General features: G+C 72.8%; 52 protein-coding genes, 1 other RNA gene and 2 pseudogenes (1 of these 55 cut by a window edge). 29 read left to right on the top strand and 26 right to left on the bottom strand.

The window, feature by feature from the left end; genetic code table 11:
* The 3 genes from npdG to KBY19_RS12705 all read right to left on the bottom strand — a co-directional run.
* Window positions 1–278: the start of an NADPH-dependent F420 reductase gene (gene npdG, locus KBY19_RS12715; RefSeq protein WP_099880241.1), read on the bottom strand. The gene continues 436 nt to the left of window position 1, outside the view; only the first 278 of its 714 coding nucleotides appear in the window; it begins with the start codon at window positions 276–278; the stop codon falls past the left edge of the window.
* A 198-nt stretch (window positions 279–476) separates the two neighbouring features.
* Window positions 477–1,280: a TrmH family RNA methyltransferase gene (locus KBY19_RS12710; RefSeq protein WP_099880243.1), complete on the bottom strand. Its 804-nt coding sequence runs from the start codon at window positions 1,278–1,280 to the stop codon at window positions 477–479.
* Between the two features lie 30 nt (window positions 1,281–1,310).
* On the bottom strand, window positions 1,311–2,414 hold the full coding sequence (locus KBY19_RS12705) for an exo-alpha-sialidase (protein ID WP_210965781.1): 1,104 nt from the start codon (window positions 2,412–2,414) through the stop codon (window positions 1,311–1,313).
* Window positions 2,415–2,794: 380 nt separating this feature from the next.
* On the opposite strand from KBY19_RS12705, the gene KBY19_RS12700 reads away from it, so the two are divergent.
* From KBY19_RS12700 to KBY19_RS12650, 11 genes are all read left to right on the top strand, one after another.
* A complete protein-coding gene (locus KBY19_RS12700; protein ID WP_099880246.1) occupies window positions 2,795–3,001 on the top strand; it encodes a hypothetical protein in 207 nt (68 codons plus the stop codon).
* A 212-nt stretch (window positions 3,002–3,213) separates the two neighbouring features.
* Window positions 3,214–4,020 carry an HlyD family efflux transporter periplasmic adaptor subunit gene (locus KBY19_RS12695; RefSeq protein WP_185016722.1) on the top strand — a complete coding sequence of 269 codons (807 nt, stop codon included), beginning with the start codon at window positions 3,214–3,216 and terminating at the stop codon, window positions 4,018–4,020.
* A gap of 146 nt (window positions 4,021–4,166) precedes the next feature.
* Window positions 4,167–6,308, top strand: a complete 2,142-nt coding sequence (locus KBY19_RS12690; protein WP_307842328.1) for an NHLP family bacteriocin export ABC transporter peptidase/permease/ATPase subunit — start codon at window positions 4,167–4,169, stop codon at window positions 6,306–6,308.
* Window positions 6,309–6,466: 158 nt separating this feature from the next.
* Entirely contained in the window at window positions 6,467–9,277 is a 2,811-nt protein-coding gene (locus tag KBY19_RS12685; protein WP_247690917.1) for an NHLP bacteriocin export ABC transporter permease/ATPase subunit, read from the top strand.
* 118 nt (window positions 9,278–9,395) lie between these two features.
* Window positions 9,396–10,517 carry a substrate-binding domain-containing protein gene (locus KBY19_RS12680; protein WP_210965779.1) on the top strand — a complete coding sequence of 374 codons (1,122 nt, stop codon included), beginning with the start codon at window positions 9,396–9,398 and terminating at the stop codon, window positions 10,515–10,517.
* Between the two features lie 172 nt (window positions 10,518–10,689).
* On the top strand, window positions 10,690–12,027 hold the full coding sequence (locus KBY19_RS12675; protein WP_307842317.1) for an extracellular solute-binding protein: 1,338 nt from the start codon (window positions 10,690–10,692) through the stop codon (window positions 12,025–12,027).
* A complete protein-coding gene (locus KBY19_RS12670; RefSeq protein WP_099880253.1) occupies window positions 12,024–13,043 on the top strand; it encodes a carbohydrate ABC transporter permease in 1,020 nt (339 codons plus the stop codon). Before KBY19_RS12675 ends, KBY19_RS12670 begins: the two co-directional genes overlap by 4 nt.
* Window positions 13,040–13,906 (top strand): carbohydrate ABC transporter permease, encoded by an 867-nt coding sequence (locus KBY19_RS12665; protein WP_099880255.1) that lies wholly within the window; start codon window positions 13,040–13,042, stop codon window positions 13,904–13,906. The genes KBY19_RS12670 and KBY19_RS12665 overlap by 4 nt, the downstream gene beginning before the upstream one ends.
* A gap of 51 nt (window positions 13,907–13,957) precedes the next feature.
* A complete protein-coding gene (locus tag KBY19_RS12660; protein ID WP_210965778.1) occupies window positions 13,958–14,968 on the top strand; it encodes a hydroxyacid dehydrogenase in 1,011 nt (336 codons plus the stop codon).
* Window positions 14,965–16,893 (top strand): DUF2264 domain-containing protein, encoded by a 1,929-nt coding sequence (locus KBY19_RS12655; protein ID WP_210965777.1) that lies wholly within the window; start codon window positions 14,965–14,967, stop codon window positions 16,891–16,893. Before KBY19_RS12660 ends, KBY19_RS12655 begins: the two co-directional genes overlap by 4 nt.
* Before the next feature lie 69 nt (window positions 16,894–16,962).
* Complete coding sequence (locus KBY19_RS12650; RefSeq protein WP_307842315.1) at window positions 16,963–18,234, top strand: MFS transporter; 1,272 nt, start codon at window positions 16,963–16,965, stop codon at window positions 18,232–18,234.
* A 13-nt stretch (window positions 18,235–18,247) separates the two neighbouring features.
* Here the strand turns inward: KBY19_RS12650 and KBY19_RS12645 are convergent, their stop codons facing one another.
* Entirely contained in the window at window positions 18,248–18,475 is a 228-nt protein-coding gene (locus KBY19_RS12645) for a hypothetical protein (RefSeq protein ID WP_099886456.1), read from the bottom strand.
* Between the two features lie 110 nt (window positions 18,476–18,585).
* On the opposite strand from KBY19_RS12645, the gene map reads away from it, so the two are divergent.
* From map to KBY19_RS12630, 3 genes are all read left to right on the top strand, one after another.
* Window positions 18,586–19,443: a type I methionyl aminopeptidase gene (gene map / locus KBY19_RS12640; RefSeq protein ID WP_099880265.1), complete on the top strand. Its 858-nt coding sequence runs from the start codon at window positions 18,586–18,588 to the stop codon at window positions 19,441–19,443.
* Between the two features lie 152 nt (window positions 19,444–19,595).
* Window positions 19,596–20,291 (top strand): heme oxygenase (biliverdin-producing), encoded by a 696-nt coding sequence (locus tag KBY19_RS12635; RefSeq protein WP_099880267.1) that lies wholly within the window; start codon window positions 19,596–19,598, stop codon window positions 20,289–20,291.
* Window positions 20,292–20,520: 229 nt separating this feature from the next.
* Window positions 20,521–21,714 carry an RtcB family protein gene (locus tag KBY19_RS12630; protein ID WP_099880269.1) on the top strand — a complete coding sequence of 398 codons (1,194 nt, stop codon included), beginning with the start codon at window positions 20,521–20,523 and terminating at the stop codon, window positions 21,712–21,714.
* A 45-nt stretch (window positions 21,715–21,759) separates the two neighbouring features.
* Here KBY19_RS12630 and KBY19_RS12625 read toward each other — a convergent pair whose 3' ends face one another.
* The 3 genes from KBY19_RS12625 to KBY19_RS12615 are packed head-to-tail and all read right to left on the bottom strand — an operon-like array spanning window position 21,760 to window position 24,016.
* Window positions 21,760–22,314 (bottom strand): TetR/AcrR family transcriptional regulator, encoded by a 555-nt coding sequence (locus tag KBY19_RS12625; protein WP_099886457.1) that lies wholly within the window; start codon window positions 22,312–22,314, stop codon window positions 21,760–21,762.
* A gap of 21 nt (window positions 22,315–22,335) precedes the next feature.
* Window positions 22,336–23,793 (bottom strand): amidase, encoded by a 1,458-nt coding sequence (locus tag KBY19_RS12620; protein ID WP_210965776.1) that lies wholly within the window; start codon window positions 23,791–23,793, stop codon window positions 22,336–22,338.
* The gene (locus KBY19_RS12615) at window positions 23,780–24,016 is read right to left on the bottom strand and encodes a hypothetical protein (protein WP_099880274.1); all 237 of its coding nucleotides are present in this window, start codon (window positions 24,014–24,016) and stop codon (window positions 23,780–23,782) included. The genes KBY19_RS12620 and KBY19_RS12615 overlap by 14 nt, the downstream gene beginning before the upstream one ends.
* Before the next feature lie 104 nt (window positions 24,017–24,120).
* Between KBY19_RS12615 and KBY19_RS12610 the strand changes: the two genes are divergently transcribed.
* Complete coding sequence (locus KBY19_RS12610; RefSeq protein ID WP_185016731.1) at window positions 24,121–25,029, top strand: MBL fold metallo-hydrolase; 909 nt, start codon at window positions 24,121–24,123, stop codon at window positions 25,027–25,029.
* Window positions 25,030–25,036: 7 nt separating this feature from the next.
* Here the strand turns inward: KBY19_RS12610 and KBY19_RS12605 are convergent, their stop codons facing one another.
* Entirely contained in the window at window positions 25,037–25,399 is a 363-nt protein-coding gene (locus tag KBY19_RS12605; protein ID WP_185016732.1) for a MerR family transcriptional regulator, read from the bottom strand.
* 86 nt (window positions 25,400–25,485) lie between these two features.
* Window positions 25,486–26,322, bottom strand: coding sequence for an SDR family NAD(P)-dependent oxidoreductase (locus tag KBY19_RS12600; RefSeq protein WP_210965775.1), 837 nt, complete (start codon window positions 26,320–26,322; stop codon window positions 25,486–25,488).
* Window positions 26,323–26,593: 271 nt separating this feature from the next.
* Between KBY19_RS12600 and KBY19_RS12595 the strand changes: the two genes are divergently transcribed.
* Window positions 26,594–28,108 carry a sugar transferase gene (locus tag KBY19_RS12595; protein ID WP_210955418.1) on the top strand — a complete coding sequence of 505 codons (1,515 nt, stop codon included), beginning with the start codon at window positions 26,594–26,596 and terminating at the stop codon, window positions 28,106–28,108.
* Window positions 28,109–28,209: 101 nt separating this feature from the next.
* Here the strand turns inward: KBY19_RS12595 and KBY19_RS12590 are convergent, their stop codons facing one another.
* Entirely contained in the window at window positions 28,210–29,220 is a 1,011-nt protein-coding gene (locus tag KBY19_RS12590; RefSeq protein ID WP_185016735.1) for a GDP-L-fucose synthase, read from the bottom strand.
* 128 nt (window positions 29,221–29,348) lie between these two features.
* Between KBY19_RS12590 and gmd the strand changes: the two genes are divergently transcribed.
* The 4 genes from gmd (at window position 29,349) to KBY19_RS12570 (ending at window position 34,021) form a co-directional block, all read left to right on the top strand.
* Complete coding sequence (gmd, locus tag KBY19_RS12585; RefSeq protein WP_099880288.1) at window positions 29,349–30,365, top strand: GDP-mannose 4,6-dehydratase; 1,017 nt, start codon at window positions 29,349–29,351, stop codon at window positions 30,363–30,365.
* A gap of 150 nt (window positions 30,366–30,515) precedes the next feature.
* Window positions 30,516–32,600 (top strand): DNRLRE domain-containing protein, encoded by a 2,085-nt coding sequence (locus KBY19_RS12580; protein WP_210965774.1) that lies wholly within the window; start codon window positions 30,516–30,518, stop codon window positions 32,598–32,600.
* Complete coding sequence (locus tag KBY19_RS12575; RefSeq protein ID WP_099880291.1) at window positions 32,597–33,088, top strand: hypothetical protein; 492 nt, start codon at window positions 32,597–32,599, stop codon at window positions 33,086–33,088. The genes KBY19_RS12580 and KBY19_RS12575 overlap by 4 nt, the downstream gene beginning before the upstream one ends.
* 84 nt (window positions 33,089–33,172) lie before the next feature.
* Window positions 33,173–34,021: a glycosyltransferase family 2 protein gene (locus KBY19_RS12570; protein ID WP_099880293.1), complete on the top strand. Its 849-nt coding sequence runs from the start codon at window positions 33,173–33,175 to the stop codon at window positions 34,019–34,021.
* Here the strand turns inward: KBY19_RS12570 and KBY19_RS12565 are convergent.
* Window positions 33,978–35,174, bottom strand: a complete 1,197-nt coding sequence (locus tag KBY19_RS12565) for a glycosyltransferase (protein WP_210955473.1) — start codon at window positions 35,172–35,174, stop codon at window positions 33,978–33,980. The two genes, KBY19_RS12570 and KBY19_RS12565, sit on opposite strands and share 44 nt — an antisense overlap.
* A gap of 87 nt (window positions 35,175–35,261) precedes the next feature.
* Here KBY19_RS12565 and KBY19_RS12560 point away from each other — a divergent pair, with 87 nt between their 5' ends.
* Window positions 35,262–36,785: an O-antigen polymerase gene (locus KBY19_RS12560; RefSeq protein WP_210955416.1), complete on the top strand. Its 1,524-nt coding sequence runs from the start codon at window positions 35,262–35,264 to the stop codon at window positions 36,783–36,785.
* A gap of 43 nt (window positions 36,786–36,828) precedes the next feature.
* Here the strand turns inward: KBY19_RS12560 and KBY19_RS12555 are convergent, their stop codons facing one another.
* The 3 genes from KBY19_RS12555 to KBY19_RS12545 are packed head-to-tail and all read right to left on the bottom strand — an operon-like array spanning window position 36,829 to window position 41,295.
* Window positions 36,829–38,130: a hypothetical protein gene (locus KBY19_RS12555; protein WP_247690912.1), complete on the bottom strand. Its 1,302-nt coding sequence runs from the start codon at window positions 38,128–38,130 to the stop codon at window positions 36,829–36,831.
* A gap of 13 nt (window positions 38,131–38,143) precedes the next feature.
* Window positions 38,144–39,892: a lipopolysaccharide biosynthesis protein gene (locus KBY19_RS37210; RefSeq protein ID WP_210965773.1), complete on the bottom strand. Its 1,749-nt coding sequence runs from the start codon at window positions 39,890–39,892 to the stop codon at window positions 38,144–38,146.
* On the bottom strand, window positions 39,889–41,295 hold the full coding sequence (locus KBY19_RS12545) for a glycosyltransferase family 4 protein (RefSeq protein ID WP_210955415.1): 1,407 nt from the start codon (window positions 41,293–41,295) through the stop codon (window positions 39,889–39,891). The genes KBY19_RS37210 and KBY19_RS12545 overlap by 4 nt, the downstream gene beginning before the upstream one ends.
* Before the next feature lie 160 nt (window positions 41,296–41,455).
* Here KBY19_RS12545 and KBY19_RS12540 point away from each other — a divergent pair, with 160 nt between their 5' ends.
* Entirely contained in the window at window positions 41,456–41,932 is a 477-nt protein-coding gene (locus KBY19_RS12540) for an adenylyltransferase/cytidyltransferase family protein (protein WP_209210645.1), read from the top strand.
* Here the strand turns inward: KBY19_RS12540 and KBY19_RS12535 are convergent.
* Window positions 41,892–42,641 (bottom strand): CDP-alcohol phosphatidyltransferase family protein, encoded by a 750-nt coding sequence (locus KBY19_RS12535; RefSeq protein ID WP_210965772.1) that lies wholly within the window; start codon window positions 42,639–42,641, stop codon window positions 41,892–41,894. The genes KBY19_RS12540 and KBY19_RS12535 overlap by 41 nt on opposite strands.
* A 121-nt stretch (window positions 42,642–42,762) precedes the next feature.
* Between KBY19_RS12535 and KBY19_RS12530 the strand changes: the two genes are divergently transcribed.
* On the top strand, window positions 42,763–43,767 hold the full coding sequence (locus tag KBY19_RS12530; protein ID WP_307842313.1) for a hypothetical protein: 1,005 nt from the start codon (window positions 42,763–42,765) through the stop codon (window positions 43,765–43,767).
* Between the two features lie 95 nt (window positions 43,768–43,862).
* On the opposite strand, the gene KBY19_RS12525 is transcribed toward KBY19_RS12530, so the two are convergent.
* Window positions 43,863–44,705, bottom strand: coding sequence for a bifunctional DNA primase/polymerase (locus KBY19_RS12525; protein ID WP_185016740.1), 843 nt, complete (start codon window positions 44,703–44,705; stop codon window positions 43,863–43,865).
* A gap of 215 nt (window positions 44,706–44,920) precedes the next feature.
* Here KBY19_RS12525 and KBY19_RS12520 point away from each other — a divergent pair, with 215 nt between their 5' ends.
* The gene (locus KBY19_RS12520) at window positions 44,921–45,820 is read left to right on the top strand and encodes a glycerophosphodiester phosphodiesterase family protein (protein ID WP_099880305.1); all 900 of its coding nucleotides are present in this window, start codon (window positions 44,921–44,923) and stop codon (window positions 45,818–45,820) included.
* Window positions 45,821–45,870: 50 nt separating this feature from the next.
* Here KBY19_RS12520 and KBY19_RS12515 read toward each other — a convergent pair whose 3' ends face one another.
* The gene (locus KBY19_RS12515) at window positions 45,871–46,488 is read right to left on the bottom strand and encodes a TetR/AcrR family transcriptional regulator (protein ID WP_099880308.1); all 618 of its coding nucleotides are present in this window, start codon (window positions 46,486–46,488) and stop codon (window positions 45,871–45,873) included.
* 141 nt (window positions 46,489–46,629) lie between these two features.
* Here KBY19_RS12515 and KBY19_RS12510 point away from each other — a divergent pair, with 141 nt between their 5' ends.
* A complete protein-coding gene (locus KBY19_RS12510; protein WP_180289623.1) occupies window positions 46,630–46,800 on the top strand; it encodes a DUF6243 family protein in 171 nt (56 codons plus the stop codon).
* A gap of 112 nt (window positions 46,801–46,912) precedes the next feature.
* Window positions 46,913–47,719 carry a dimethylargininase gene (ddaH, locus tag KBY19_RS12505; protein ID WP_099880311.1) on the top strand — a complete coding sequence of 269 codons (807 nt, stop codon included), beginning with the start codon at window positions 46,913–46,915 and terminating at the stop codon, window positions 47,717–47,719.
* 30 nt (window positions 47,720–47,749) lie between these two features.
* On the opposite strand, the gene KBY19_RS12500 is transcribed toward ddaH, so the two are convergent.
* From KBY19_RS12500 to KBY19_RS12490, 3 genes are all read right to left on the bottom strand, one after another.
* Entirely contained in the window at window positions 47,750–48,775 is a 1,026-nt protein-coding gene (locus tag KBY19_RS12500) for a small ribosomal subunit Rsm22 family protein (protein WP_307842312.1), read from the bottom strand.
* Window positions 48,776–48,869: 94 nt separating this feature from the next.
* Window positions 48,870–50,042, bottom strand: coding sequence for a serine hydrolase (locus KBY19_RS12495; protein ID WP_210955410.1), 1,173 nt, complete (start codon window positions 50,040–50,042; stop codon window positions 48,870–48,872).
* Window positions 50,024–51,442 (bottom strand): multidrug effflux MFS transporter, encoded by a 1,419-nt coding sequence (locus KBY19_RS12490; RefSeq protein ID WP_180289624.1) that lies wholly within the window; start codon window positions 51,440–51,442, stop codon window positions 50,024–50,026. Before KBY19_RS12490 ends, KBY19_RS12495 begins: the two co-directional genes overlap by 19 nt.
* Before the next feature lie 156 nt (window positions 51,443–51,598).
* On the opposite strand from KBY19_RS12490, the gene KBY19_RS12485 reads away from it, so the two are divergent.
* The 3 genes and pseudogenes from KBY19_RS12485 to KBY19_RS36435 form a co-directional block, all read left to right on the top strand.
* Entirely contained in the window at window positions 51,599–52,435 is an 837-nt protein-coding gene (locus KBY19_RS12485; RefSeq protein WP_099880316.1) for an SDR family oxidoreductase, read from the top strand.
* 72 nt (window positions 52,436–52,507) lie between these two features.
* An RNA gene (gene rnpB, locus KBY19_RS12480) (RNase P RNA component class A) lies at window positions 52,508–52,919 on the top strand.
* A 68-nt stretch (window positions 52,920–52,987) separates the two neighbouring features.
* Window positions 52,988–53,173 (top strand): annotated as a pseudogene (locus KBY19_RS36435) (hypothetical protein); the annotation flags it as partial.
* A 321-nt stretch (window positions 53,174–53,494) separates the two neighbouring features.
* Here KBY19_RS36435 and KBY19_RS12470 read toward each other — a convergent pair.
* The 6 genes and pseudogenes from KBY19_RS12470 to KBY19_RS12445 form a co-directional block, all read right to left on the bottom strand.
* Window positions 53,495–54,052, bottom strand: coding sequence for a hypothetical protein (locus tag KBY19_RS12470; RefSeq protein WP_210965771.1), 558 nt, complete (start codon window positions 54,050–54,052; stop codon window positions 53,495–53,497).
* A complete protein-coding gene (locus KBY19_RS12465) occupies window positions 54,049–54,444 on the bottom strand; it encodes a hypothetical protein (protein WP_185016743.1) in 396 nt (131 codons plus the stop codon). The genes KBY19_RS12470 and KBY19_RS12465 overlap by 4 nt, the downstream gene beginning before the upstream one ends.
* Window positions 54,437–54,664 (bottom strand): hypothetical protein, encoded by a 228-nt coding sequence (locus KBY19_RS12460; protein WP_185019673.1) that lies wholly within the window; start codon window positions 54,662–54,664, stop codon window positions 54,437–54,439. Before KBY19_RS12460 ends, KBY19_RS12465 begins: the two co-directional genes overlap by 8 nt.
* The gene (locus tag KBY19_RS12455) at window positions 54,661–54,930 is read right to left on the bottom strand and encodes a hypothetical protein (RefSeq protein WP_210965770.1); all 270 of its coding nucleotides are present in this window, start codon (window positions 54,928–54,930) and stop codon (window positions 54,661–54,663) included. Before KBY19_RS12455 ends, KBY19_RS12460 begins: the two co-directional genes overlap by 4 nt.
* Before the next feature lie 40 nt (window positions 54,931–54,970).
* Window positions 54,971–55,219 carry a hypothetical protein gene (locus KBY19_RS12450; protein WP_210955398.1) on the bottom strand — a complete coding sequence of 83 codons (249 nt, stop codon included), beginning with the start codon at window positions 55,217–55,219 and terminating at the stop codon, window positions 54,971–54,973.
* Window positions 55,220–55,526: 307 nt separating this feature from the next.
* Window positions 55,527–55,720: pseudogene (locus KBY19_RS12445) on the bottom strand (IS5/IS1182 family transposase); the annotation flags it as partial.

Raw genomic sequence — 55,720 nt, 5'->3', positions numbered from 1 at the left:
ACGGCGACGATCACGATGTCGGACTCGCGGGCGCACTCGGCGTTGTCCGCGCCCCGCACCCCGTGCCCGATCTCCTCGGCCGCCTGCTGCGCCCGTTCGGCGGCACGCGACCCGATCGTGACGGACATCCCGCCCCGCGCGAGCCGATAGGCCAGCCCGCGTCCCTGGTCCCCGGTCCCCCCGAGCACCCCCACCCGCATCCCGGACACATCGGGCAGCTCCCAGGGGTCCTTCTTGGGCGCACTGGCATTGGCGGCGGAAGAGGCAGCAGAAGTCATACGCCGCATCCTGCCATCCGGCAGCCCCCGTCGCCGCTGCGTACGGCCGTGAAGGTGATCACTGTCTCCCGACCGGCCACCGGACGGCGGCGGGTCGGTCCTGGCCCTCCCCGCCCATTTCCCCGGATGCGTGCGGTGTCCGGTCGCGTTGCACAGGTGGGGATGGACCCGCGCTGCTCCCTGTCCGCGGGCGGGCTCTCAGTGTCGTTGGCGGGACGCCTCGTAGAGGGTGGCTGTGGCGGCGTTGGCGGCGTTGAGGGAGGAGGCGGCGCCGTGCATGGGGATGTGGACGGTGCGGTCGCAGCGTGCGCGCCAGGTGTTGCTCAGGCCGGTGGTCTCGTTGCCGACCAGCAGGAGGACGGGGCCGGTCAGGTCGGTGTCCCAGAGGGCGGAGTCGCCGTGTTCGTCGGTGCCGATGACGGTGATGTCGCGGCCGGCCAGCCAGTCGTCCACCTCCTGGGGTGAGGGGACGCGGACGGTGGGGAGGGAGAAGAGGGAACCGGTGGAGGCGCGGACGGACTTGGGGTCGTAGACGTCGGCGGCGTGGCCGGTGACGACCAGCCCGTCGGCGCCGAAGGCGTCGGCGGAGCGGATCAGGGTGCCGAGGTTGCCGGGGCTGGTGGGACGGTCGAAGAGGACGCCGAGGAAGGAGGGGCCGACTCGGATGCGGGCGAGGTCGTCGTCCGGCATCCGTACGACGGCGACCAGTTCGGCGTCGCCCTCCGCGCGCTCGCTCAGTTCGGCGAGGAGTTCGGGTGCCATGGCGATCCGCTCACCGGGCGCGGGCGAGTCGAGGAGTTCGCGGGCCCAGTTCGACAGCCGGCGGCCCTCGGCGTACAGCAGTGCGCTGGTCGGCCAGCCGTGCTCGACCGCGAGGGTGATCGGGCGTACTCCCTGGACCAGGAACTCCCCGGCACGCAGGCGTTTGGTGCGGTTGGTCAAAAGGGCGTGCCACTGCTGGAAGCGGGCGTTGCGCGTGGTGATCCGTGGGGCTCGCGGCATTCGGCCGAGAGTAGTCGAGGCCGGCGGTCCTCAGCCGAGTTCGGTCACGGGGATGCGGCGGAAGGTGATCGTCTCGTAGGCGCCGGCGTCGCCCGTCTCGTAGAGCAGTCCCACGGTCTCCTCGTCCACCCGCACGAGGTCGGAGTAGGCGGCCCGCCGCTCGTCCACGGTGTGCGCCTCGCGCCAGGTGGCGCCGCCGTCCGTGCTGGCCCGTACGGACATCCGGTGCCGGGTGGCGGGGTCGGAGGGGGCGGAGAAGAGGAGGACGTCGGGGTCGCGAAGGTGGAGGACGGAGCCCTGGACGACGGGGGTGGTGAGCTCGGGTCGGGGGCTGAAGGGGGCGGTGAGGGTTTCGCCGCCGTCGGTGGAGCGGGCATCGGCGCGGTGCGCCGGGGCGTCCGAGTCGTTGCGGGTGTTGAAGTAGACGGTTCCGTCGGGCAGTTCGGTGGCGGTGGTCTCGTTGACGTTGACCCAGCCGTCGGGGTTGTCGTCGACGTAACCGATCCGCCAGGTCGCGCCATCGTCGTCGCTGAGCAGGTCGTGGCCGCCGTTGTAGCGGCCCTCGGTGCCGTCGTCGCCGGGGGCGGTGGGCGGGGTGGAGTGGTTGGCGGGCACCAGGACGCGGCCGGAGCCGAGCTGGAGGGCGTGGCCGGGTGTGGTGGCGTACCAGCGCCAGTCCGTCTGCTTGGTGGTGGCGGTGATCTCGCGGGGCGCGCTCCAGGTCAGGCCCGCGTCCTCGCTGTGCTGGACCCACACACGGCGGCCTTCGGCGGCGCCGACCTCGCCGCGCCGGATGCGCTCCTCGGTGGCGTCGGCCGCGCTGCGGACGAAGACGAGGAGGACCCGTCCGTCGGCGAGGGTGACGGGGGCGGGGTTGCCCGCCGTGCCCTTGACGGGGTCGGTGTCGTCCTCGTCGCTGTAGCGGGCGACGACGGACAGCGGGCCCCAGTGACGGCCGCCGTCGGTGGAGCGCTTGAGGACGATGTCGATGGCTCCGCTGTCCTGGGCGGAGTCGACCCGCCCTTCGGCGAAGGCGAGGAGGGCGCCGTCGGGCGCGCGGACGACGGCGGGGATCCGGAAGCTGGCGTAGCCCTCGCTCCCGGCGCGGAACGGTACGGAACTCTCGTACGGCATCGAGCGATTCCCAACTGCCGGAGGTAGAACGTCCCTTGTCCTGGGGGGAACGGTAGGCAGCCCGCAGAGAGCCGTCAAGAACGAGCGGCGCGAATGGGCGGCCCGAGCGGGCGGCACAAAGGAGACGGGGGTGTGCTGACTCTTCACCAGGCGGTGCACCATGTGGAGATCTTGAGACGAGTGGGCCCTCAAGTGGCGGACGGCTGCACCGGCGTGTTTCGCTCTTCGGGCAGTCGGGCGGAACGACCGCTACCGGTTCCGAATTCGTCCGGTTTTCCGGGTGTGCCTGTGCCCGACTGATGAGCGTCCCGATCGGCAATTTGCGTCGTCCGGGGCGAGTCCCCCTCATAAACCCGAAAGCAATGAAGGGAAGCGCATTCATGCGTCACCACATCGAGACCGCTGAGCTGGCCGACACCGAGCTGGACGCCGTTTCCGGCGGCCTGCTCCAGGAGACCGTCAGCGAGGCCGGCGCCACCGTCGGCGGCGTCGAGGGCCTGGTCGGCAACACCGTGAACGGTGTCAGCGCCAACGGTCTCCCGAGCGTCGGCGTCTCCCTCGGCGCCGGTGCCGACGCCCAGGCCTGAGCATTCGACAGGCCTTCAGGTGTCATTGACTGACACCTTTCCCGTGCCACAGCGGAACCGCCTGCTTTTCTTCTGAGCGATTCCGCGGCCCGGGTAGGATCCATAAGCCCCGGAACATTGTTCCGGGGCTTATGTGTTACGGTCATGCGCCGCTGTCGGCACAACGGTGACCGACTGCGGAAAAGCGTGAAGGAAAGGTAAGGAAAGGTGACGTGGAGTTCCGCCAAAAGGCGCTTGCCAAGCTGCAATCGCCCGAAGAACTCGACGTTCCGGTACGTTTCGCACGGCCGCAGGGCCTTCTCGTACTCGTCGTCACTCTTGTGGTGATGGCGGCGGGTTGCGCCTGGGCCGTCACCGGCACGGTGTCCTCCAAGCTCAACGCCGCCGGTGTCCTCACCCACACCGAGGGCAGCTATCTGCTGCAGAGCCCCGTCGCGGGCCAGGTGACCGCCGTGCACGCCGAGGCGGGGCAGCGGGTCGAGAAGGACGCGCCCGTGGTGAGCGTGCGCACGGAACGGGGCGTACGGGCAGTGCGCGCGGTGGCGCGCGGCCGGGTCACCTCCCTGGCGGCCGAGGTCGGCGCGGTGGTGACCACCGGGGCCGACGTGGCGACCGTCGAGCGCGTCAAGAGCGCCGACGACCCGCTGGTGGCGATGCTCTACATCCCCGCGGACAAGGGCGCGACGGTGCCGGTGGGCGCGGAGGTGGACCTGACCGTCGGCTCCGTGTCCTCGGACCGGTACGGGCTGCTGCGCGGCACGGTGCAGGCCGTCGGACAGACGCCGCAGACCCGGCAGCAGATCAGCGGCTTCCTGGGAGACGAGGACTTGGCACAGCAGTTCACCCGCCAGGGCCGGCCCTTGGCCGTCGTCGTGCGGCTGAAGCGCTCGTCGGCCACCAAGTCCGGGTACGTGTGGTCCCGCGCCGGCGGCCCCCCGACCGCACCCGACTCCGCGACGCCGGTGAGCGGCGCCGTCCACCTCGCCGCGCAACGGCCCGTCGAGTGGCTGCTGCCGTGACCGCACCACAGCAGCAGCGCCAGCAGGAGCAGCAGGAGCAGCGGCAACAGCGGCAATCCCGGCGACGGCACCGCGGCCGCCCCTCCCCCGCGCCCAAGCCCACCGCACGCAGGGCGCAAGCAGCGCCCAGGGGCGGGCACAAGAGCGTGCGCACCCCGACCGTCCTGCAGATGGAGGCCGTCGAGTGCGGTGCCGCCGCGCTCGCCATGGTGCTGGGCCACTACGGGCGGCATGTGCCGCTGGAGGAGCTGCGGATCGCCTGCGGCGTCTCCCGGGACGGCTCCCGGGCGAGCAGCCTGCTGAAGGCCGCACGCGGCTACGGGCTGACGGCCAAGGGCATGCAGATGGAGCCCGCGGCGCTGGCCGAGGTACGCGCGCCGGCCATCCTGTTCTGGGAGTTCAACCACTACGTCGTCTTCGACGGGCTGGGCCGTCGCTTCGGCCGCCGCGGGGTGCACATCAACGACCCGGCGCGCGGGCGCCGGTTCGTGCCCATGGAGGAGTTCGACACCTCGTTCACCGGTGTGGTGCTGACCTTCTCGCCGTCCGACAGCTTCCGGCGGGGCGGTCGCAAACCGAGCGTCGCCGGCGCCCTCCCGGCACGGCTGCGCGGCACCTCGGGCGCGATGCTGGCGGCGCTGGTGGCCAGCTTCCTGCTGGTCGTGGTCGGGGCCTCGGTGCCCGCGCTGAGCCGCACCTACATCGACACCTTCGTCTTCGGCGGACAGGACTCGCTGCTGGACGTGCTGTTCGCCGCCATGGGCGCCACTGTCGTGCTCACCGGCGTACTGACCGCGCTCCAGCAGGGCAATCTGCTGCGCGCCCGGCTCATCTCCTCCACCCTCAGCAGCGCCCGGTTCCTGCGCCATCTGCTGCGGCTGCCCGTCACCTTCTTCGCGCAGCGCAACCCGGCCGATCTCGTACAGCGCCTGCAGTCCAACGACACGGTGGCCGAGACGCTGGCCCGGGACCTGGCGGCGGCCGGTGTGGACGCGGTGGTCGTCGTCGGCTACGCGGTGCTGCTGTGGACGTACGACCCGCAGCTCACCCTCGTGGGTGTGGGGATCGCACTGCTGAACGTGGTGGCGATGCGGGTGGTGATCCGGCTGCGGGCCACCGGGACGCAGAAGCTGCGCGCCGACCGGGCCAAGCTCACCAACACCTCCTACAGCGGCCTCCAGCTCATCGAGACGATGAAGGCCACCGGGGGCGAGAACGGGTACTTCCGCCGCTGGGCGGGCCAGCACGCCACCACCCTCGACGTACAGCAGCGGCTGGGGGTGCCCAGCGCCGCGCTGGCCGTGGTCGCCCCGACGCTGGCCACCCTCAACAGCGCCCTCATCCTGCTGATCGGCGGTACTCGGGCGGTGGACGGCGCCATCACGGCGGGGCTGCTCGTCGCCTTCCAGGCGCTGGTCACCAGCTTCACCGCGCCGCTGACCCGGCTGAACTCGGTGGCGGGCCGCATCCAGGACTTCGCCGCGGACGTCGCCCGGCTCAAGGACGTGGAGGCCTTCCCCGCCGACCCGCTCTACACCCGGCCCGAGCCGCCGGCCAGCACCCGGCGGCTGGCCGGACACATCACGCTGGAGAACGTCACCTTCGGCTACAACCCGCTGGACAAGCCGCTGCTGACCGGCCTGTCGCTGGCCGTGGGCCCGGGTCGGCAGATCGCGCTGGTCGGTGGCTCCGGCAGCGGCAAGTCCACGGTCTCCCGGCTGCTGGCGGGCCTGTACACGCCGTGGGAGGGCGCCATCCACATCGACGGGCAGCGGCTGGAGGACCTGCCGCGCGGCGCGCTGGCCGCCTCGGTCTCCTTCGTCGACCAGGACGTGTTCCTCTTCGAGGGCACCGTGCGGGACAACGTGGCGCTGTGGGACCCGTCCATCCCCGACGACGCGGTCGAGGAGGCCCTGCGGGACGCGGAGTTGTACGAGGACGTCGCTCGGCGTCCCGGCGGCCTCCACAGCCGCGTCGAGCAGGACGGCCGCAACTTCTCCGGCGGTCAGCGGCAGCGGCTGGAGATCGCCCGCGCCCTGGTACGGCGGCCCAGCATCCTCGTACTGGACGAGGTGACCAGCGCCCTGGACGCGGAGACCGAGGCGGTGATCATCGACAACATGCGGCGGCGCGGCTGCGCCTGCGTGGTGATCGCGCACCGGCTGAGCACCGTGCGGGACAGCGACGAGATCGTGGTGCTGGATCGCGGCACCGTCGTGGAGCGGGGACGGCACGAGCAACTGCTCGCCGCGCAGGGCCCGTACGCCCGCCTCGTCAAGGAGCACTGAGGTACTTGTATCCGACCGCAGACCCGCAGCACCACTTCGCGGCGAGCGACGTGGTGGTCGCGCACTTCGGGCAGCTGGGCGAGGCGGTGCCCCACGCGTCCGGCAGCGGCCTGGCGCTGGAGGGGCCGCATGTGCTGTGGCTGGTGGCCGAGGGCGCCATGGACGTGTTCGCGGTGGACGCCGCAGGGCAGGGCCACTGGCACTTCTTGGGCCGGCTGGAGGCGGGCACACTGCTGCTCGGCCCTGTCCAGGGCCCGCGGCACACCCTGGTCGGACGGCCGGTGCGGGGCGGAGTGCTGCGCCGCATACCGCTGATGGAGCTGTTCCCGCAGCACGCGCCGGCCGGGTACGGCGGGTACGGCGACCCGGGGGCGTACGACACGGGGAGCCATCCCGTGTACGACACCGGCTCGTTTCCCGCGTACGACACCGGCGGGTACCCGGTGTACGACACGGGGAGTCACCCCGCCCACGGCGGCCGGGCCGATCCCTGGGGGCAGGGGGCGGGGCTCGGGCCGCTGGAGGACGCCTTCGCGCGGGGCGTCGGGCGCGGGCTGCGGGTGCTGTTCGAGGCGCCGCTGGACGGCCAGCCCGGGTACGAGGGCCACGGCGGCCACCAGGCACCGGCCACCGACGACGACATCCTGTGGATGCCCGTGGCGCCCGGCAGCGTACGGTACGGCGGCTCCGTCGAGCTGCTGATCGACGGTACGACCTGGCAGCTGATGGTCGACCAGCTCTCCCGGCTGCTGCTGACCCTGGACCGCTGGATCGACCGGCTGGAGCGGGCCCACGAGGACCGTACGGCCGCCGGTCTGGAAGCGGGCGAGACCGTCCGCGCGGAGGCCGACGAGGCGCTGCTCGCGGCCATCGACAAGTCCGCGCGCGGCGGAGCCGGGAGCCAGGGCTCGGACGACAGCACGGTCGCCGTGTGCCGGGCGGTCGCCCAGGCGGCCGGAGTGACCCTGCGGCTGCCGCCCGACGGGCTCTCCTTGGACGACCGGATGGACCCGGTCGAACGGCTCGCCCTCACCTCCGGACTGCGCACCCGCCCGGTGAAGCTGTCGGGCCGGTGGTGGAAGGAGAACACCGGGCCGCTGGTCGGCTACCGGGCCGCGAGCGGCGCGCCCGTGGCGCTGCTGTGGCGGCGCGGCCGGTACGAGGCCGTACAGCCGGGCAGCGGCAGCCGCTGGCGGCTCGGCGAGGCGAACGCCGGCACGCTCGCCCCCCGCGCCGTGATGTTCTACCGGCCGCTGCCCGAACGCCCGCTGCCCGCGCGGCGGCTGCTGCGCTTCGCGCTGCACGGTGCCCGCGGCGATCTGCTCACCCTCGTACTGAGCGGACTCGTCGCGGTCGGTCTCGGCGCGCTGGTGCCGGTGGCCACCGGCCAGGTGCTCGGCGAGTACGTACCCAACGCCGAGAAGGGCCTCATCGCGCAGGCCGCCGCGGCGATCGTGGGCGCCGCCGTGGTGGCGGCGGCCTTCATGCTGCTGCAGAACACCTCGCTGCTGCGGCTGGAGGGGCGGATTGAGGCCGCCTTGCAGCCGGCGGTGTGGGACAGGCTGCTGCGGCTGCCGACCCGGTTCTTCGCCGAGCGCTCCACCGGGGAGCTGGCCAGCGCCGCCATGGGGGTCAGCGCCATCCGGCGGGTGCTGTCGGGTATCAGCTCCATCGTCGTGCAGTCCGGCACGGTTGCCGGGGTCAACCTCGTGCTGCTGCTGGCCTACAGCGTGCCGCTCGCCCTCGCGGCGCTCGGCGTGCTGGCGGTGGTCGCTGCGGTCTTCGCCGCCACCGGGCTGTGGCAACTGCGCTGGCAGCGGCAGCTGGTGAAGCTCAACAACAAGCTGAACAACCAGGCCTTCCAGACCCTGCGCGGGCTGCCGAAGCTGCGCGTCGCGGCGGCCGAGTCCTTCGCCTACGCGGCATGGGCCAAGGAGTTCGCCCGCAGCCGGGAGCTGCAGCGCCGGGCCGGGCGGATCCGCAATCTGAGCGCTGTCGTCAACGCGGTCTACCTGCCGCTGGCGACGCTGCTGCTGTTCGTGCTGCTGGCCGGCCCGGCGCGCGGCGCGCTGTCCCCCAGCGGGTTCCTCACCTTCACCACGGCCATGACGATGCTGCTGACGTCCGTCACCCAGCTGACCAACTCGCTCATCTCGTGCGCCGCCGTGCTGCCGATGTACGAGCAGATCAAGCCGGTGCTGCAGGAACTGCCCGAGGTACGCGGCGGCAGTGTGCAGCCCGGCACCCTGTCGGGCGCGATCGAGGCACGGGAGCTGAGCTTCCGCTACTCCGAGGACGGACCGCTCGTCCTGGACGGCGTCTCCTTCCGTATCGAGCCCGGGCAGTTCGTGGCGGTCGTCGGCGCGAGCGGCTGCGGCAAGTCGACGCTGCTGCGGCTGCTGATCGGCTTCGACCGGCCGACCTCGGGCGAGGTCCGCTACGACGGGCAGGACCTGGCAGCCCTCGACCAGGCGGCGGTGCGCCGCCAGTGCGGGGTCGTCCTGCAGAACGCCCAGCCGCACGCCGGCTCCATCCTGGAGTGCATCTGCGGCGCGGAGAGCTTCCCGCTGGAGCAGGTGTGGGAAGCGGCGCGGATGGCGGGGGTGGCCGACGACATCAAGGCCATGCCGATGGGTATGCACACCATGCTCTCGGACGGCGGCGGCACCGTCTCCGGCGGCCAGCGGCAGCGTCTGATGATCGCCCAGGCGCTGGTGCGCCGGCCGCGTCTGCTCTTCTTCGACGAGGCCACCAGCGCGCTGGACAACGAGACCCAGCGGGTGGTCACCGAGGCCACCCGCGCGTTGCGGGCCACCCGCGTCGTGATCGCCCACCGGCTGTCCACCGTGCTGGACGCCGACCGTGTCATCGTCATGTCCGAGGGCCGCATCGTGCAGGAGGGCGCCCCGGCGACGCTGCTGGCCGACACGGGAGGGCTCTTCCACGAACTGGTGCGCCGCCAGCGGTAGGGGTTGCGGCGCGCGGTGCGGGGCTCCCGTCACCGGCCCCGTTCACCTGTCCGCCGCGAGCGGCCCGCAGGGGTTTCCGTATCGTAGGGAGAAACGGTCAAACGAAAGGGCTACCGCCGTGCGCGAGGGGGCCGCCGTCAGGCGGGAGAGGGTGCTGGAGGCGGTCCGCACGCGGGGGGAGGTGCGGGTGACCCAACTCGCCGCCGAACTGGACGTCTCCGTCGTCACCCTGCGGCGGGACGTGGAGGAGCTGGCGCGGCGCGGCCAGTTGCGGAGGGGCCACGGGGTGGCGCGCTCCCTGTCGCCGACTCCGGCGCAGCACGACGCCTCGGCACCGGCCGTGGGGCTGATCGTGCCGGAGAACCACTCGTATCTGTTCGAGGCGGTGCGCGGCGCCCGTACCACGCTGGAGGCGGCCGGCGTCCGGATGGCCCTGCACATCGCCCCGCACCAGCCGGGGTCCGAGCAGGCGATGGCCCGCCAGGCGGTGCAGCAGGGGGTGCGCGGCCTGCTGGTCTCACCGCGCTGGCGCACCGCCGCCTGCGCGGTGCGGGACGAGGAGTGGCTGGCCGAACTGCCAATACCAGCCGTGTTGATGGAGCGCCGCCCTCCGCCCGGTTCACCGCTGCACGCCCACGACTCGGTGCGCAGCGACCACTGGTACGGCGCCCATCTGGCGCTGGACCACCTGGTGTCGCTGGGGCACCGCCGTATCGTGCTGGCGGCGCGCGACGACAGCCCCACGGCGCGCACGCTGCGCGCCGCGTTCGCGCAGATCGCCGGCGAGCGCGAGGAAGTGGCCGAGTGGGCCGTCGTGCTGAGCGCGGGCCCGGCCGACCACACCGCATCCGGCCCGGGGCGCACCCAGGAGGCGCAGGAGGGTGCGGCTTCGCCGCTCGATCTGCCCGCGGTGCTGCGCGAGCACCGGGCGACGGCCGCTGTGCTGCACGCGGACGTGGACGCGCTGATGCTGGTGCAGCAGTTGCGCGAGCAGGGCATACAGGTGCCGCAGGACTGTTCGGTGGTGGCGTACGACGATGTGGTGGCGGCGCTGGGGAGTCCGCCGCTGACGGCCGTCGCGCCGCCGAAGGAGGAGATCGGCCGGGCGGCTGCCGAACTGCTGCTGCGCCGGCTGCGCCATCCGCGGGGCACGGCGCCGGAGGCGGTACGCCGCATCGAGTTGCTGCCGGAACTGAAGGTGCGCGGCTCCACGGCACAGGTCGCACAGGCTGACGGGTGACGGGTCACGGGGGACTTTCTGAAGCTCCGTCACTCCCCCTCGTGGTGTGGGCCGACTCCGGAGCTCGCACGATCGTTTGACCGTTTTATTTTCTCCTGAGCGATCCATTGACCCTCTTCGTTCGGGCGATCAGGATGCGGATGTCCCCTCCTCCCACGAAGGAGGCATCCGAGTGCCCGGCCACCGCATCCGACGGTTCACCCGCACCGCACTGACCGCGCTCGCCGCTCTTCCGCTCCTGCTGACCGCCGCCTGCACCGGCGGCGGTGCCACGGCGGCGGGAACGGCGGACGGCCCCGTCCACATCACGTTCTGGTCCGCACTGCGCGGCAGTCAGGAGGTGGTGGACGCCTACAACAGGAGCCAGCGCCGCATCCACGTCGACTTCCAGCAGATCCCGGCCGGCAACCAGGGCGGGTACGCCAAGCTGAGCAACGCGGCCCGCGCCGGCAACGCGCCCGACGTGGCCACCCTCGAATACCCGCAGGTCCCCGGCTTCGCCATCGACGGGGTGGCCCGCGACATCACACCCCTGGTCGGCGAACGGCTGCGAAAGAAGCTGCTGCCGCAGGCGCTGGCGCTGACCACCTTCGAGGGCCGGACCTTCAGCGTGCCGCTGGACGTGGAACCGATGGTCTTCCTCTACCGCCACGACCTGTTCAGCAAACACGACATCGCCGTGCCGCGCACCTGGGCCCAGTTCGAGGCCGCGGCGCGGAAGATCAAGCGCGCGGCGCCCGGTTCCCGTATCGCCACCTTCCCCACCGACGGCGGCACCCAGCTGTCCGCCTGGGCCTGGCAGGCGGGCGCGCGCTGGTTCGACACCAGCGACGGGACCTGGACCGTCTCGATGACCGACGAACCCACCCGGAAGGTGGCCGCCTACTGGCAGCGGCTGATCGACCGGAAACTGGTCTTCCTCAACTCGGTGGACACCCAGGAGGGTTCGGCGCAGGTCGGCAGGGGCGAGGTGTTCGGCAAGCTGGCCGGCGCCTGGGACGCGGGCGGGACGATGTCCTCCCAGCCGGGACAGAAGGGCAAGTGGAGGGTGGCGCCGATGCCCCGGTGGGACCTGGAACACCCGCGCGTCGGCACCCACGGCGGTTCCACGTTCGCCGTCACCAAGGACAGCCGGCACCCGAAGGAGGCCATGGACTTCATCGAGTGGCAGGTCTCCAGCCCCGAGGCGCTCAAGGCCCGGCTCGCCAGCGGCATCAGCAGCCAGTACCCGGCCGCCACCGGACTGGTCCCCGTCGCGCGGAAGGCGATGGACACCAGCTACTTCGCCGGCCAGGACATCTACTCCCTCTTCCGGCGCGAGGCCGGCCACATCTCCGGCCAGTGGAAGTGGGGCCCGCGGATGACGGCCACCCTCAGAATCGTCCAGGACCGGCTGGCCCGGGTCGGAGAGGGACAGGGCACCGTGCTGGACGCACTGCGCGCGGGCCAGCGGGCGACGATGCCGGACCTGGAATCCCTCGGGCTGAATGTGCGGGAGGGCTCCCGATGAGCGCGACCACCGTTCCCGGGGCCGGACCGGACGCGGGCACCGGGCACGGGACCGGCGCCGGCACCCGCCCCGCCACCGTCCCGCGCGACCGGGCCCGGCACACGGCGCGGCGGCGGCAACTGGGCGCGTGCGCCGCGCTGATGACGCCGTTCTTCGTCCTGCTGGTCGTCGTCTTCCTGGTGCCCGTGGGCGGCGCGGTGTGGCTGAGCTTCTTCAGCGACGACCAGCCCGGCCTCGGCTTCGGTCCCGAACGCACCGTCTTCGCCGGGCTGCGCAGCTACCGGGCCGTGCTGTCGGACCCCACCTTCCTGGCCGGCCTGGGGACGACCGCGCTGTACTGCCTGCTCTACCTTCCGCTGATGGTGCTGCTGGCGCTCGTCCTGGCGCTGCTGCTGGACTCGGGCGCGGTGCGGCTGCGGCGTACGGCGCAGCTGGCGCTGTTCCTGCCGCACGCGGTGCCGGGCCTGATCGCCGCCGTGATCTGGCTGTATCTGTACACGCCCGGCCTCAGCCCGGTCGTGGAGCTGCTGGCCGAGGCCGACATCAGCATCGACTTCCTCGGTGTGCACACCGTGCTGCCGTCGATCGTGAACATCGCGATGTGGAGCAACCTCGGCTACAACACCGTCATCTTCTACGCCGCGCTCCAGGCCGTGCCGCGCGAGCTGACGGAGGCGGCGCTGGTGGACGGCGCCGGGCCGGTCCGAACGGCGCTGCGGATCAAGGTGCCGCTGGTGCGCGCGTCCGCGGTGATGGTCGCGATGTTCACCCTGATCTGGTCGCTCCAGCTGTTCACCGAACCGATGCTGCTGAGCCAGGCCACACCGATCGTCGGCAGCCGCTACACGCCGAACATGTACATCTACGACGCCGCCTTCACCCGGAACAACTACGGCCTGGCAGCCGCCGCCTCGGTGGTGCTGCTCGCCGTCACCGTCGCGCTCTCCTACGGGCTGAGCCGGTGGAGCAACCGTACGGGCGGCGCGGCACACGCCGACGAGGAGGGGACCCGATGAGTGCTGCCGCTCCACCCCGCGCGGCGCGGCCCCGGCTGCTGGGCCGGACCGCCGTCAACGCCGTCGTGGGCCTGTCCGTCCTCTACACCCTGCTGCCGGTGGTGTGGCTGGTGCTGGCCGCCGCCAAGAACCGGGACGCCCTCTTCCGCAGCGACCTGCTCTCCCTCGGCGACTTCTCCCTCGCCGACAACCTCTCGGCGCTGTTCGCCATGGAGGAGGGCATCTACGGGCGCTGGTACGTCAACAGCCTGCTGTACGCCGTGGTGGGCGCCGCGCTGGGCTCCATGGTGAGCGTCGCGTGTGGATACGCCTTCGACAAGTACCGCTTCCGCGGCAAGGAGAAGCTGTTCGGGCTGGTACTGGCGGGCGTCATGGTGCCGCCCACCGTGCTGGCGCTCCCGCTGTATCTGATGGCGTCCAAGGTGGGGGTGGTCAACACCTTCTGGTCGGTGTTCATCCCCGTGCTGTTCAACCCGTTCGGGGTGTATCTGGGGCGGGTCTTCAGCCAGGGGTACGTCCCCGACGAGGTGTTGGAAGCCGCCCGGGTGGACGGCGCCGGCGAGCTGACGTCCTACTTCCGGGTGGCGCTGCGGATGCTGGGCCCCGGGGTGGTGACGGTGTTCCTCTTCCAGCTCACCGCGATCTGGAACAACTTCTTCCTGCCGATGGTGATGCTGTCCGACCACTCGCTCTTCCCGGTGAGCCTCGGCCTCTACGTCTGGAACAGCGCCGCCGTGGTCACCCCGGACTACTACCCCGTCGTCGTCACCGGCTCGCTGCTGGCCGTCCTCCCCCTGATCGCCGCCTTCGTGCTGCTCCAGCGCTACTGGAAGTCCGGCCTGACAGCGGGCAGTGTCAAGTGAGGCTTCACAGGCCCCCCGCCGCACCCGCACCACGACCACCACAGGAGCCACATGCCCGGCACCAAACCCCGCGCGGCCCTCGCCATGGACCCCAAGGCGGCGGACGCCGTCCTGAAACCCGCCGTCCGCCGCCGGCTCGGCGAGGTGGTGGAGCTCGCCGAGCCGGTGCTGAGCGACTTCACCACCGCTGCGGCCCGCAGGGTCCTGCCCGGGGTGGAGCTCCTCATCACCGGCTGGGGCTGCCCACCGCTGGACGCCGCCGTGCTCGCGCAGGCTCCCCGGCTGCGTGCCGTCGCACACACGGCGGGCAGCGTGCGCGGGCACCTCACCGAGGAGTGCTGGGCCCGCAGCATCGAGGTCTCCACGGCGGCGGCTGCCAACGCCGCGCCCGTGGCCGAGTACACCCTCGCCATGATCCTGCTGGCGAACAAGCGGGTGCTGCCCGCGGCCCGTGCCTACCGGCAGCAGCGCTCCCGCGACGACTGGCTCCTCCCCGATCCGCAGCTGGGCAACTACCGCCGCACGGTGGGCGTTCTCAGCGCCTCACTCGTCGGCCGCCGCGTCATCGAGCTGCTGCGCGCCCACGAGTTGCGCATCCTGCTCTACGACCCGTACGTGGGCGAGGCCGAGGCGGCGGCGCTGGGCGTGGCGAAGGCCGGGCTCGCCGAGCTGTTCGCGGCGTCGGACGTGGTCAGCGTGCACACCCCGCTCCTGGCGGCGACCCGCCACCTGGTGAGCGGTGAGATGCTCGCCCTGCTGCGGGACGGCGCGACGCTGATCAACACGGCGCGGGGCGCGGTCGTCGACCAGGACGCGCTCACCGAAGAGCTGCGCGGCGGCCGGATCCGCGCCGTACTGGATGTCACCGACCCCGAGGTGCCGCCGGTGGACGACCCGCTGTGGGAGTGCGAGAACGCGCTGCTCACCCCGCATCTGGCCGGCTCGCAGGGCAACGAGCTTGACCGGCTGGCGGAGTCGGCCCTTCAGGAGGTGCGCCGCTGGGCGGCGGGCGAGGGCTTCGCCCACGCCGTGCGCCCCGAACGGAAGGAGCTGCTGGCATGACCGCGCACTCCGAAGAGCACGGCGCCGGGCCCGGCGTCCTCGGCATACCCCCGCTCGACCACCACCGCAGCCCCCGCACCGGCTGGACCCGCGCCCACTGGGAGGCCGCGGCGGACGGGCTGGTGCGCGCCGCGTGGCGGTGGGCCACCCCGCGCGGGGCGCTGCTGGACCTGCCGGGCCGGCCCTCCCGCTCCGGCACCCGCTCCGACGGGCTCGAAGGGTACGCGCGCACGTTCCTGGCGGCGGCCTTCCGTGCGGCGGGCGGCGACGGCGCGGATCCGGCCGGGCTGCTGGAGCGCTACGCGGAGGGCCTGGCCGCGGGCACCCGTACCCCGGGCCGGGAGGACACCGAGTCGTGGCCGCTGATCCTCGACCACACCACCGCGGGCCAGCCGATGGTGGAGGCGGCCTCGGTGGCGCTGGGGCTGCGGCTGACCCGGCCGTGGCTGTGGGACCGGCTGGAGGACGGCACCCGGGACCGGGCCGAGTCCTGGCTGCGCGGGGCGCTGCGGCACACCCCGGCGCCGAACAACTGGTACCTGTTCCCGCTCAGCGTCGCGGGCTTCCTGGAGTCGGTGGGGCGCGGTGACGCGGAGACCGGGGCCGCGATCGAGCGGGGGCTGGGGCTGCTGGAGGAGTGGTGGCGCGGCGAGGGGTGGTACGCGGACGGCGACGGCCGGGCCTTCGACCACTACAACGGCTGGGCGCTGCACCTGTATCCGCTGCTGCACGCCCACCTCGCGGGGGACGAGGCGCTGACGGCCCGCTACGGTCCCCGGCTGCGCGACCATCTGGCGGGCTTCGCGCTGATGTTCGGTGGCGACGGCGCCCCGGTCCACTTCGGCCGCTCCCTCACCTACCGGTTCGCCGCGGGCGCCGCCGTCGGGCTCGGCGCGCTGACCGGGCACACGCCGCTGTCCCCCGGCGTCTCCCGGCGGCTGCTGAGCGGGACGCTGCGCTACTTCCTCGACAGGGGCGCGGTCGATGCCGACGGGCTGCTGACGCTGGGCTGGCACGGCCCGCACGACGCGACGCTGCAGACCTACTCGGGACCCTCCTCCCCCTACTGGGCGTCGAAGGGGTTCGTGGCGCTGCTCGTACCGCCGGACGATCCGCTGTGGACGGCGACCGAGGAAGCCGCACCGAGCGAGGGGCCCGACCGGGCGCTGGCACTGCCCGCACCGGGACTGCTGCTGCAGTCGACCGGCTCCGACGGGCTGGTCCGGCTGCACAACCACGGCAGCCACACCCTGCGGCCGTGGCAGGGCGAGGAGTTCACGGAGGAGGACCCGCTGTACGCGCGCTTCGCGTACTCCACCGGCACGGGGCCGACGGCGCGCGGCAACCCGCCCGACAATCACCTGGCGCTCCGGCTCCCCGGGCGGCCCGGGATGCCGGGGGTGTGGAGCGTACGGCGGCGGGTGGAGCCGCTGGGTGCCGCCTCGGCCCCGGACGGGTCCTGGGGCTGGGCCGCCTCCCGGCACCGGCCGGTCCTCCCCGCCGACGTACCGGCGCCGCCGTCGCTGCGGGTGGAGAGCGTGACGGTGGTGCGCGGCCGCTGGGAGGTGCGGGCGCACCGGGTGGTGGGCGCACCCGCCGGAACCCGTGTCCGGCTGACCGGCTGGGCGGCCGACGCCTCGCTGCCCAGCGACCTGGTACCGCTGCACGGTCTGACGCCGGTCGATCCGCTGCGTGCCCCGCAGGGCACGGCGTACGCACGGTGGGTACGAGTGCCGGCGGCGGAGGGTGAGCTGAGCGGTACGGGGGTGTGTGTGGCGGCGGCGGTGCTGGGCGGCGCCGGTGCTCCGCCTCGGGTCACGGTGGCCGGAGGGGCGACGGAGGTGGACGTCGACTGGGGCGAAGGCGGCGGGCGGGTGCGCATCTCCTTCGATCCGCCGACGGTCGAGGAGGCCGAGGCCGGCTGACGCCCTCCCCGCCCCGAGGGGCGAAATCCGGTTGCCCGGCGTCACATGGGAGCGCGAGGATGCCTCCTCGTGCTTCCGGACCTCTCCCCCTGGCGGGATTCACGCGACTTCCGCACCCTGTGGACCGCGGGCCTGATCACCACCTTCGGCAGCTTCCTCACGTTCGTCGCACTGCCCCTCCAGGTCAAGGAGCTGACGGGCTCGGCGGCCGCGGTCGGCGCGCTGGGGGCCGTGGAGCTGGTGCCGCTGATCGTGTTCGGGCTGTACGGCGGGGCGCTCGCCGACGCCTTCGACCGGCGCAGGCTGATCCTGGGCAGCGAGGCCGCGCTGGGTGCCGTGGCGCTGGTGCTGCTGCTCAACACGCTGCTGCCGCAGCCGATGGTGTGGCCGCTGTACGCGGCGGCGGCGCTCAGCAGCGCGCTGGTCGGTGTGCAGCGGCCCGCACTGGACGCGATCCTGCCGCGGATCGTCGCGCACGCGCAGCTCAGCGCGGCGGCGGCGCTCAACTCGCTGCGCTGGCAGGTGGGCGGTGTCGCCGGGCCCGCGCTCGCGGGCATTCTGATCGCCTACGCGGGGCTGGAGACGGCCTACGCCATCGACCTGGCGACCTTCGTGCTGTCCCTGCTGATGACGCTGCGGCTCGCCCCTTCGCCACCCGCGCACGACGCGGCCAAGCCGTCGCTGCGCGGCATCTGGGAGGGCGCACGGTACGCGTGGCATCGCAAGGATCTGCTGGGCACGTACGCCGTGGACGTCGTGGCGATGCTGTTCGCGTTCCCGATCGCGCTCTTCCCGTTCCTGGCCGACGAGTTGGACGCACCGTGGTCGCTGGGCCTGATGTACGCGGCGCTGCCCTTCGGCTCGATGCTGGTGAGCGCGACGAGCGGCTGGTCGTCGCGGGTGCACCGGCACGGTCTTGCCGTGCTGCTGGCCGCCGCGGGCTGGGGTGCGGCGATGACCGTGGCGGGGGTGGTGCGGAACGTGTGGCTGGTGCTGCTCTTCCTCGTCGTGTCCGGCGCCTGCGACATGGTCAGCGGACTCTTCCGCTCGACGATGTGGAACCAGACCGTCCCCGACGAGCTGCGCGGCAGGCTGGCCGGTATCGAGCTGCTGTCGTTCTCGGCCGGGCCCCAGTTGGGGCAGGTGCGTTCGGGCTCGGTGGCCTCGCTCACCTCCGTCCGTACATCGGTGTGGTCGGGCGGGCTGGTGTGCGTGGCGGGCGTGGCGCTGCTGGCGGCGGCGCTGCCCAAGCTGCTGGCGTACGACGCGCGCACCAGTGAGCACGCACGGGCGGTACGGGAGGCCCGTCAGGGCGCGGCTCCGGCCGAGGAGCAGACCTGAGCCCGCGCCCGGGTCAGCCGCGGCCCGTCTCGCCTCCCTTCTCGTGCCAGCGGGGGTCGTTCTCCCACTCCGAGGTGCGCTCCCGCGCGGTCTCCAGGGCGCGGGCCGCCTCCTCGCGGCTGGCGTAGGGGCCCATCCGGTTCTTGCCCGCCGACTGCGGTCCCTCCTCGACGGTTCCGGTCTCGACGTTGAAGAACCACTCTCCGGGCTTGCCGACCGTCTTGCGCTTGAACAGAGCCATACCGGCATGGTCGCGCACCGGCGCAGCTCACGCAGCCCCGCCGGGGCGGGTTCCGAGCGCCCCCGGAGCAGGCCGGAGCGCGGCGGCGGGCCCGGATTAGACTCGCAGACATGTCTGGCCAGTCACTCCTCGTCCCCGGCACGGTCTCACCGCCCCGCGCCGTGCCCGCCTCGATCCCGCGCCCCGAGTACGTCGGCAAGCCCGCACCCACCCCCTACGACGGGCCCGAGGTGCAGGACTCCGAGACGGTCGAGAAGATGCGCGTCGCCGGGCGGATCGCCGCCCGCGCCATGGAAGAGGCCGCCAAGCACATCGCCCCCGGCGTCACCACGGACAAACTGGACGAGGTGGCGCACCAGTACATGATCGATCACGGCGCCTACCCCTCCACCCTGGGCTACCGGCAGTTCCCCAAGTCGCTGTGCACCTCGGTGAACGAGGTGATCTGCCACGGCATCCCCGACTCCACGGTGCTGCGCGACGGCGACATCGTGAATCTCGACGTGACGGCGTACATCGACGGCGTGCACGGCGACAACAACGCCACCTACCTGTGCGGGGACGTGGACGAGGAGTCGCGGCTGCTGGTGGAGCGGACCCGCGAGGCGCTGAACCGGGCGATCAAGGCCGTCAAGCCGGGCCGCCAGCTCAACATCGTCGGCCGGGTGATCGAGTCGTACGCGAAGCGCTTCGGTTACGGCGTGGTCCGCGACTTCACCGGCCACGGCATCAACACCTCCTTCCACTCCGGGCTGATCGTCCCGCACTACGACGACCCGCGCGCCACCACCGTCATCCGACCCGGGATGACCTTCACCATCGAGCCGATGCTGACGCTGGGCACCTACGAGTGGGACATGTGGGAGGACGGCTGGACGGTCGTCACAAAGGACCGCAAGCGCACCGCGCAGTTCGAGCACACCCTGGTGGTGACCGAGACGGGCACGGAGATCCTGACGCTTCCGTAGGGCGTCCGAGGGGTAAGGGTTTTCCGACAGGGTGTCGGCAACTGCTTGACTTAGGTAAGCCTAAGTAGCAGGATCGCACCGTGTCGGAGCCCGCACGCACGCCCCCGGCCTCCCGCCGGGCCGTACCCCCTCCTCCACCCTGGGAGCCAGCCTTGCCGTCTGCCGCATCCCCCTCGCAGGACACCTCGACGGACCATTCCCCGGCCTTCTCCACCCTGATCCGCACCGCGTCCCAGGAACAGCACACCGAGGCCGAGAACTCCTCCTTCATGAGCGAGATGCTCGGCGGCCGGCTCGGGCTGGAGGCCTACACCCGCTACACCGAGCAGCTCTGGTTCGTCTACGGCGCGCTGGAGGGCGCCGCCGGCGACCTGGCACCCGACCCGGTCGCCGGCCCCTTCGTCCGCGGTGAGCTGTTCCGGCTGCCCGCGCTGGAGAAGGACCTGACCCATCTGCACGGCTCGGCCGACTGGCGCGAGCACGTCGCCCCGCTGCCCGCCACCGCCGCCTACGCGGCCCGCGTCGCCGAGGTCGCCCGCAGCTGGCCGGGCGGCTATGTCGCCCACCACTACACCCGCTACCTCGGAGACCTCTCCGGCGGCCAGATCATCCGGGGCACCGCCGAGAAGACCTGGGGCTTCGCCCGCAAGGGCGACGGCGTGCGGTTCTACGTCTTCGACGCCATCGGCAACCCCGCCGCCTTCAAGCGCGAGTACCGCGCCCTGCTGGACGCGCTGCCCTGCGACGACCTGGAGAAGCGGCGCATCGTGGAGGAGTGCAAGCACGCTTTCGCCCTGAACACGGCCGTCTTCCGCGAGCTGGGCGCCCATTTCCGGCTCACCGCGTAAGGCGGCTCCGCACGGTGAGCTGGCGCCCTACGAGGGTTGTTCCGGGAAGAGGGCGGGAAGTTCGGCTTGGCCGCTTCCCGCTCCGGGCGGAAAATCCTTTGCCGTGGCGGGTGCGCAGCAGCGCACAATGAGGCGCAGGGAAGCCCGTCACGGGGGCGGGCTTCCACAGCGACGACGGCTGTGTTCGGCCGTGTGCTGCGCCTATTCGTCATGGGGGAGTTGGACTGTCATGTCGCACGTGGAGATGCCCGGTGCGCGGGTGCCGATCCGGATGTGGACGGATCCGGGCAGCGTTGAGGACGTGGCGCTGCGGCAGCTCCAGAACGTCGCGACGCTCCCGTGGATCAAGGGCCTGGCGGTGATGCCGGATGTTCACTACGGGAAGGGCGCGACCGTCGGTTCGGTCATCGCGATGCACGGCGCCGTCTGCCCCGCGGCCGTGGGCGTGGACATCGGATGCGGGATGTCGGCGGTGCGCACGTCGCTGACGGCCGACGATCTGCCCGGTGACCTCTCGCGGCTGCGCTCGAAGATCGAGCAGGCCATTCCGGTCGGGCGCGGTATGCACGACGAGCCGGTGGAGCCCGGCGATGTGCACGGGCTGCCGACCGCCGGCTGGGACGACTTCTGGGCGCGCTTCGACGGTGTGGCCGAGTCCGTGCGGTTCCGTCACGAGCGGGCCACCAAGCAGCTGGGGACGCTGGGCGGCGGCAACCACTTCATCGAGGTGTGCCTGGACACCACCGGCCAGGTGTGGCTGATGCTGCACTCCGGTTCGCGGAACATCGGCAAGGAGCTCGCCGACTTCCACATCGGCGAGGCTCAGAAGCTGCCGCACAACCAGGGGCTGGTCGACCGCGATCTGGCGGTCTTCGTCAAGGACACCCCGCAGATGGCGGCCTACCGGCACGACCTGTTCTGGGCCCAGGAGTACGCCAAGTACAACCGGGCTCTGATGATGGGGCTGCTCAAGGACGTGGTCCGCAGGGAGTTCAAGAAGGCGAAGCCCGTCTTCGAGGAGACCATCTCCTGCCACCACAACTACGTGGCCGAGGAGCGGTACGACGGTTTGGACCTGCTGGTGACCCGCAAGGGCGCGATCCGGGCGGGCAGCGGCGAGTTCGGCATCATCCCGGGCTCGATGGGCACCGGCTCGTACATCGTCAAGGGCCTGGGCAACGCGGACTCGTTCAACTCCGCCTCGCACGGCGCGGGCCGGCGCATGAGCCGGAACGCGGCCAAGCGGCGCTTCACCGAGCGGGACCTCGCGGAGCAGACGCGCGGGGTGGAGTGCCGCAAGGACGCGGGGGTCGTGGACGAGATCCCCGGGGCCTACAAGCCGATCGAGCGCGTCATCGACCAGCAGCGCGATCTGGTCGAGGTCGTCGCGAAGCTGCGGCAGATCGTGTGTGTGAAGGGCTGATCCTCGCGGGACGTGCGGGGCCGACCGGGGCGGCGACGAGGTGACTCATCGCCGCCCCCGCTCCAGGCAGTCGGCCACCAGCCGGCGTGCGTAGGCGGCGTCGAGCGCGCCGGGGCGGAAGAGGATGCGGTACATCATCGGGGCCACGACGTGGTCGATGACCGTCTCGACGTCGGGCAGCTGCTGCTCCCCCCGGGCGGTCGCGCGCCGGAGGATGACGCCGATCTGCTCGGCGGCGTAGGCGGAGCACTGGCCGGCGTTGTCTCCGTCCGGATCGCCGAGCAGGGCGTCGCGGGTGTAGGCGCGGCCCGGGGGCGACGCCATCTCGTCCAGGAACTGCTCGGCCCAGGCGGTCAGGTCGGCCGCCAGCTCGCCGTGGTCCTCGGGGTCGGTCTCGGGCCGCAGATGCTCGACGGCGACGTCCGAGAGCAGCTCCCGCAGGTCGCCCCAGCGGCGGTAGACCGTGGACGGGGTGACTCCGGCGCGGGCCGCGATCAACGGAACGGTCAGCGCGTCCCGTCCGACCTCGGCCTCGAGTTCGTGCACGGCCGTGTGCACCGCCTCCTGTACCCGGGCACTGCGCCCGCCGGGGCGCGCCATCGCTTTGGCCATGGCGCCATGCTAAAGCAAAGTCATTGCGTCAACGGCCGAGGCCGGACCGCCCAGTGCGGTGCCGTCCAGGGCGGTGCCGCCCACCGGGGCCAGGGTGCGGGGCGGCCCGGTCCGCTCGTAGGCGTGCCCCGCGCGCAGCAGCACCGCCTCGCTCTGCGGCCGTCCCATCAGCTGCATCCCGATCGGCATTCCCGCCCTGTCGTGGCCGACCGGCAGGGTCAGCGCGGGCAGCCCGGTGATGTTGGCCGGCGCCGAGAGGCGCACATAGGCGTCCGAGACGGTCTCGACGGTGCCGTCGGGCCAGGTGAGGGTGGGCTGGTCGGCCTTGGCCGCGGTCGTGGGCACGGTCGGCGCCGCGATGACATCGACCTCCTCCAGCGTGCTCAGCCAGCTGCGCCGCATGAGCGTGCGGGCGCGCTGGGCGCGCAGATAGTCCCCCGCCGGCATCAGTTCGCCGGCTTCGAGGAGGATGCGTACGTCCGCCGCGTAGCGCTCGGGTACGGAGCGCAGTGTCCGTTCGTGGTACGCGGTGGCCTCGGGGACCATCAGGCCCCACTGGACGGCCTGGACGTAGCGGGTCATCGGGATCTCGACGTCGACGAGGTGTGCGCCGAGCTCGGCCAGCCGGTCCACGGCCCTCCGGACCGCGGCCTCCACCTCGGGGTCGACGTGGTCGAAGTAGTAGTTGACCGGCACGCCGACGCGCAGCCCGGTGAGGTCCGTCTCTGCGTCCGGCTGCCGGTCGGCGGACGGTGGGGGCGCGGACGCGGAATCGCGCGGTGCGTCACCGGCCAGGGCTGCCAGGACGGCCGCCGCGTCCTCGACGGTGCGGGTGAGCGGGCCGACGTGGTCGAGTGACCAGGACAGCGAGGTCACGCCGTGCCGGGGGACGAGGCCGTAGGTCGGCTTGAGGCCGACGATGCCGTTCAGCGCGGCGGGCACCCGGATCGATCCGCCGGTGTCGGTGCCCAGCGCGAAGGTGGCCGCACCGGCCGCCACGGCGACGGCCGAGCCGCCGCTCGACCCTCCGGCCACCCGCTCCTGGTCCCAGGCGTTCCTGGTCTGCGGAGTGGTGAGGCCGTAGGCGAACTCGTGCGTGTGGGTCTTGCCCACCAGGGCGGCGCCGGCCGCGGTCAGGCGCGCGGCGGCCGTGCTGTCGGCGTCGGCCCGGTGTCCTTCCCGTACCCGGGAGCTGCCGGTGGTCGCCACTCCGGCCACGTCGATCATGTCCTTCAGCCCCATGGGGATGGCCGGCAGCGGCCCGGCGGCGCGGCCCGCGGACAGCTCCTGCTCGGCCCGGCGCGCCGAGCTGCGTGCCCGGTCGGCCGTCACCGTCACATAGGCCCGCAGGTGCGGTTCGGTGCGCTCGATCCGTTCCAGCACCGAGTCCACCAGTTCGACGGGGGACAGCTGCCGGGTCCGGATCCGGTCCGCGGCGACGGTCAGGGACAGTTCATACGGCTGCATTGTTCTCCCCCGTCCCGGCGGGCTGCCGGTCGCCCTCTTCCGCCGCGCGGTAGTCGGCCGCGGGGGGAGTGTCGCCGAAGTCGAGCTCGCGCAGGACGGAGACGACGGAGTGGATGTGGTCGGCGGTGGCGGCGACCTCCGCGTGGCGGTCGGCGGGCAGTGGCAGCCCGGTGCGGGCGGCCCAGCGGGCCGCTTCGGGCGGTGTGAGTTCGGCAGCAGACATGGGTGCTCTCCCCTGACTCGACAGCAAAAGCTAACCTTTTGCATTAGCTGCACGGTAGAAGCTACGGTGGCTTAATGCAAACCGTTAGCTTTAATTCCGAGAGCATGGGGCTCGCGGCCCCCTCCTGGACCGTGGGAGACCTCAGGATCCACCGGGTGGACGAGGTGCCGCTGCCGCCCCCGACCGGGCGCTGGCTGCTGCCCGACGCCACCGCCCAGGTCGTCGCCCGGCACGACTGGCTGCGGCCCGACTTCGCCGACCCGTCGGGTGTACTGCGGCTGGCCAGCCACAGCTTCGCCTTCTCGATCGGCGGGCTGCGGGTCCTCGTCGACACCGGCATCGGCAACGGCAAGACCCGGGCGAACCCCGCCTGGCACGATCTGCGCACCGACTACCTCCAGCGCCTCACCGACGCCGGATTCCCCCCGGACTCGATCGACCTGGTGATCCTGACCCATCTGCACACCGACCACGTCGGCTGGAACACCCGCAAGGCGGCCGGCGCCTGGGTGCCCACCTTCCCGAACGCGCGCTATCTCACCTCGCGCACCGAGCGGGAGTTCTGGGCGGGATACGCCATGGACGAGGCGCGGGCGCAGATGTTCCGCGACTCCGTGCAGCCGGTCGAGGACGCCGGTCTGCTCGACCTCGTCCACCTCCCGGACGAGGGCCATGAGGTCGTCCCGGGCCTGCGCCTGCTCCCCACCCCCGGACACACCCCCGGCCATCTCGCGGTCCAACTCACCGACCAGGGCGCCACAGCCCTGATCACCGGCGACTGCATCCACCACCCGGTCCAGCTTCCGGAGCCGGACATCGGCAGCTGCGTGGACATCGACCCGGTGCGGTCCGAGACCACTCGGCGCTCGCTGCTCGCCTCGCTCGCCGGCACCGGCACCCTCGTCCTGGGCACGCACTTCCCGCCGCCCACCGCGGGCCACGTCGACGGAACCCCCGCCGGCGGCTACCGGCTGACGCCCGTCCCCGGAAGCGGGCCGACCGCAAGGGGCTGACCCGGATTCAGACCGCCACCCCCGCCGTCGCCCCGCGCAGGGCCTCGCGGAGGCGGTCGCGGGCCGCGATCTGGGCGGCGATCCGCGCCTCCAGGACGGCGAGCCGCTGCTCGGCGACGCGCAGGCCCTCCGGGGAGGGCGGGGCGGCGGCCAGGTCACCGTCCAGGCAAGGGGCGAAGAAGCCGACATCCTCCAAGGTCAGCCCGGCGTCGAGGAGGTAGCGGATGTTGCGGACGCGGACCTCGGCCGCGGCGTCGTAGACGCGGTAGCCGTTGGGTGCGCGCTCGGAGATGAGCAGCCCGGCCTGCTCGTAGTGACGCAGCGCCCGCGCCGTCGTCCCCGTACGCCGTGCCAGCTCCCCGATCCGCATACCGCCACCACCTCTCGCGGGAAGTGGTATCACGGCTCCCCGAGGGAGCGGTGCCCCGGCCGGCCGCACGGCAGGTACGACCCGGGTCACGCCAGCACCGCGCCGCCGTCCACCGGCAGCACCACGCCGGTGACGAACGACGCCTCGGGCGCGGCCAGTCCCACCACGGCCCAGGCCACTTCCTCCGGCCGGCCGACGCGGCCCAGCGGGGTGTGGGCGATCTGCCACTCACGGATCGCCTCGCGCTGCTCGGGGCCGAGGCCGCGGTGCTCGCCGATCGGGGTGTCGATGGCGCCCGGCGCCACCGCGGCCACCCGGACGCCGTGCGGCGCCAGCTCCACCGCCCAGCTGCGGGTGAGCAGTTCGAGCGCCGTCTTGCTCGCGGCGTACAGCGAGTTGCCCGGCCAGGCGCGCTGTCCGATGGAGGTACTGACGTTGACGACCACGCCGCCCGCCGGGGCCGCCTTCAGCGCGGCGAGCGCGGCCTGGGTCAGCAGTACCGGCGCGGTGAGGTTGGTGGTCAGCTGCGCCTCGATGCTCGCGCGGGTGTAGTCGCCCAGGCTGTCGCCGCCGACGACCCCCGCGTTGTTGACGAGGACGTCGAGCCGTCCGGTCGACTCCAGCGCGGCAACCACGATGCGCTCGGGTGCGTCCTCATCGGTGACATCGGCGGCGAACGGGGTGATGGCGCCGGGGCCGGGCTCGGCGGCGGTCTCCTGAAGCGGTGCCGTACGGCGGCCTACGGCGAGGACGTGTGCTCCCTGCGCGGCGAAGGCACGCGCCGTGGCACGGCCGATACCGGTTCCGGCACCGGTGACGACGACGGTACGGGGCTGCGGCGAGGCGGTGCTCTCGGCGGTCTCGGCGGTCCTGGCGTTCACAGCGGTCTCGGTGCTCACAGCGGTCTCGGCGGTCTCGTTCATGGCCGCATCCTCGAACCCTGCCGCCTGCGTCAAGGTCAAGCCCGCGGTCGAGGAGCACCGTCCTCGGGTGGGGATTCTGTGCGGGGAATCGCCCGGAATCTACGCGCACTGCCTGACAACCCCCACCACACTCTCCGCACTTCTCATGGGGAAGTGAACACACGGACACACAGAGTGCTCATATGTCCTAAGGTCTGGGAGGTCGGCGCATCCCGACAAATGGGGGCGGGGTTCGGTGCGCTGCGGAGGTTCCGCGTACCTGGGGGGGTTCATGCGGCGCGACTTCGCTTTCGTGTCCGAGACGGGGAGACCGGCCGAGCCGGTGGCGGGGAGAAAGAGGAGCGGCCAGGAGCCGGGGCGGCCCGGTGCGCACCGCAGCCAGGACAAGTCCGGCTGGTACCGGCCCGTTTCGCTGACCGTCGACGCGCTCGGCATCGCCCTTCCGGTGGCGTCGGTCTTCCACCAGGCCGGACAGCCGCACACCGCCGCGGCCACCGCGACGGCCACGCTCACCTGGTTGGCCGTGCTGGCCGCGCACCGGCGCTACGGACGGCGCTGGCTCGGCGAGACCCGCGGGGTGCTGACCACCCTGCGGGACTGGCTGACGCTGCTCGGGCTGCTCGCCGTCCTCCGCGTACTGACGGGCGAGAACTCGCCCCCCGCCGTCGCGCTGCTCGCGCTCTTGCCCGCACCGCTGCTCACCACGGTCTGCCGGTCGCTGACGCATCGCCATCTGACCAACCAGCGCCGCGAAGCGCACGCCGTGCAGCGGGCGCTGGTCGTGGGCGAGGGCAGCGCCGTGGACCGGGTGGTGGAGCAACTGGCCAGCCGTACGGACCATCCGTACGTCGTCATCGGTGCCGTACCGGTCGGACCGACGCCCAACCGCAGCGGCGTCCCCGAGACCGGGGGGCTGGAGGCCGACCCGGAGGGGCCGGACGGCGGCGGCACGGACGGGGCGGCCGTGGTCTCGGCGGCGCGGCTGCACGGCACCGACACCGTACTGGTGGCTCCCGGCTCGCGGTTGAGCGGTGCGCGGCTGCGCGCGCTGACCTGGGCGGTGCAGGACGCGGGGCTGCCGCTGGTGATCGCCTCCGGGCTGGCAGACGTGGCGCTGCGCCGGGTGCGCCCGTCCACGGCCGCCGGGCTGCATCTGCTGCATGTGGACCCGCCGGTGCGGCGCGGCCCGCAGGTCGTCCTCAAGGCGGCGCTCGACCGGACCGGCGCCGCACTGGGACTGGTGCTGCTCGCCCCGCTGTTCGGGATCGTCGCAGCGGCGATACGGCTCGACTCGGTGGGACCGGCGCTCTACCGGCAGACCCGGATCGGCCACCGCGGTGTGCCCTTCACCATGTGGAAGTTCCGCTCCATGGCGATGGACGCGGAGCGGTTGCGGCCCCAGCTCGCCGCCGCGAACGAGGTGGACGGCCCGCTGTTCAAGATGCGGGCCGACCCCCGGGTCACCCGGGTGGGGCGGGTACTGCGCCGCACCTCCCTCGACGAGCTGCCGCAGCTGTGGAACGTGCTGCGCGGCGAGATGTCGCTGGTCGGTCCGCGGCCCCCGCTGCCGGAAGAGGTGGCCGCCTACGGGTCGACGGCGCTACGACGGCTGCTGGTCAAGCCGGGACTGACCGGACCGTGGCAGGTCAGCGGACGCTCGGACCTGTCCTGGGACGAGAGCCTGGCGCTGGATCTGCGGTACGCGGACAACTGGTCGCTGACCGGGGACCTGGATCTGCTGGCCCGCACGGTGCGGGCCGTGGTCGACGGACGGGGGGCGTACTGATGCCGCGCCCCGTCAGGGACGCGGGGAACCGCGCGAGCAACCCATGGGAGTACCCCCTGCTCGAAGAGCCTGGGGGAGCACCCGCAGCCGGCAGACACGGCCTACGCCACCCCCTCGGCACGCCGCCACCACTCGTACGTCGCACGTATCCCTTCGCGGAGCGGAATCTCCGGGCGGAAGCCCAGCTTGGACAGCCGCGAGACGTCCAGCAGCTTGCGCGGGGTGCCGTCCGGGCGGCTGGTGTCCCACACGATGTCACCGTCGAAGCCGACAACGTCGCGCACCGTCTCGGCGAGCGCGGCGATCGGCAGGTCCTCGCCGCAGCCCACGTTGACCGGCGTCGCCTCGTCGTAGCGGCGCAGCAGCAGCAGGCAGGCCCGCGCCAGATCGTCGACGTGCAGGAACTCGCGGCGCGGTGTACCGCTGCCCCACAGCACCACCCGCGGGGCCCGGTCCCGCCGTGCTTCGTGGAAGCGGCGGACGAGCGCGGGCAGGACGTGCGAGGTCTCCAGGTCGAAGTTGTCGCCGGGGCCGTAGAGATTGGTGGGCATGGCCGAGATGTAGGAGGCGCCGTACTGCTCGCGGTAGGCGCGGATCTGGGTGATGCCCGCGATCTTCGCCAGCGCGTAGGGCTCGTTCGTCGGCTCCAGGGCGCCGGTGAGCAGGGCCTCTTCGGTGATCGGCTGCGGGGCGTGCTTGGGATAGATGCAGGACGAGCCCAGGAACAGCAGCCGCGGTACGCCCGCCGCGTGCGCGCCCGCCACGACGCTGAGCTGGATGCGGAGATTGTCCTCCAGGAACGGCACGGGCTGCGTCTTGTTGGCCATGATGCCGCCGACCTTGGCCGCCGCCAGCACCACCGCGTCCGGCCGCAGCTCGCCCAGCCGGCGCCGGGTGCGGTCCGCGTCGCGCAGGTCGAGCGCCGTGCGGTCGCAGGTCAGCACCTCGTACCCCTCCGCAGCCAGTCGGCGGGCCACGGCCGAGCCGACCAGCCCGCGGTGGCCCGCGACGAACACCCGTGCTCCGGGCGGCAGATGAGAGCCGCCGTGCGGGGACTCGGCTGCGGCGGCGTCGTCCGGGGCGGGCTCGGCGGAGTGCGGTCTCGGCGTCATGCTGCCGGATTCTGCCAGCAGCCGCCCCCGTTCGGCGAGATAGCCGACAAAGAGAACGTAACGAACAGTCCGCGCGGTTCCGTCGCGGCCCACCCCTCCACCCTCGATCTGACTCAGGACGGCGGCACATGCCCAAGAGCGCACTGATCACCGGCATCACGGGCCAGGACGGGTCGTATCTGACCGAACTCCTGCTCGGCAAGGGCTACACGGTGCACGGCCTGGTCCGCCGCTCCTCGTCCTTCAACACCGGCCGTCTCGACCACCTGTACCAGGACCCGCACGACGAGGGCCGCTGTCTGGTCCTGCACCACGCCGACCTCGCCGACGGCGTCGCCCTGGTCAACCTGCTCCGCGATCTGCGCCCCGACGAGGTCTACAACCTCGGCGCCCAGTCCCATGTGCGGGTCTCCTTCGACTCCCCCCTCTACACGGGCGACGTCACCGGCATGGGCACGGTGCGGCTGCTGGAGGCGATCCGGGCCAGCGGGATCGACACCCGCATCTACCAGGCGTCGTCCTCGGAGATGTTCGGCGCGGCCCCGCCGCCGCAGCACGAGGCGACACCGTTCCACCCGCGCAGCCCCTACGGCTGCGCCAAGGTGTTCAGCTACTGGTCCACCGTCAACTACCGCGAGGCCTACGGCCTGTTCGCGGTGAACGGCATCCTGTTCAACCACGAGTCGCCACGGCGCGGCGAGACCTTCGTGACCCGCAAGATCACCCGCGCCGTCGCCCGGATCCGGGCCGGACTGCAACGACATCTGTACCTGGGCAACCTGGACGCGGTACGCGACTGGGGCTATGCGCCCGAGTACGTGGAGGCGATGTGGCTGATGCTGCAGGCCGACGAGCCCGACGACTACGTCGTCGCCACCGGGGTCCCCACGACGGTGCGGGAGTTCCTGCGGGAGGCCTTCCGGGCCGGCGGTCTGGACTGGCAGGACCATGTGCGGTTCGACCCCGTCTACCAGCGGCCCGCCGAGGTCGACGCACTGATCGGCGACGCGACCAAGGCGGAGGCCCGGCTGGGCTGGAAACCGCGGGTGATGTGGGGGGAGTTGGCCCGGATCATGGTGGAGGCCGACATCTCCGCGCTGGAAGCGGAGCTCTCGGGCGCGGCGGTCCGCATTGATCACGGCTGACGGCCCGCACCCGGCATGGACGGGCGCGCCCCCAGGGGCGCGGGGAACGGCGCGAGCAACCACAAACCAACCCGCAGCCCGCAACGGCCCGGCAGGGGCACCCCCGCACCGGAACAGGACAGACACAGCACCAAACCCTGGGGACAGCACATGAAACGCACCAATCGCCGTAAGGCGGCAACCGCGGTAGCGGCCTTGGCCCTGACCGCCACGGCCCTGGCCGGCCCGGCCCTCACCGACAGCGGGACCCGGCAGGCGCACGCCCTCACCGCTCCGGTGGCGATGACGGCGGACGACTTACCGACCTGGCAGACGAACGGCGTCGTATGGGCCATGGCCCAGTCCGACGGTGTCGTCTTCGCGGGCGGCACCTTCTCGGCCATCCGCCCACCGGGCGCCGAGCCGGGCACCGGCGAGCGGCAGGCGGTCAACTTCGCCGCGTTCGACGCCGCGACCGGCGCCCCCACCGACTGCCGGCTCAACTTCACGGTGGGCAGCGGTACCGCCACCGTGCGGGCGCTGACGGTCTCGCCGGACGGCGGGACGCTCTACGCGGGCGGCAACTTCGCCGCCGTGAACGGCACCCATGTCAGCAGGGTCGCCGCGATCGACATCGCGACGTGCCAGGTGAAGCCCGGCTTCAGCGTGTCGGTGTCCTCGACCGTGCACGCGCTCGCCGCCACCGACGACACGGTGTACCTGGGCGGCGACTTCACCTCGGTGGAAGGTCAGAGCCGCAGCAGGTTCGCGGCGCTGACCACCGGCGGCGAGCTGCGCTCCTGGAGGGCCGACGCGGATCTGACCGGACGCGCCGTGGAGGTCACCCCGGACAAGAAGAGCGTCGTACTCGGCGGTGACTTCGCCCGTGTGCGGGGCACGGACTCGCACGCGCTGGCCGTGGTCGACGCGGCCTCCGGCGCGCTCAAGCGCGCCTACGGCCGCACCTTCGTACCGCGCAACTCCGTGGTCAAGGGCCTCCATGTGGACGAGACCGGTATCTACACCGCCAACGAGGGCACCGGCGGCGGCGTGTTCGACGGGCGGATCGCGCTGGACCTGGACGACTTCGACCAGCGCTGGCGGGACACCTGCCTGGGCGCGACCCAGGATGTGACCGTCTACAAGGGCGTGCTCTACAGCAGCTCGCACGCGCACAACTGCTCCAGCATGGGCCAGTTCGGGGAGCTGTACGAGCGCCAGCACCTGCTGGCCGAGTCCGTCGACGACCCCACCCCGCTGCTGTCGTGGTTCCCCGACACCGACGACGGACCGGCGAACGTGGAGCAGGTGGGACCGCGGGTGATGGTGGTCTCCTCCCGCGGCGGCACCGACTACATGTGGGTGGGCGGCGCGTTCTCCCGGATCGCCTCCAACGGCAACAAACCCCAGCAGGGCCTGGTGCGCTTCGCCAACGGTCCCGACACCCGGGACCCGACCGTCCCCGACGGGGTGAGCGCGGCCAACGTCACCGCGGGCGTCCGGGTGACCTGGCCGGCCAGCACCGATTTGGACGACCGTACGCTCACCTACCGCGTCTACCGCAACGGCGGCTCCGAGCCGGTGGGCACCGTGCGGGCCAACTCCACGTTCTGGGACCGGCCCACCGTCAGCTTCACCGACACCACCGTCAAGCCCGGCACGGACTACACCTACCGGATCACCGCGAGCGACGCGGACGACACCAACACCAGCGCCCGCTCGGAAGGGGCCACGGTGCGTACGCCGGGGACACCGACGGAGACGACGGTGGAGCGGGAGGCGACCGCCGACGCGTATGTGAACGGTTCCTCGACCGGCTCCACCTACGGCACCCACCAGCAGCTGGCCGTGCGCGGCTCGTCGCCGTACGAGAGCTATCTGCGGTTCAACGTGCCCTCACCGCCCAGCGGCATGGTGCTGGACAGTGCCCGGCTCACCGTCACCACCAGCAACGACAGCTATGCGGCGACTCCGGACGCGATCAGCGTCCGGCCGGTCACCGGTTCGTGGTCGGAGTCCTCGGTGACCTACGCCGACCGGCCGTCCCTGGGCTCGGCGACGCTGGGCACGCTGAGCGGCGCGCCGGAGCGCAACACCGCCTACGACATCCCGCTCAGCAAGAGCGCGGTCGGTGACGCGGCGGGCAGCAGCTTCGACGTGGCGCTCACCAGCACCGGCAGCGACAGCCTGTGGCTGCTGGCGCGCGAGTCCGGGGGCACCGGCCCCAAGCTCACCCTGACCTTCAGGAAGCCGTGAGCGCCCACAAGGCCGCAGCAACCGCGGTGGCCGCCCTCGTGGCGGCCACCCTGGCGCTGACGGCCGGCTGCGGCGCGGAGGGGGACAAGCAGCACCGGACGCAGGAGAGCGGGAAGAGCGGGCAGCCCGGCGCGAGCGCTCCCCCGTCACCGGGCAAGGAGCCACCGCCGCCCAAGGACGGCCAGGAGCGGCGCCCCGAGGAGCGGGCCACCCCGAAGCTGCCCCGCGACCGACTCACCCCCGCCACCGGTTCGTTCACCAAGAAGGAGAAGAAGTACCTGGTCGGCCGGGTGCCCGAGGGCCTGGAGCCGGCCGCCGTGCTGGAGGCGGGCCGCACCGCCTGCGCGCGGCTGCGCACGACGGCCGAGGTGAGCCGCAAGGACGCGATCAGCGCCCTGCGGGCCGGCGAGATCGACAACGCCGGGCCGGCGATCACCCATCTGTGCCCGACGTTCAAGCCACTGCTCAAGGCGGCGGGCAAGAAGTGACACCGAAGACGTGACGCCTGAAGACATGACGCTGCGAAGGCGTGCGGCCCAGGACGTGACACCCGAAACCGGAAGAGGCCCCTCGTGGAGAAGCTGCCCGTCGTCGTCGCGATACCGACCAGGAACGAGGCGGAGAACATCGCCACGACCGTACGGTCGGTGATCGACCACTTCGCACACGTCGTCGTGGTCGACTCGGACAGCACGGACGACACCCGCGCACTCGCCGAGGCCGAGGGCGCCGAGGTGCTGCCCTACACCTGGGACGGCGGTTACCCGAAGAAGAAGCAGTGGTGCCTGGAGCATGTGCACCCCGAGATCGACTGGGTCTTCTTCCTCGACGGGGACGAGACGCCCAGCCCCCAACTGCTGGCCGAGATACGGCACCTCTTCGACCCGCCGCCCGGCCACACGCTGCGCCCCGCCGCCTTCGACATCCCGCTCGGCTACTGGTTCGCGGGGCGCAGGCTCCGGCACGGGTACACCATCGTCAAGCGGGTGCTGCTGGACCGCACCCGCTGCCGCTTCCCCGAACCCGACGACCTGGCCGCTCCCGGCATGGGCGAGCAGGAGGGCCACTACCAGCCGCTGGCCGACCCGGTGGTGCGGCTCCGCTCCCCCATCGAACACCAGGATCTGGACCCGGTACGCACCTGGTTCGAGCGGCACAACCGCTACTCGGACTGGGAGGCGTGGCTGGAGCGGCACCCGGCCGTACGGGAACAGATCCGGCAGGCCAAGACCCGGCAGGGCCGTCTCTTCCACCGGGCACCGCTCAAACCGCTGGTCTCCTTCGCCTACGCCTACGGCTGGCGGAGGGGCTTCCTCGACGGCCGCGCCGGGCTCGACTACGCGCTGGCGATGAGCTTCTACCGCTGGCAGATCGGACTCAAGGCGCGCGAGGCGGCGTCGGGCGAGAGGGGCCGGCACTGACCCGCCCGCACACCGCCCCGTATATGTCCCGCAGCGTGTCCACCACCGCGTCCAGCGTGAAGCTCTCCCTGGCCAGCCGCCAAGCCGCCCGGGAGGCGGCCGCGCCCGCCGCCGGGTCCAGCAGCTCCAGCACCGCGCGGCCGATCCGGGCCCCGTTACGCGGATCGTCCGGGGCGCTGTCCACCAGCCGCCCGGCCCCCGCGGCGGCCACGTCGGGTGCCAGTCCGCTGGTACGGGTGACGACGACGGGCAGCCCCACCGAGAGTGCCTCCAGCACGGAGACGGAGAAGGCGTCCTTGATGGACGGCAGCACATACACGTCGGCGGCGCGCAGCCGGGCGATGACGCCCGCGTGGTCGAGCGCGCCGATGTACTCCAGCGCGTGCCCGACGCCCAGCGAACGGGCCAGCGCCAGCATGTCGTCGGCCAGCGCGCCGGTGTCGGGTCCGGCCAGCACGAACCGCGCGTCGGGGTGCTTGTCCAGCACCGTCGGTATGGCCCCCACGAAGTCCTGCGGGCGCTTGCCCTCCTGCACCCGCGCGCAGTACAGAACGGTCGGCGGGCGGCCGGCACCTCCCGGGTTCCGCATGGGCTGCGGCGCGACACCGTTCACCAGCCGGTACGCCGGGCCCATCGGGTCCGGCGCCACCACCGCCTCGGTCAGCTCCCGCTCCTGCGGGGTGAGATGGAGCACGGCGTCGGCCTCCTTCAGCACCCGGCGCAGGCCCAGCACGTCCACGGCCTGCGCCACCCGCTTCCGGGTCGGGTCGATCATGCCGTGCGTCTGCAGCACCAGGGGACGTCCCATCCGCGCGGCCAGCATCGCGACGGGAAGGGTGATCAGATCGCGCATCAGATGGACGTGGACGACGTCCGCCGAACGCAGCATGCGGGGCGCCGCGGCGAGCAGCGCGGGCGAGGTGATGCCGCTGACCTCGAAGCGCGGCAGCACATGCCGGGCCTGGAAGAGCCGGGCCGGGACCCCGTCCACGCTGCGGGGCAGTCGCCCCGCCGGGAAGTTGTCGCCCAGGGCGACCAGGGCGGCCCGCTCGCCCCTGGCCCGCAGCCCCCGGCACAGATTGAGCGCGACCCTGGTGGGCCCGCCGAAGTCGTGGGTGGGCGTGTGCAGCGTGACGATGTGCAGCGCCTTCAATGGGGCCCCCTCGGTGGATACTCCGGGAGACATTAACCGTTTTATCGTCTCCTGCCCCGCCCTTTCCCGACTTTCGCGGGGCCGGTAATGAGCACCGGTATCCGCACGCCGACACCGCGTCAGCGCGAGGGCGCTTGGGCGCCGCCCCGGGCCGTGCTCTCCCGTGCGCTGGCCGTCCCGCTGGTGGCGGCCCTGGTCGCCGTGCTCCCGGCCGCGGTCGCGACCCAGCCGGGTCCTGGCCCGCACGACGCCGCCTACTGGCTCCAGTTGGCGACGTGCGCGTACTCCGGCACCCGCCTGGCGGCCATGGTGCTGACCGGGCACCGCCGCCTCATCCAGGGCGCCTTCTGGCTGTTCTGCTACATCGCGATGGGTATCGCACCCCTGGCGCAGACGGTGCTGGACAGCACACCGACCCCGGTGGTCGGCCCGCGCGCGGACACCGTGCTGGCCTCGGCGCTGGTCCTGGCGGGGATCGTCGCCTTCGACGTGGGGGCGCTGCTGGCCCGCCACCGGCCGCCGCTGCGCAGCCGGATGTACGAGCGCCACCGCCCGCCGGCGGTCGTGCACCGGCGGCGGCTGTATGTGCTGTGCGTGCTGGCGCTGGCGGGCAGCGGGCTGCTGATGGCCGAGCTGGGCGGGCCGGCGGTCTTCTTCAGCAACCGGCAGGAGATCAGCGAGTCCCTCGCAGGAGGGGCGGGCGCCCAGGCCGGCTCGCAGGCGGGCTCCGCCTTCCTGCGCGGGTTCGGCACCGTACCGGCGCTGCTGGCGCTGCTGTTCCTCACCCGCTGGCTGGTGGTCTCCAGGGCCGCGCGGCGCCGGCCGCTGGTGCCGGTGCTGTGGCTGGCGATGCTGGCGCTCAACGCCGTCGTCAACAACCCGGTCTCCAACCCCCGCTACTGGTTTTTGACGGTGCTGTTCTCGCTGTTGTTCACCGCGTTCCCGCGCAGCCCGGTGATGTACCGGGCCGCGCTGGCCACCGGTGTGGCGGTGGCGCTGGTGATCTTCCCGTTCGCCGACCGGTTCCGCTACGAGGAAGGCACCGACCGGCCCCGGCAGACGACCGGGTCGGTACTGGAACCGCTGACGATGAAGGACTACGACCAGACGGGCATGCTCGCCAACACCGTCACCTTCGTCCGCTCCGGCGAGGGCCACAGCTACGGGCGCCAACTGTCGGGAACGGCACTGTTCTTCGTGCCCCGCTCGGTGTGGACCGGCAAGCCGCACGACCCGGGGACCCGGGTCGGCGAGTGGATGGGCATGCCCTACCCGAACCTGTCCTCCCCGCTGTGGGCGGAGCTGTGGCTGGACTTCGGCCCGCTGGGCATGGTGTCGGGCTTCGCCGCCGTCGGCTACGGTGCCGCGCGCGCGGACCGGCGCTATGCGCGGCGCACCGCCCAGGAGGCCGCCGCCGCCCAAGGGCCGGGGCGCGGGCCGCGGGAGCGGGCGGGGCCGGGGAGTGTGGCGGCGGTGGCGGTGCCGCTCGTGGCCGGTTACAGCTTCATCCTGCTGCGCGGCTCACTGCTGCAGGGCATGGGACGGGTGGCGATCGCGGTGCTGTGCGTCGCGTTCGTCACGACGTTCCGGCAAGGCCGCGGGGAGCATTAGGGCTTGCCCGGCAAGCACCGCAAGGGGGGAGAGACCTCGCCCGTCAGGGGCGCGGGGAACTGCGCGACAAGCCACGACGCGCCCGCAGTCTGCGGACGACAGGCAGGGGCACTCCCGCGCCCGAACCGGAGAGGGGCCGCAACAGCCGTACCGCCCGCAGCCAGCTCGCCGTCCCCTTCGCCGCCGAGCCCAGGAACAGCCCCCAGGCCGCGCCGAGCACTCCGCCCAGCGCGTAGCCGGCCAGCAGGCAGCCGACGGAGGCGAGGGAGAAGACCAGCTGGATGGGGAGCGTCGTGCGGGGGCGCAGCACCCGCAGGGCCAGCAGCCCGCAGGTGCCCAGTGCCATCGCCGCGTACTGGCTGCCGGTGGCGGGCAGCAGCCGGGCTGCCGACGCCCAGGTGTCGCCGAGCAGCGCGCGGCCCGCGCTGTCGGGCAGCAGCAGCAGAACGGTCGTCCAGGCCGCGGCCAGCCCGGCGAGCACTCCCCCGGCGGCGCCCGCCGCACGTGCCGCGCGGCGGGGTCCCGCGGTGCGGTTGAGGAGCGGCGGCCCGAATCCGGTGGCGGCGTTGAACAGTACGTTCATCGGCCCGTAGAGGGTGGTGGCGCCGCGCAGCGCGCCCACCGCCAGCGGATCGGCGAGCAGTCCGAGCCCGATGACGGCCAGTTGGCTGCCCGCGTTGCCGACACCGAACTCGACGGCGAACCTGCGGCCGAGGTGGTCCCGGCGCAGATAGCGGCCCGGGTCCTGGCCCGCGCCCCGGGTGTGCCGCCGCAGCAGCCACAGCGCCACCGCGAGCGCGGGCAGTGCGGACAGCCCCCACACCAGGAGCAGCCTGGGTGCGCCGGCGCCGTGCGGCTGGGCGGCGAGCGCGGGCACCACGCAGCCCAGCCGCAGCACATCCGCCGCGAGGGCGCAGTGGGGGCGGTGGAGCGTGGCGAAGGCGTAGCGGGTGGTCTCCTGCGTCAGCGCGAGCGGCAGCACCAGCGCGAGGGCCGCCGGCGCGGCGGCCGCCCCACCGCCGACCGTCCACAGCACCAGCGCGGCGGGCGCGCCCAGCGCCGTGGAGGCCGCCGCGGTGAACCCGACCGCCGAGCGGCAGGACCGCGCCACGGTGGTGTGCTCCGCCGGTTCGCCCTTCTCCAGGACGAGGGCCTGGCCCACATAGGCGACGGTCAGGCCGAGGAGGACGGTGAAGACCGTGTAGACGAGGGAGAACGTGGCGAAGGCGTGCACGTCCGACTGGCGGGCGGCGACGACGAGCACGGCGATGTTCGTCGCCGCTGCCACGCCTTGGTCGGCCACGGAACACAGGAGGGCCGTGCGTGTCCGCGGCGACCGTCGCATCGACCCCTGCCCCTCACCGGTCCATCACCCGTAGTCCGACGCCCTCGCGCACCAGCTCCGCCCCGCGCTGCCGCACGGGTGCCCCGCGGTCGGGCGGGGCCGGAGGCCGGGTGGTACCCCGCCGCCCGGGCTCACTGCCGGTGCCCTCGGAATGCAGCAGGGCACCCAGCACGCACCCGCCCGCCCCGGCGACCAGCTCCCTTATCCGCGCCAGATCGTCGCGCCGCACTTCCCGCGGGTCGCAGACGATCAGCACGCAGTCGACCCGGTCGATGAGCGCGATGGCGTCGGCGTACGACAGCACGGCGGGCGCGAGCACGATGAGCACCGAGTCCCGCTCGTCGGCGTGCCCGATCAGCTGGGTGACGGCGGACGAGGTCAGCGCGCGGGGCACCTTGCTGACGCGGTGGCCGGGCACCAGGTCGAAGACGCCGGACTCGCCCGCGTCGATGGGGACGCGGGGACCGGTGGGCCAGCCGATGGTGCCGTGGCCGGGGGCGCGGGCCCACCCGGGGGCCCCCGGCCGGGAGATACCCCCCGGCTGGACGCCGTCGGCCTGCCGGAGCCGCTCGGTGAGGGAGGGGGTGCGCAGATCCGCCTCCAGCAGCAGCACCTCCTTGCCCATCTCGGCGAAGGAGGCCGACAGGTTGACGGAGGCGGCCAGCGCGGTGTCGATGCCGCCGCGCGGCGGGACGACCAGGACGCGGCGGCGGCGCGCGAACGTCTCGTCATAGGCGAGCCGGAACGCCACCGAGCGGTACTCCTCGGCGAGCCGGCCGTCGGCGAGCAGCGAGCGGGAGCGGCCCCGGCGGGCGGCGCCCTTCTGCTTGCCGGGGCCGTGGCCGCCGCCGCGCCCTCGGCGCGGCAGGGTGCCGAGTACGGGCGCGTGCAAGGCGCGTACGACATCGCCGGGCGTTCGCACGGCCGGGTCGAAGACGAGCCGTACCCAGGCGGCGAGCAGGCCGAGGCCGATGCCGACGGCCGCACCGAGGCCGACCATCAGCGGCAGCCCCGGCCCGGCGGGCGCGCCGGGCGGGGTGGCCTCGGTGACGACGCGGCCCGGGGTGGTGTCCTCGGCGCGCAGGTCGCTGATGCTGCCGTTGATCTCGGCGATGCGGTTGACGGCGGAGGAGTGCGCGGACAGCGTGCCGTCGAGTGCGCCTTCCTTGCCGGAGGAGGCGATCTCCTCGGCGAGCCGGTCGCGTTCCTTGGTGAGCGGGGCACGCTGCTTCTCGTAGGACTCCACCATGCTCGCGACGCGGGTGGTGGCGTCCTTCTCGCGGTTGTCGAGGTAGGCCGCGGCGAAGGCGTTGGCGCTGCGGGCTGCGGCCCCGGGGCTGCGCGCGGTGTAGGCGAAGCGCAGCATGCGGGTCTCGGGCGGGTTGGTGACCTGCAGATCCGCCGCGAGCCGCTGGGGGCCGGTGTCGGTGTGCAGCTTCCGTGCGGCCCGCTCGGCGACGACGCTGCTGAGCGCGGTCCGCCGCTCCGAGCCCATGCTGGTCTCGCCGGGGGCCGTCTTCTCGCCGCTGCTGTCGATGGGCAGCGGCCGGACGGAGATCTCGGTGGTGGCGGTGTAGGAGTCGGCGCCGCGTATACCGAGCCAGCCGCCGCCGAGCAGCCCCAAGGCGACGCCGAGCACGATCAGCCAGCGGTAGCGCAGGAGTTGCCGGAACTGGTCGCGGAGCAGGTCGGGTTCGTCGTAGGGCTGTGCGGCGCCCGGGTCCCGCTCGCCACCGGCGGCGGGCGCGCCATGACCGCTCACGCCGGACCGCCCTGCTGCCGGGCCGCCCCCGGGGCCGCACCCGGCAGCGCGCCACGCCGGTGCCGTGTCCGGGACACGGTCGGGGGGTGATCGGGGGCGGGGGGCAGGGTGAGGGCTTCCTCCAGCAGCTCCGTCAGCCTGGTCAGTGCCGCCTCCCGGCCGAGATGGCCGGTGGCGTAGGCGCGGCCCGCCGCACCGAGCGCGGCGGCACGGGCCGGGTCGGCGGCGAGGGAGCGCAGGGCGGTGGCGAGCGCCTCGGGGTCCTCGGGCGGCACCAGGACCCCGGCCGCGGAGCGGCGCACCTCCCCGGCGGTGCCGCCGTCGGCGGCGACGGAGGCGATGACGGGGCGGCCCGCGGCGAAGTAGGAGGTGAGCTTGGAGGGGACGCTCATGTCGAGCACGGTGGCGCGCTGGGTGACGGCCAGCACATCGGCGGCGGCCAGTACGTCGGGGAAGTCGGCCTCGGCTGCGGGCGGCAGCAGCTCGACACCGGACAGCGGCGCCGCCAGCCGGGCGAGGTGCCGGCGCTGGTTGCCGTCGCCCATCAGGACGATGCGTAACCGCTCCCGGCCCTGTTCGCCCTCGAGCAGCCGGGCGGTCTCGATCAGCACCTCCAGGCCCTGCTTGAGGCCCATGTTGCCGGCGTGGAGCACGACCGTCTCGTCCCGCCGCCAGCCGAGCCGGGCGCGGGTCTCCTCCCGTGGCCGCGCGGCCTGGGCCGTGTGCGTCCAGTTGGGGACGGTCCGGATGCGCGAGGCGGGCACGCCCAATGCGGCGACGCGGTCGATGAAGCTCTCGTGGATGACGCCGACGAGGGTGGCCGACGCCAGGACGCGGCGCTCGGCCAGGCCGGCGAGCGCCGCGGCCCGGCCGCCGCCGCGGATGCCGCTCTGGGCCGCCGCCGCCCCCATCAGGTCCTGTACGACGGGTATGAACGGCACTTCGGCGGCGCGGGCCAGCCGGGCGCCCAGCAGCCCGCCCGCGAGGCTGGGCAGCTGGGCGACGACGGCGTCGGGCCGCCCGCCCAGGCGGGGCGGCGCCAGCAGGCCGTGGACGAGGATGGACGCCTCGTACAGCGCCCGGCGGGCGGCCGTCTGCCGGGGCGGGACGGTGTGGCTGCGGCGGTGCACCTGCACTCCGGCACGCAGCTCGGTCGCCCGCCACACCCCCCGGTAGGCCCGGTCCGTACGCCAGGCCGGATAGTGCGGCATACCGGCCAGGACGTGCACGTCCCAGCCGGGCTGTGTCGCCCAGTGCTCGGCGAGCTGCGCGGCATAGGGTCCTATGCCCGCCTGCTCGGGTGCGTAGTTGGTCGAGACGAGCACCACCCGGCGTCCGGGCCCCCCGTCGCGCAGCGGTCCGGGCCCGGTGCCCCTTCCGCGCGCTGCGTCGCTGTTCGCCATACATCCCCCCACAGGATTCCCCGGGGCAGCGTAGCGCCGATCGTGCACGCTTTCGCCAACCTGTCCCTGTTTCTTGCGGGTTGTGGTTGCATGCAGCGATGTACGGCGGTCGGGGAGGGCCGGCGTACAGCCAACGTCATGCGTCCAGGGGGGACCTCACATGACCCACACCGTCGGCTACGCGCCCGGTGCCTACGACCTGTTCCACGTCGGCCATCTGAACCTGCTGCGGCACGCCCGTTCCCGCTGCGACTACCTGGTCGCCGGCGTCGTCTCGGACGAGATGGCCGAGCGTGCCAAGGGCCGCCCGCCCGTGATCCCGCTCATCGAACGGCTGCAGATCGTCCGCAGCATCCGGTTCGTGGACGCGGCGTTCGTGGAGACGGTGCCGGACAAACTGGAGACCTGGCAGCAGGTGAGGTTCGATGTGCTGTTCAAGGGGGACGACTGGCGCGGTACGCCGAAGGGCGAAAGGCTGGAGGCCGATTTCCGCACCGTCGGCGTAGAGGTCGTCTACTTCCCGTACACCATGCATACCTCCAGCACTCAGCTGCGGCGTGCACTCGACGCGCTCGACGCGGCCCCCTCGGAGTCGGTCACCCCGGAGGTGGGGCGGACAGCTCCCGGAACCATTTGACCGCGAACGCCGCGAGGAAGAGCGTGTAGCAGACGAACAGGACGGCGTACCCGGTGCGGAAGGCCCCCGGGGCGCCCAGCAGCAGGAAGACGGCGCAGAAGACGCCGTGGTCCACCGGCAGCAGTGCCACGGCCCGCAGCGGCGAGGGGGGTCGGGCAGCCGCTCCCCCGTCGGGCCGCCGGGGGCGGAGCTTGTCGGTGAGCAGCCCGCCGAAGAAGAGCAGCACCGCCACCAGTTGGAAGCCCAGCGGGACCAGCAGCCATCCCTGGCCGGGCAGGTCGGCGAAGCGGTGGAAGGAGATCAGCACGGCCGAGTGCAGCCCGACGATCTTGGCGCAGTCCACGACGTGGTCCAGCCACTCCCCCGCCGGGCTGCCGCCGCCGCGCAGCCGCGCCAGCTGCCCGTCGGCCGAGTCCAGCGCGAAGCCGACGACGAGCGCGGCGTAGACGCACACCCCGAGCGTCCACGACGGCCGCACCAGCGCCACGGCCGCGACCCCCGAGAAGCTGCACGCCGCGCTCAGCAGCGTCACCCGGTTCGGGGTGAGACCGGCGCGGTGGGCCGCCGCGGCAAGGACGCGGCCCAACGGCCGGTTGACGAAGCGCGAGTAGAGCGAGACCCCCTTGGCCGTCTTCTGTGCCGCCCGTAACCGGCGCAGTGCCGCACCGAACGCCGCGGATTCCGTGTCGCCTTCGGCAGTCCGGGTCATGCGCCCCCCTGATCGTCCCGCTCGATCACCCTGCCGCGCATACTGTGCCAGGCAGTACGCGGCGCGCCAGACCGCGCAGGATAAGGTGCGTTCGCCGACAGCACCGGGAGGGTGGGAACAGGTGAAGGGGTTGAGGGCTGGCAAGCCCCCGCGCATACCGCTGGCAGCGGCCGTGACGGCCGGGGCGCTGCTCGCCTCGCTCACGGGCTGCGTGACCGTGCACGGCGAGAGCGCCGTGGTCCCCGCGTTGAGCAAGGCGGAAGCGGCGAAGGTCCTCAAGACGTTCGTCAAGACGAACAACAAGGCCAACACCGCCTACGACGCCAAGCTCAACGCCACCATCGAGTCGGGTGCGCTGGGCGCCATCGACCAGGCGGGGCTCAGGTCCCGTAAGAAGGTCGACCCCAAGGGCAACCCCGACTACCGGCCGCTGGAGCTGACCGACACCCGCTATCTGATCCCCGAACAGGCGGGCTGGCCCAAGTTCTTCGTCACCGACTCGCGCAGCAACCGCAAGGGGCAGGGCCGGTGGCTGTTCGTCTTCCAGCGTGACCGGGCCGAAGGGCCGTGGAAGGCGTCGTACCTCTCGGTCGTCGACCCCGACCGCATCCCCCGGTTCGCCCGTGACGAGCACGGCCATGTGAAGGCCGTGCCGGTGGGTGGCGCCTCCGGCCTGAGCGTGCCGCCGGACGAGCTGAGCAAGCGCTACACCCGCTATCTCCAGGAGGGTGCCGGCGACGACTTCGCCGCCGGGCCGCACACCACCAAGCTGCGCGAGCAGCGCGAGAAGGCGATGAAGCGCACGAATGTGCGCAACGAGTTCGCCGACCAGGCGGCACGGCCGCCGCAGTACGCGCCGTTCGGGCTGCGGACCAAGGACGGCGGGGCGCTGGTGTTCTTCACCTCGCACCACCACCACAAGCAGACGCTGCCGCGGGGCTACAAGCCGAAGATCAAGGACCCGCTGGTGAAGGCGCTGATGTCGGGCACGCCGAAGCAGTCGGTGACCTTCGTACGGGTCTCGGAGCAGGCGGTCACCGTGCCGGGCAAGCGCGCGGGGAAGGCCGAGGGGAAGGTCACCTTCCTGAGCCGTATCGAGGGCCTGACAGCCGCGCGGGGCAGCTGACGTCCGCGTCGCCGCACGCTCCCTCGCCGCACGCCCCCTTGCCCCGCACTCCCCGCCGTGCGCCCCGGCAGCGGTCCGGGCGGGGCGCGGGGGGGTCAGCGGACCGGCCAGGGGGCGGGTTCCTCCCGGCCGTCCGCCGTCAGTGCGTACTCTGCACAGGCGTCGGTGAGGGTTTCCAGCAGGGCGAGGGGCTCGGGGAGCGGGCTGCCCGGGCTCGGTGAGCGCAGCCAGCGGACCCCCTCGGAGGTGTCGGGCAGCCGTGAGGGCGGCAGCAGCACATAGCTGCCCCGGCAGTGCCAGCGCAGGCCGGGGTGCTCCTCCATCGTCTCGGGGTGGCTGTCCAACTCGCAGGGCCACCACTCGTCCTCGTCCTCGGGCGTGCCGCGGGTCTTGGTGAAGAACAGCATCCGGCCCTCGCCCAGCAGGGCGACGGGCCCCAGCACCGGCTCGACGCCGGGGTCGGCGGCCGGCTCCCGCTCCTCCAGCCGGGCCAGCGCCGCGTACCCGGCCTCCGCCGGGACGTCCAGCACATCGTGGGCGCGGCCGGTCGCGGTGATGAAGTTGGCCTCCGGTTCGGCGCGCAACCAGCGCTCGATCTGGGCGCGGTCGGTGGTGGCCTGGGTCTGCCAGGCGAAGGAGACGGGGTGCCTGCCGGGGGTGGGACAGCCGATCCGTACGCACGAGCAGCCGTACCCGGACGGGTGAGCGGCGGGGGCCAGGGGGAACCCGGCCTCGGCGGCCGTGAGCAGGAGGACTTCGCGGTCCCGGGCCGCTTCCGCGGCCTCGGCGGCCGGCTGGCCGCCCCGTCCGCCCCAGCGCCGTCCCCCGGAGCCGCGCGCCGAGGCTCCTCGTTCCGCGGACCGTGCGCCGGGCCGCGCGGCCTCGGCGCGCTCGGCCCGGCGGCGCAACCATTGGGCGATCCTGCTCTCGCGTTCCATCTACCGCCTCACTCCGCGACCGGGAACCGTGAACTCCGAGGGTACGCAGCCCTGCGGCGCGCTGAGGCGGAATCCACGGATCACGGATGTCTCTCCTCTATCCTGCGCCTCCTTGCGGCCGGTCCGGTACGCGGGGTCGGGAGCGTCACCCCTGGGGGCCACCCGGGCGGACGCCCCGCCCGGCACATCATCCCGGTCGCCCCTAGCTTGGGATCATGGTCACAAAGGCGGCTTTTGTCCCATTGGTCCCGTTGCTCGCCCTGACCCTCGCCGCGGCACCGGCCGCACCGGCCGCGCCGGCCGGGCGCACCGGCCCGTCCGCCGCCGCGCCGGGGGCGCCTTCCGCCCGAGGGCCGGGGGAGGCTCCCCGCGAGGTCGCACCCCGGGGCGCACGGCTCTCCGGCACCACCATCGCCGCACACCGGGGTGGCGCCCTGGAAGTCCCGGAGAACAGCATGCAAGGACTGGTCGCGACCCAGCGCCGCGGATACGCGCGCGTCCTGGACGTCGACATCCGCCGGCTGAGCGACGGCACGCTGGTGGCGATGCACGACGCCACGCTCGACCGCACCACCAACAAGCACGGCAAGGTCAGCGCACTGGACTGGAAAGCGTGGCAGAAGGTGCGCGTCACCCCCAAGCGCAGCCTGCCGGGACAGTGGCGATCCGAGCGCCCCCCGGCCGCCCGGGAGATCCTCGACCGCTTCGGTGGCGACACGCTCCTGATGCTGGAACTGAAGGACCCCGCCGGGCTGCCCCGGCTGGCCCGGCTCATCCGCGACCGGCACCTCACCCGCTCCGTCCTGGTGGAGTCCAACGACCCGAAGGTGGCGGCCAAGGCCCATGAGCAGGGCCTGCTGACGGCCGTGTGGCGCTCGGCACGCCAGTTGGCCCACGACCGGCCGAAGCGCTGGAGGGAGTACGTGACGATGCTCAGCGTCGACCACCGGGCGTCGGCCCGGCATGTCCGCAAGGCCCTGCGCTCGGGCATCACCTATGTGTGGTCGCACACGGTCAACACCCGCGCGACCCGCGACCGGATGCTGGAGCTGGGGTGCAGCGGCATCGTCACGGACCGGCCGGGCAGTCTGGCGTTGTCGGGCGCACAGCCCTGACGGGGAGCCGGAGGGATTCCGCTCCCAGCCCTGGCGGGGAGGGTCGGCTCTCAGCGCGGGGCGCCACGCGGGGCCAGGGCGCGCATGGCCAGTTCGACCAGCCCGTCGGTGAACTCGTGGGTCAGCGGACCCGTGCGGTTGAGCCAGCGCTGCTGGAAGGGGCCGAGCAGCAGTTCGACGGCGAGGTACAGATCGAGGTCGGGGTCGATCTGCCCGGCCTCCTGCCCCGCGCGCAGCCGCTCGATGTAGACCCGTACGCCCGGCTCACTGAGCCGGGAGACGAACTGATCGGCCAGTTCGGGATCGGCCGCCGCCGCGACGGCCAGCGCGCGGTAGGGCGCCTCGAAGGACGCGTCGGAGAACTCGTCGGCGGTGGCGCGCAGCACATACTTCAGGTCGGCCTCGATGTCACCGGTGTCGGGGAGGCCGCTGCTGTAGTCCTCGTCGTGGACGACCTCGGTGAAGGCGTCGAGCAGCACCGCCGCCTTGGAGGGCCACCAGCGGTAGATGGTCTGCTTGCCCACACCGGCACGGGCCGCGATCGCCTCGATGGTCAGCTTGGGATAACCGACTTCGCCGACCAGTTCCATGCTGGCCTGAAGGATCGCCTTACGGGAGCGCTCACTGCGGCGCGAGACGTCAGGGCTCTTCGCGGTGGTGGATGACATGACCCGAATCTAGCAGCGTGTTGAGACGAGACGAACCGTCTTGACAAGACGATACGTCTCGGTCATGCTCGATGAGACGCAAGCGAGACGATACGTCTCGACCAGCGAGCACCATGCCCCGTACGAGGAGAGGAGACGTCCATGAGCAAGGGACGCGGCGGAAAAATGCTCGGAGTCGGCGGAACCCGCGCACATCTGTCCCGCAAGCAGTTGCGGGGCGCCGGGGGCGGCGGACACGGACCGGGCGGCGGCACCGACCCGCTCGCCCAGAAGCGCGAACTGCTGCGCAGGCTCCGGGAGTCACGTGAGTAGCGCGGGCCGGCGCTGTGCGGTCCGGAGCACTTGACCGACAATCCACACGAACAGGCCCCTCAGGGAGCACCATGAGCACACCGCAGCACGCTCGTTCCCTGAGGAGCCTGAGATGTACGCAACCCGTCGCTATCTGATGTGTCCTCCGGCCCACTTCCGTGTCACCTACTCCATCAACCCCTGGATGGACCCCGGCAAGCCCGTGGACCTTCCCCTCGCGCTCGCCCAGTGGGAAGCCCTCCGCGACCGCTACCGCGCACTCGGCCACACCGTCGAGATCCTCGACCCGGAACCGGGGCTGCCCGACATGGTCTACGCCGCCAACGGCGCGACCGTCGTCGACGGCAGAGTGCTCGGTGCCCGGTTCGCCCACCCCGAACGCGCCGGGGAGGCAGCCGCACACCGAGCCTGGTACCGCGCCCACGGCTTCGCCGACGTCACCGAACCCGCCCACATCAACGAGGGCGAAGGCGACTTCGCCGTCACCTCCTCCTGGCTGCTGGCAGGCCGCGGCTTCCGCAGCAGCCCGCTCTCCCACGGGGAGGCCCAGGAGTTCTTCGGCCGCCCCGTCATCGGTCTCGACCTGGTGGACCCGCGCTACTACCACCTGGACACGGCCCTGTGCGTGCTGGACGCAGAGACGGACGACGTGATGTACCACCCGGCCGCCTTCTCCCCCGGCAGCCAGGCCGTTCTCGCACGGCTGTTCCCGCAGGCGCTGCTCGCGGAGGAGAGCGACGCCCTCGCCCTCGGCCTCAACGCCGTCAGCGACGGCCACCATGTGTTCCTGCCGGAGGCGGCCACCGGCCTCTTCGCACCCCTGCGGGCCCGCGGCTACGAACCCGTACCCGTCGACCTCACCGAACTGCTGAAGGGCGGCGGCAGCGTCAAATGCGTCACCGCCGAGCTCCGGCCGTAGGAACCTCGCCGAGGGTGGGGCCGTGGCCGGTCACCACGCAGCTCCCCACCCGGTCTTGCGGGCGGCCCGATAGGTGTCGCCCTCCCGCTTGGTGACAGGACGGCGGCGCAGGGCGCCGCCGTCCTCGCAGAGATCGAGCAGCACCTGCCCCTTGCGCAGCTGCGGCTTCCGCACGACGCGCGCTCTCGCGGGCGCCCCCGCCCGGACACCCGCCGGAGCGTCCGGCCCCGCTTCCCGTACCGCCACCACATAGCTGAACTTCTCGTCCTCATACGGCAGCTCCCCGCCCTTGACCCGGCGGTGCAGCGAGGAGCGGGCGACCCGTACCGCGAAGTGGCACCAGTCCTGGCCGACCGCGATCGGGCAGGTCCCGTCGTGCGGACAGGGCGCGAGCACCCGCAGCCCCGCGGCGATCAGCGCCTCGCGGGCCTCACGGATACGCAGATAACCGTCCGGCGTACCGGGCTCCACCAGCACCACGGCACCCCGCGCCGCCTGTGCCGCCGCCTCCACGACAGCGCCCCGGTCCTCGGCACCGAGCTCTCCCAGCACATAGGAGGCGGTCACCAGATCGGCAGCGGCCCCCAGCTCCGGCGCGGGGCCCCCGCGCAGCGAGCCGCGGCGCCACTGAGCCTCGGGCAGCGCCTCCACACCCGCCGCCAGCCGACGGCCGAGGGCCAGCGCGGGCTCGGCCCAGTCGAGGACCACCGTCGAACGCGGCGCCTCCCCGGCCGGGCCCGAGGAGGGCCCCCACACCTGTGCCGCCGCCCACACCGCGGCGCCCGTACCGCCGCCCACGTCCAAGTGGCTGGCGGGCGCCCAGTCCGGGGCGCGCTCGGCCAGCGCGTCCAGCGCCGCGCAGGCGGCGGCGAAGGTGGCGGGCATCCGGTAGGCGGCGTACGCGGCCGCGTCGGCACCGTCCCGCAGCACGGGGGCGCCGGTGGGGGTCTCGCCCCGGTAGTGGGCGATCAGCCGCTCGACGGCGGCCGACGCCTGCCGCGCGGGCAGCCCCTCCAGCGCTGCGGCGAGCGCGCCGCGCAGTTCTTGCTCGATCACCTCACCAGTGTAGGAAGCCCGAGCACCGCGCTCGCCCCGCCCGGGCGCCGGGGCCGGGGCCGGTGCCGGGGCCGGTGCCGGGGCGGTGCGGGGTTCACAGCACCGCGCGGGCCAGCCGGGTGGCCGCGGCGGCGCGGGGGCGGCTGTCGGGAGACCGGCGCACGGGGTGCACGGTGTTGGCGAGCAGCACCAGGAAGGTGTCGGTCGCCGGGTCGAGCACCAGGCTGGTCCCGGTGAAGCCGGTGTGCCCGGCGGCGCGGGAGCCGGGCCCGGCCAGCTCCCCCATGAACCAGGCGGCACCGGTCTGGAAACCGAGCCCGGGCGGCCCCAGGAGCTCGGCCACCGAGGAGGGCGCCAGGATGCGGGCCGGCCCGTAGGCACCTCCCGCGAGCAGGGTGCGGCACAGCACGGCGAGGTCGCGCGCCGTGGAGAAGAGTCCGGCATGCCCGGCGACGCCGCCCCTCGCATAGGCGTTCTCGTCGTGCACCCGGCCGTGGATCAGTCCTCGGTTGACCTTGGCCCAGGGTCTGCGCTGGTCCTCGGTGGCGGCGATGGCGGAGCGCCAGGAGCGGGGCGGGTTGAAGCGGGTGCGGTCCATACCGAGCGGTGTGGTGACCCCCTCCCGGACGAGCGCGTCCAGCGGCTGCCCCGTCGCCATCCGCAGCACGCTTTCCAGCAGCAGCAGATTGAGATCGGAGTACAGGTAGGAGGAGCCGGGCTCGGTGAGCGGCTTCTCGCTCCACAGCAGCTCGGGGTGGGCGGCGGTGTTGTGCTCGTAGAAGGGCAGCTCGGCGCGCAGCCCTGAGGTGTGGGTGAGCAGATGACGGACGGTGATGCCGTGGTCGGTGACCAGTCCCGCGCGCGGGTCGACGTGGTCGACGACGGGCGTGTCCAGGGCGAGGACGCCGCGCTCCACCTGCTGGAGGGCGGCGATCGCGGTCAACAGCTTGGTGAGGGAGGCGAGGTCGAAGACGGTCTCCACCCGCATGGGCAGCCACTTCTCACGCGGCAGCTCGACCGGCAGCCCCGCCTCCGGATCCCAGGCGGCATACCGCAGCGCCCAGCCGGTGGCGTGCTCCAGCGCGATGTACGGGCCGCGGCCGGCCAGCACGACCGCACCGGCGCACCAGCCCGCGGTGGGCAGTGCGTCGATCTCCTGGGCCAGTGCGGCCAGTTGGTCACCGTCGAGCCCGGCCTTCTCCCGGAAGCGGCGCCGCGCGGCGGCGTCGTCCAGGGAGGCCACGCTCCTCAGTCGCGTACGCGCCATGGGCGGCAGAGTGCCACGAAGGCGAGCGCGGCGAGCGCGACGGAGCTGAGCTGGACCAGCGCCATGGGAACGGCGGTCTGCTCCCCCGCGACACCCACCAGCGGAGAGGCGACGGCGCCGATGAGGAACTGCGAGGTGCCCAGCAGCGCCGAGGCCGAACCGGCCGCGTGCGGGGTGCGCATCAGCGCCTGGGAATTGGCGTTCGGCATGATCAGCCCCATGCCGGACATCATGACGCACAGTCCGGTGGCCAGCGGCGCCAGCCCGACACGTCCGAAGACGCCGGCGGTCATCAGCAGCAGTGCCACGGTGGCGACCCCGACCATGCACAGCCCGAAGGCCAGCACCCGGTCCAGCGGAACGCGGCCGACCAGGACCTTCCCGTTGAGCTGTCCGAGGGCGACCAGCCCGATGGAGTTGACCATGAACAGCAGGCTGAAGGTCTGCGGCGAGGCGCCGTAGATCTCCTGGACGACGAACGGCGAGGCCGCGACGTAGGAGAAGAGCGCCGCGAAGGCCAGGCTCGCGGTGAGCAGATAGCCGGTGAAGACCCGGTCGGCCAGCAGCCCGCGCATGGTGCGCAGCGCGTCGGGCAGCCCGCCCTTGTGGCGGCGCTCGGCCGGCAGCGTCTCGGGCAGCTTGCGCAGGACGACCAGCAGAAGCAGCAGGCCGATCCCGGCGAGGATGAAGAAGACGCCCCGCCAGTCGGTGAAACGCAGCACCTGGCCGCCGAGCACGGGGGCGAGGATCGGCGCGACGCCGGAGATCAGCATGAGGGTGGAGAAGAACCGCGCCATCGCCAGCCCGTCGTACATGTCGCGGACGACGGCACGGGCGATCACGATGCCCGCCGCCCCCGCGAGGCCCTGGGCGAGCCGGAAGACGGTGAGGGTGGCGGCGGTGGGCGCCAGCGCGCAGGCGACACCGGCGACGATGTAGCAGGCCATGCCGATCAGCAGCGGGCGGCGGCGGCCGAACCGGTCGCTCATCGGCCCGGCGACCAACTGTCCGACAGCCAGCCCGACGAGGCAGGCGGTGAGGGTGAGCTGCGCGGTTGCGGCCGGGACATGCAGCGCCGAGCTGACCTCCGGGAGCGCCGGGAGGTACAGGTCGATGGAGAGGGGCGGGAGCGCGGTCAGCCCGCCGAGGATGAGGGTGAACAACAGCCCGGCGCGGCGCCGCCGCGTCATGGGGGCCTCTCCCGGGCGGACCCCGGAGGAGGACGCGGGTGCTGCGCTCCCGCTCTCCGGCGCGGTGCGGGCTTCGGAGATGGTGCGGGCTTCCGATGGAATCGCCCTGGATTCCCGGGCGGTGTCCGCGGTGGCTGCTGCCGCGGCTTCCGGGTGCTGCGAGGGGTCGGCGGGTATTGCGGCCGGTTGCTGGGGGCCGGTCTTGGTCATGCACCTCTCCAGGAGATTGTCACGGACCCGAACATTCTCCCAGGGTTTCCGGGAACGTCCCACACGTTTGTTCCCCGCCCGGTCGGCCGCGATGGCAACCGACCCTCCGGCGACGACGTTTCCCGGCCACCGTGCCACCGCACGTACGCTGCGCCCATGACGCAGGAGAACCACCACGCACACGGGCGCGATTCAGGTCCGCAGCCGCACCAGGCCCACGACGCGGGAGGGACGGCAGACAGCGTCCGCGCCCCCGGTACGGCCGTGGTGACCGGCGCCGGCTCCGGGATCGGCCGCGCCGTCGCCCTCACCCTCACCGACGCGGGCTGGACCGTCGTCCTGGCGGGCCGCCACCGCGAGACGCTGGAGCAGACCGCGCAGTTGGCCGGGGGCGCCACCACCCGGTGCGTACCCACGGACGTCACGGACCCGGCCGCGGTCACGGCGCTGTTCGAGGCCGTGGGTGAGCGGGAGGGCCGACTCGACCTGCTGTTCAACAACGCCGGCACGTTCGGTCCCGCCGTACCGCTGGAAGAGCTCTCCTTCCAGGAGTGGCGCGGCGTCGTGGAGGTCAATCTGCACGGCGCCTTCCTGTGCGCCCAGGGTGCCTTCCGGCTGATGCGGAACCAGCGGCCCCAGGGCGGCCGGATCATCAACAACGGCTCCATCTCGGCCCACACACCGCGCCCCGGCTCGATCGCCTACACCGCGACCAAGCACGCGGTGACCGGCCTGACCAAATCCCTCTCCCTGGACGGCCGCCCGTACGACATCGCCTGCGGGCAGATCGACATCGGCAACGCCGCCACCGAGATGACGGCGGCCATGAGCCAGGGCGTCCCCCAGGCGAACGGCAGCCGCGCCCCGGAGCCGACCATGAACGCCGAGGACGTGGCCCGCACCGTCCTGCACATGGCGTCCCTGCCGCTGGAGGCCAATGTCCAGTTCGCGACGGTGCTGGCCACGAAGATGCCCTACATCGGAAGGGGCTGAGCCCACGACCACCCGGCCCGCACCGCGCGGAGAGCCCCGGCCGTCGGCGGGTACCATGGGCCGCACGGCGGACGAGCCGGCCGGGCGGTCGCGTCGGGAGTGCCCAGCGCACTTCCGCCGAGGAACGTCCGGGCTCCACAGGGCAGGATGGTGGGTAACACCCACCCGGGGTGACCCGCGGGACAGTGCCACAGAAAGCAGACCGCCGGGCCGTCCTCGGACGGACCCGGTAAGGGTGAAACGGTGGTGTAAGAGACCACCAGCGCCCAGGGTGACCTGGGCGGCTAGGTAAACCCCATCCGGAGCAAGGTCAAGAGGGGCCGCGGGATCGCGGCCCTGCGCGGACGATCGAGGGCGGCCCGCCCGAGTCCGCGGGTAGACCGCACGAGGCCGGTGGTAACACCGGTCCCAGATGGATGACCGCCACCCCGGCGGCCGCAAGGCCGCCAGGTGACAGAACCCGGCGTACAGGCCGACTCGTCCGCCCCATCCCGGCTTTCTGTCCGCGGTGAGTCCGCTGACTCACGATCATGGTCCGCCACCACGCGACGGGTGCCCACCCCGCGGCCCGGCCCGCAGCCGGCCCGAAGCCCGACCGGCCCCTTGAGCGACGACGCCCCATCGGACGACGAGGCCGGCAGCGACGGCTGTGGGGCCGACCTCACCCAAGAAGGACTCCGCGAACTGTCAGGCGTAGACCGGACCACCGTCCGGCGCATCGAAGCCGGCACCACCGACGCCCGCCTGAGCCGGCTGCTGCGCGTCGCCTCCGCCCTCGGCGTGCCACTCACAGACCTCGTCCGGGTGAGCCCCGGCCGGCGACGGGGGAGGCACGGACGGCCAGGGCGGTCATCGGGGTGGATCGGGGCAGCGTTCGCCGTCGCGCGGGCACACCGGCGCGCAGCGGGCCCCGGACGAGGACGACGAGCCTACCCAGCCAGGATCAGCGCGAGCATCGTGCTCCTCCTTCTGCCGGATTTCTCGGGGGACCCGCCTCCGGGCTGTGGCCGTCACGCGTTGGAGTGGACGCCTTGCGTGCCGGCCCGCCCGGGGCGGGGGTCATGGGGGGCGGTCGTCGCTGCGGTGCCGGTGCCTGCGGTAGATCGCCTCTACGCTGCCGGGCAGGTCGCCCGGATCGAGGGGGAGCTGGGCACACACCTGACAGCGCCACTCCTCCAGGTTTGGTCCCGAGCACCGAACGCTGCTGATCAGGTGGAGGCCCCGTTCCGCTGGGCAGATCGCGCAGCGGTACGGAGCTGCTGGCAGCACGCCGGTACGGGCGGCGGCCAGGAGTCGGGCGCAGGCCTCCAGCTGGACCTCGGGCGGGTCGTGTGCCAGCCAGTGGGCCCGCAACTGGAACGGGATGCCGCCCGCGTTCAGGGCCAGCTCCCACATGTGGGCCTCCTGCGCGGCGGCCAGGGCCAGGCGGCTGGCGGGGTGGGTCGCAGGGTGGGCGACCTCTGCAGAGCGGGCCTGCCACGCCAGATGGGTGAAGGTCGCCGCCCGGTCCGTGAGGGGCGCGTCCGTCCAGGCGGCGGGCACGGTCAGTGGGGTGCCGGCCCAGTGGTGGGAGAGGGCTTCGTCCACCACGGTCAGGAGCGTGTCTCGGTCCGTCATGGCGTGTCCTCCGGCTCGGCAACGGCAACGGGCAGGGCGGCGCGGCGGTCCGGGCAGGCGGCGAGGAGCACCAGGGCGGCCTCCAGCTGCGTCTGCCAGTCGGCGTCGAAGGCGGGCGCCACGATGACGTCCTGCCATGCTTCGCAGGGCCGGGCGTCCCGGCGTAGCTGCTTGGCCAGCCGTTCGGCCTGGTCGGCAGGCGCCGCCAGGACCGCGTTTCGGGAGTGCCGGGCGAGGCGTGCCAGCACAGTGGCGCGGTCCTCACGCGGCGTGAATTGCCACACGGCGAGGAGGAAGGGCGTCTGTGCCGCGCGGCGGCGCCCGTGCAGGTGCAGCTGCTGGCGCAGATGGCGGCTCAGGGACTGGACCGGGCTGTCAGGAAGCTCAGGCACGGCCGGCCTCCTGAGCGGTCGTGGCCGAGGCGGCGCGCTTCTCCAACTCCGCAATCGCCTCTTCCGCGTAACGGGAGGTGGTCCACCGGCCGACCATGGGCCGGGCGCACGGCAGACACGCATACGCGCCGCTTCCAGCCCCGGAGCCCTGCTCGTGAACGACGATGAGCGCGACGTCGTCGGCCGGGCCGTCGTGCCACGCGCAGTATCCGGCTGTCATTTGGGCTTCTCCTTCTCTGCGGGTGGGCAGGCGCGGCAGCGGCTGCTGACGACGTGGCCGTGGTCGCTGCGGTCGCTGGTGAGGCTGAGGGGCCGTTTGCAGCGAGGGCAGGTCCCGTACCAGGTGCCGCGCCGGGCTGCGATGGCCGCGGGCTCGGGTGGCATGACGGTCACGGCCTCCGTCGGCAGACCGGGCACCGGCACGGCGGCCAGCTCCCACTGGCCGCGCAGCGCATGCTGCCGCGCAGTCGCCGCCATCTGCTCCACGTGCGGCCACCGTCGCCGGAGACGCGGAGCCGCAGAGCGCTCACGGTCGCGGTCCCACGCGGTAGGGAACGGCGGAGTCGTAGGCGGCCCGCTGCGCGGCCGAGGCCTCACGCAGATCCTTTTTGCGGGTGATCCATTCGGCGCCGTGCGGGTTGACGAGGCGGACCCACTCGTCGTCGATGACCGTCTGCACGCGCCCTACCCACGCGGGCTCGGGCGGCCTCTCCTTCCGCGTGGACTTGTCCACCACGTAGTCGCCGCGCCCGTACTGGGCGGCGCCCGCGGTCACCGAGCATCGACCAGGAACTCGTGCTGCTTGCAGACGACTACCGGCCAACGGCGGGCTCGACCGCTATAGGTCGCCTGCATCGTGCCTGCGGGCGACAGCTCACCGTGTACGGTCCCGCACACTATGCACGCCTCACCATGGAGACGAGCGATACTCATCGCCGGTTCTGCCGAGCTCTCTGATGACCTGTTCTGGAGCATCCTGCAGCCCATCTGTGCGCTGGTTTCGGACACCCAGATGGTGCAGTGAGAGACCTGCCACAACTGCTACACGCTGTGGCAGCTTCGGCTAGGACTTGTCCGGTCGATCATGTGCGGAGCCAGATGAACAGGGCTGCTGCTGTGGCGGTGCCGAGGAAGACGTATCCGCGCTTGTCGTAGCGGGTGGCGACTGCCCGGGACTGCTTCAGCCTGTTGATCGCCCGTTCGACGGTGTTGCGCTTCTTGTAGCGGTCTTCGTCGAAGCCGGGCGGTCGACCACCGCGTGAGCCTTTGCGCAGGC

It is taken from the genome of Streptomyces sp. B15, from assembly GCF_018070605.1.
GTDB classification, from domain to species: Bacteria; Actinomycetota; Actinomycetes; order Streptomycetales; family Streptomycetaceae; genus Streptomyces; species Streptomyces smyrnaeus.
The sequence above is the reverse complement of the archived record's forward strand: the minus strand, read 5'-3'. Positions and strand labels throughout refer to the sequence as shown.

Excerpts from the sequence above, each read along its gene's own strand:
- KBY19_RS12710 (WP_099880243.1), bottom strand. The coding sequence starts at position 1,280 with ATGCCGCGAGCCCCACGGATCACCACGCGCAACGCCCGCTTCCAGCAG.
- KBY19_RS12705 (WP_210965781.1), bottom strand. The coding sequence starts at position 2,414 with ATGCCGTACGAGAGTTCCGTACCGTTCCGCGCCGGGAGCGAGGGCTAC.
- KBY19_RS12700 (WP_099880246.1), top strand. The coding sequence starts at position 2,795 with ATGCGTCACCACATCGAGACCGCTGAGCTGGCCGACACCGAGCTGGAC.
- KBY19_RS12685 (WP_247690917.1), top strand. The coding sequence starts at position 6,467 with ATGGACGTGTTCGCGGTGGACGCCGCAGGGCAGGGCCACTGGCACTTC.
- KBY19_RS12670 (WP_099880253.1), top strand. The coding sequence starts at position 12,024 with ATGAGCGCGACCACCGTTCCCGGGGCCGGACCGGACGCGGGCACCGGG.
- KBY19_RS12665 (WP_099880255.1), top strand. The coding sequence starts at position 13,040 with ATGAGTGCTGCCGCTCCACCCCGCGCGGCGCGGCCCCGGCTGCTGGGC.
- KBY19_RS12660 (WP_210965778.1), top strand. The coding sequence starts at position 13,958 with ATGCCCGGCACCAAACCCCGCGCGGCCCTCGCCATGGACCCCAAGGCG.
- KBY19_RS12655 (WP_210965777.1), top strand. The coding sequence starts at position 14,965 with ATGACCGCGCACTCCGAAGAGCACGGCGCCGGGCCCGGCGTCCTCGGC.
- KBY19_RS12645 (WP_099886456.1), bottom strand. The coding sequence starts at position 18,475 with ATGGCTCTGTTCAAGCGCAAGACGGTCGGCAAGCCCGGAGAGTGGTTC.
- map (WP_099880265.1), top strand. The coding sequence starts at position 18,586 with ATGTCTGGCCAGTCACTCCTCGTCCCCGGCACGGTCTCACCGCCCCGC.
- KBY19_RS12630 (WP_099880269.1), top strand. The coding sequence starts at position 20,521 with ATGTCGCACGTGGAGATGCCCGGTGCGCGGGTGCCGATCCGGATGTGG.
- KBY19_RS12625 (WP_099886457.1), bottom strand. The coding sequence starts at position 22,314 with ATGGCGCGCCCCGGCGGGCGCAGTGCCCGGGTACAGGAGGCGGTGCAC.
- KBY19_RS12620 (WP_210965776.1), bottom strand. The coding sequence starts at position 23,793 with ATGCAGCCGTATGAACTGTCCCTGACCGTCGCCGCGGACCGGATCCGG.
- KBY19_RS12615 (WP_099880274.1), bottom strand. The coding sequence starts at position 24,016 with ATGTCTGCTGCCGAACTCACACCGCCCGAAGCGGCCCGCTGGGCCGCC.
- KBY19_RS12610 (WP_185016731.1), top strand. The coding sequence starts at position 24,121 with ATGGGGCTCGCGGCCCCCTCCTGGACCGTGGGAGACCTCAGGATCCAC.
- KBY19_RS12605 (WP_185016732.1), bottom strand. The coding sequence starts at position 25,399 with ATGCGGATCGGGGAGCTGGCACGGCGTACGGGGACGACGGCGCGGGCG.
- KBY19_RS12600 (WP_210965775.1), bottom strand. The coding sequence starts at position 26,322 with ATGAACGAGACCGCCGAGACCGCTGTGAGCACCGAGACCGCTGTGAAC.
- KBY19_RS12595 (WP_210955418.1), top strand. The coding sequence starts at position 26,594 with ATGCGGCGCGACTTCGCTTTCGTGTCCGAGACGGGGAGACCGGCCGAG.
- KBY19_RS12590 (WP_185016735.1), bottom strand. The coding sequence starts at position 29,220 with ATGACGCCGAGACCGCACTCCGCCGAGCCCGCCCCGGACGACGCCGCC.
- gmd (WP_099880288.1), top strand. The coding sequence starts at position 29,349 with ATGCCCAAGAGCGCACTGATCACCGGCATCACGGGCCAGGACGGGTCG.
- KBY19_RS12580 (WP_210965774.1), top strand. The coding sequence starts at position 30,516 with ATGAAACGCACCAATCGCCGTAAGGCGGCAACCGCGGTAGCGGCCTTG.
- KBY19_RS12560 (WP_210955416.1), top strand. The coding sequence starts at position 35,262 with ATGAGCACCGGTATCCGCACGCCGACACCGCGTCAGCGCGAGGGCGCT.
- KBY19_RS12555 (WP_247690912.1), bottom strand. The coding sequence starts at position 38,130 with ATGCGACGGTCGCCGCGGACACGCACGGCCCTCCTGTGTTCCGTGGCC.
- KBY19_RS12545 (WP_210955415.1), bottom strand. The coding sequence starts at position 41,295 with ATGGCGAACAGCGACGCAGCGCGCGGAAGGGGCACCGGGCCCGGACCG.
- KBY19_RS12540 (WP_209210645.1), top strand. The coding sequence starts at position 41,456 with ATGACCCACACCGTCGGCTACGCGCCCGGTGCCTACGACCTGTTCCAC.
- KBY19_RS12535 (WP_210965772.1), bottom strand. The coding sequence starts at position 42,641 with ATGACCCGGACTGCCGAAGGCGACACGGAATCCGCGGCGTTCGGTGCG.
- KBY19_RS12525 (WP_185016740.1), bottom strand. The coding sequence starts at position 44,705 with ATGGAACGCGAGAGCAGGATCGCCCAATGGTTGCGCCGCCGGGCCGAG.
- KBY19_RS12520 (WP_099880305.1), top strand. The coding sequence starts at position 44,921 with ATGGTCACAAAGGCGGCTTTTGTCCCATTGGTCCCGTTGCTCGCCCTG.
- KBY19_RS12515 (WP_099880308.1), bottom strand. The coding sequence starts at position 46,488 with ATGTCATCCACCACCGCGAAGAGCCCTGACGTCTCGCGCCGCAGTGAG.
- KBY19_RS12510 (WP_180289623.1), top strand. The coding sequence starts at position 46,630 with ATGAGCAAGGGACGCGGCGGAAAAATGCTCGGAGTCGGCGGAACCCGC.
- ddaH (WP_099880311.1), top strand. The coding sequence starts at position 46,913 with ATGTACGCAACCCGTCGCTATCTGATGTGTCCTCCGGCCCACTTCCGT.
- KBY19_RS12495 (WP_210955410.1), bottom strand. The coding sequence starts at position 50,042 with ATGGCGCGTACGCGACTGAGGAGCGTGGCCTCCCTGGACGACGCCGCC.
- KBY19_RS12490 (WP_180289624.1), bottom strand. The coding sequence starts at position 51,442 with ATGACCAAGACCGGCCCCCAGCAACCGGCCGCAATACCCGCCGACCCC.
- KBY19_RS12485 (WP_099880316.1), top strand. The coding sequence starts at position 51,599 with ATGACGCAGGAGAACCACCACGCACACGGGCGCGATTCAGGTCCGCAG.
- KBY19_RS12470 (WP_210965771.1), bottom strand. The coding sequence starts at position 54,052 with ATGACGGACCGAGACACGCTCCTGACCGTGGTGGACGAAGCCCTCTCC.
- KBY19_RS12460 (WP_185019673.1), bottom strand. The coding sequence starts at position 54,664 with ATGACAGCCGGATACTGCGCGTGGCACGACGGCCCGGCCGACGACGTC.